At 41.7% G+C, this 44774-nt stretch carries 50 protein-coding genes and 1 other RNA gene; 35 read left to right on the forward strand and 16 right to left on the reverse strand.

Annotated features, from left to right (window positions below; all coding sequences use genetic code 11):
- The first annotated feature begins 436 nt into the window (after positions 1–436).
- The 6 genes from clpS to RMY31_RS14830 all read left to right on the forward strand — a co-directional run bounded on the left by clpS (position 437) and on the right by RMY31_RS14830 (position 3885).
- Positions 437–718, forward strand: a complete 282-nt coding sequence (clpS, locus tag RMY31_RS14805; RefSeq protein WP_322664036.1) for an ATP-dependent Clp protease adapter ClpS — start codon at positions 437–439, stop codon at positions 716–718.
- A gap of 105 nt (positions 719–823) precedes the next feature.
- Positions 824–994, forward strand: coding sequence for a hypothetical protein (locus RMY31_RS14810; RefSeq protein ID WP_409877963.1), 171 nt, complete (start codon positions 824–826; stop codon positions 992–994).
- Between the two features lie 48 nt (positions 995–1042).
- A complete protein-coding gene (locus RMY31_RS14815; RefSeq protein ID WP_322664040.1) occupies positions 1043–1873 on the forward strand; it encodes a type II CAAX endopeptidase family protein in 831 nt (276 codons plus the stop codon).
- Between the two features lie 46 nt (positions 1874–1919).
- Positions 1920–2207, forward strand: a complete 288-nt coding sequence (locus RMY31_RS14820; protein ID WP_322664042.1) for a hypothetical protein — start codon at positions 1920–1922, stop codon at positions 2205–2207.
- A gap of 169 nt (positions 2208–2376) precedes the next feature.
- Positions 2377–3036, forward strand: a complete 660-nt coding sequence (locus tag RMY31_RS14825) for a Uma2 family endonuclease (RefSeq protein WP_322664044.1) — start codon at positions 2377–2379, stop codon at positions 3034–3036.
- Between the two features lie 273 nt (positions 3037–3309).
- Positions 3310–3885 (forward strand): Uma2 family endonuclease, encoded by a 576-nt coding sequence (locus RMY31_RS14830; RefSeq protein ID WP_322664047.1) that lies wholly within the window; start codon positions 3310–3312, stop codon positions 3883–3885.
- Positions 3886–3927: 42 nt separating this feature from the next.
- Here RMY31_RS14830 and RMY31_RS14835 read toward each other — a convergent pair whose 3' ends face one another.
- The 5 genes from RMY31_RS14835 to RMY31_RS14855 form a co-directional block, all read right to left on the reverse strand.
- Positions 3928–4332 (reverse strand): tetratricopeptide repeat protein, encoded by a 405-nt coding sequence (locus RMY31_RS14835; RefSeq protein WP_322664120.1) that lies wholly within the window; start codon positions 4330–4332, stop codon positions 3928–3930.
- Entirely contained in the window at positions 4325–4474 is a 150-nt protein-coding gene (locus RMY31_RS14840; protein WP_322664050.1) for a tetratricopeptide repeat protein, read from the reverse strand. Before RMY31_RS14840 ends, RMY31_RS14835 begins: the two co-directional genes overlap by 8 nt.
- 419 nt (positions 4475–4893) lie before the next feature.
- Positions 4894–5535 carry a pentapeptide repeat-containing protein gene (locus tag RMY31_RS14845; RefSeq protein WP_322664052.1) on the reverse strand — a complete coding sequence of 214 codons (642 nt, stop codon included), beginning with the start codon at positions 5533–5535 and terminating at the stop codon, positions 4894–4896.
- On the reverse strand, positions 5532–6929 hold the full coding sequence (locus RMY31_RS14850) for a DICT sensory domain-containing protein (protein ID WP_322664054.1): 1398 nt from the start codon (positions 6927–6929) through the stop codon (positions 5532–5534). The genes RMY31_RS14845 and RMY31_RS14850 overlap by 4 nt, the downstream gene beginning before the upstream one ends.
- 144 nt (positions 6930–7073) lie before the next feature.
- Positions 7074–8666: a photosystem II high light acclimation radical SAM protein gene (locus tag RMY31_RS14855; RefSeq protein ID WP_322664122.1), complete on the reverse strand. Its 1593-nt coding sequence runs from the start codon at positions 8664–8666 to the stop codon at positions 7074–7076.
- 537 nt (positions 8667–9203) lie between these two features.
- On the opposite strand from RMY31_RS14855, the gene RMY31_RS14860 reads away from it, so the two are divergent.
- The 4 genes from RMY31_RS14860 (at position 9204) to RMY31_RS14875 (ending at position 11810) form a co-directional block, all read left to right on the forward strand.
- Positions 9204–9596, forward strand: coding sequence for a DUF1830 domain-containing protein (locus RMY31_RS14860; protein WP_322664058.1), 393 nt, complete (start codon positions 9204–9206; stop codon positions 9594–9596).
- Positions 9597–9836: 240 nt separating this feature from the next.
- Positions 9837–10298 carry a DUF4079 domain-containing protein gene (locus RMY31_RS14865; RefSeq protein ID WP_322664060.1) on the forward strand — a complete coding sequence of 154 codons (462 nt, stop codon included), beginning with the start codon at positions 9837–9839 and terminating at the stop codon, positions 10296–10298.
- A gap of 95 nt (positions 10299–10393) precedes the next feature.
- Positions 10394–10948: a hypothetical protein gene (locus RMY31_RS14870; protein ID WP_322664063.1), complete on the forward strand. Its 555-nt coding sequence runs from the start codon at positions 10394–10396 to the stop codon at positions 10946–10948.
- Between the two features lie 91 nt (positions 10949–11039).
- A complete protein-coding gene (locus tag RMY31_RS14875) occupies positions 11040–11810 on the forward strand; it encodes an ATP-binding cassette domain-containing protein (protein WP_322664124.1) in 771 nt (256 codons plus the stop codon).
- 84 nt (positions 11811–11894) lie between these two features.
- On the opposite strand, the gene RMY31_RS14880 is transcribed toward RMY31_RS14875, so the two are convergent.
- Together RMY31_RS14880 and RMY31_RS14885 are read right to left on the reverse strand one after the other, a co-directional pair.
- Entirely contained in the window at positions 11895–12665 is a 771-nt protein-coding gene (locus RMY31_RS14880; RefSeq protein WP_322664065.1) for a response regulator transcription factor, read from the reverse strand.
- Positions 12666–13000: 335 nt separating this feature from the next.
- Positions 13001–13162, reverse strand: coding sequence for a hypothetical protein (locus tag RMY31_RS14885; protein ID WP_409877968.1), 162 nt, complete (start codon positions 13160–13162; stop codon positions 13001–13003).
- A gap of 76 nt (positions 13163–13238) precedes the next feature.
- On the opposite strand from RMY31_RS14885, the gene RMY31_RS14890 reads away from it, so the two are divergent.
- From RMY31_RS14890 to RMY31_RS14935, 10 genes are all read left to right on the forward strand, one after another.
- Entirely contained in the window at positions 13239–13481 is a 243-nt protein-coding gene (locus RMY31_RS14890) for a DUF6761 family protein (protein ID WP_214434903.1), read from the forward strand.
- A 361-nt stretch (positions 13482–13842) separates the two neighbouring features.
- Entirely contained in the window at positions 13843–14961 is a 1119-nt protein-coding gene (locus RMY31_RS14895) for an iron-containing redox enzyme family protein (RefSeq protein WP_322664068.1), read from the forward strand.
- Between the two features lie 201 nt (positions 14962–15162).
- A complete protein-coding gene (locus RMY31_RS14900) occupies positions 15163–15858 on the forward strand; it encodes a class I SAM-dependent methyltransferase (RefSeq protein ID WP_322664070.1) in 696 nt (231 codons plus the stop codon).
- Positions 15859–15993: 135 nt separating this feature from the next.
- On the forward strand, positions 15994–16482 hold the full coding sequence (locus RMY31_RS14905; protein WP_322664071.1) for a pentapeptide repeat-containing protein: 489 nt from the start codon (positions 15994–15996) through the stop codon (positions 16480–16482).
- The gene (locus tag RMY31_RS14910; RefSeq protein ID WP_322664126.1) at positions 16479–17609 is read left to right on the forward strand and encodes a 5-(carboxyamino)imidazole ribonucleotide synthase; all 1131 of its coding nucleotides are present in this window, start codon (positions 16479–16481) and stop codon (positions 17607–17609) included. The genes RMY31_RS14905 and RMY31_RS14910 overlap by 4 nt, the downstream gene beginning before the upstream one ends.
- A 60-nt stretch (positions 17610–17669) precedes the next feature.
- Positions 17670–17853, forward strand: a non-coding RNA gene (gene ssrS, locus RMY31_RS14915) — 6S RNA.
- A 286-nt stretch (positions 17854–18139) separates the two neighbouring features.
- On the forward strand, positions 18140–19408 hold the full coding sequence (locus RMY31_RS14920; protein WP_322664073.1) for a pitrilysin family protein: 1269 nt from the start codon (positions 18140–18142) through the stop codon (positions 19406–19408).
- A 324-nt stretch (positions 19409–19732) separates the two neighbouring features.
- On the forward strand, positions 19733–21019 hold the full coding sequence (locus RMY31_RS14925) for a pitrilysin family protein (RefSeq protein WP_322664129.1): 1287 nt from the start codon (positions 19733–19735) through the stop codon (positions 21017–21019).
- Positions 21020–21142: 123 nt separating this feature from the next.
- Positions 21143–22090, forward strand: coding sequence for a peptidoglycan-binding domain-containing protein (locus RMY31_RS14930; RefSeq protein ID WP_322664075.1), 948 nt, complete (start codon positions 21143–21145; stop codon positions 22088–22090).
- A gap of 121 nt (positions 22091–22211) precedes the next feature.
- Positions 22212–22565 (forward strand): phage holin family protein, encoded by a 354-nt coding sequence (locus RMY31_RS14935; RefSeq protein ID WP_322664077.1) that lies wholly within the window; start codon positions 22212–22214, stop codon positions 22563–22565.
- Here RMY31_RS14935 and RMY31_RS14940 read toward each other — a convergent pair.
- Together RMY31_RS14940 and RMY31_RS14945 are read right to left on the reverse strand one after the other, a co-directional pair.
- Complete coding sequence (locus RMY31_RS14940) at positions 22549–23091, reverse strand: cobalamin biosynthesis protein (RefSeq protein WP_322664078.1); 543 nt, start codon at positions 23089–23091, stop codon at positions 22549–22551. The genes RMY31_RS14935 and RMY31_RS14940 overlap by 17 nt on opposite strands.
- Positions 23092–23595: 504 nt before the next feature.
- Positions 23596–24873, reverse strand: a complete 1278-nt coding sequence (locus RMY31_RS14945; protein WP_322664079.1) for an ankyrin repeat domain-containing protein — start codon at positions 24871–24873, stop codon at positions 23596–23598.
- Between the two features lie 352 nt (positions 24874–25225).
- Between RMY31_RS14945 and RMY31_RS14950 the strand changes: the two genes are divergently transcribed.
- A complete protein-coding gene (locus tag RMY31_RS14950; RefSeq protein WP_322664082.1) occupies positions 25226–25696 on the forward strand; it encodes a DUF4079 domain-containing protein in 471 nt (156 codons plus the stop codon).
- A 71-nt stretch (positions 25697–25767) separates the two neighbouring features.
- Here the strand turns inward: RMY31_RS14950 and RMY31_RS14955 are convergent, their stop codons facing one another.
- Positions 25768–26448, reverse strand: a complete 681-nt coding sequence (locus RMY31_RS14955; RefSeq protein ID WP_322664083.1) for a DUF1997 domain-containing protein — start codon at positions 26446–26448, stop codon at positions 25768–25770.
- Positions 26449–26626: 178 nt separating this feature from the next.
- Between RMY31_RS14955 and RMY31_RS14960 the strand changes: the two genes are divergently transcribed.
- Both RMY31_RS14960 and RMY31_RS14965 read left to right on the forward strand, forming a co-directional pair.
- Entirely contained in the window at positions 26627–27286 is a 660-nt protein-coding gene (locus RMY31_RS14960; protein ID WP_322664085.1) for an SDR family oxidoreductase, read from the forward strand.
- A 231-nt stretch (positions 27287–27517) separates the two neighbouring features.
- A complete protein-coding gene (locus RMY31_RS14965) occupies positions 27518–28162 on the forward strand; it encodes a glycoside hydrolase family protein (protein ID WP_322664131.1) in 645 nt (214 codons plus the stop codon).
- Between the two features lie 13 nt (positions 28163–28175).
- Here RMY31_RS14965 and menH read toward each other — a convergent pair whose 3' ends face one another.
- Together menH and RMY31_RS14975 are read right to left on the reverse strand one after the other, a co-directional pair.
- Entirely contained in the window at positions 28176–28997 is an 822-nt protein-coding gene (gene menH, locus RMY31_RS14970; protein WP_322664087.1) for a 2-succinyl-6-hydroxy-2,4-cyclohexadiene-1-carboxylate synthase, read from the reverse strand.
- A 145-nt stretch (positions 28998–29142) separates the two neighbouring features.
- Entirely contained in the window at positions 29143–29544 is a 402-nt protein-coding gene (locus tag RMY31_RS14975; protein WP_322664089.1) for a metal-sensitive transcriptional regulator, read from the reverse strand.
- Between the two features lie 149 nt (positions 29545–29693).
- On the opposite strand from RMY31_RS14975, the gene RMY31_RS14980 reads away from it, so the two are divergent.
- Together RMY31_RS14980 and RMY31_RS14985 are read left to right on the forward strand one after the other, a co-directional pair.
- Entirely contained in the window at positions 29694–29843 is a 150-nt protein-coding gene (locus RMY31_RS14980; RefSeq protein WP_409877969.1) for a hypothetical protein, read from the forward strand.
- 378 nt (positions 29844–30221) lie between these two features.
- A complete protein-coding gene (locus RMY31_RS14985; protein ID WP_322664091.1) occupies positions 30222–31439 on the forward strand; it encodes an HhoA/HhoB/HtrA family serine endopeptidase in 1218 nt (405 codons plus the stop codon).
- A gap of 110 nt (positions 31440–31549) precedes the next feature.
- Here the strand turns inward: RMY31_RS14985 and RMY31_RS14990 are convergent, their stop codons facing one another.
- Positions 31550–32422 (reverse strand): MBL fold metallo-hydrolase, encoded by an 873-nt coding sequence (locus tag RMY31_RS14990; protein ID WP_322664093.1) that lies wholly within the window; start codon positions 32420–32422, stop codon positions 31550–31552.
- Positions 32423–32618: 196 nt separating this feature from the next.
- On the opposite strand from RMY31_RS14990, the gene RMY31_RS14995 reads away from it, so the two are divergent.
- The 6 genes from RMY31_RS14995 to RMY31_RS15020 all read left to right on the forward strand — a co-directional run bounded on the left by RMY31_RS14995 (position 32619) and on the right by RMY31_RS15020 (position 37300).
- Positions 32619–33281, forward strand: a complete 663-nt coding sequence (locus RMY31_RS14995; RefSeq protein WP_322664095.1) for a cadmium resistance transporter — start codon at positions 32619–32621, stop codon at positions 33279–33281.
- A 686-nt stretch (positions 33282–33967) separates the two neighbouring features.
- Positions 33968–34231, forward strand: a complete 264-nt coding sequence (locus RMY31_RS15000; protein ID WP_322664097.1) for an RNA-binding protein — start codon at positions 33968–33970, stop codon at positions 34229–34231.
- 740 nt (positions 34232–34971) lie between these two features.
- Positions 34972–35241: an RNA-binding protein gene (locus tag RMY31_RS15005; RefSeq protein WP_322664100.1), complete on the forward strand. Its 270-nt coding sequence runs from the start codon at positions 34972–34974 to the stop codon at positions 35239–35241.
- Between the two features lie 701 nt (positions 35242–35942).
- On the forward strand, positions 35943–36122 hold the full coding sequence (locus RMY31_RS15010) for a high light inducible protein (RefSeq protein WP_322664102.1): 180 nt from the start codon (positions 35943–35945) through the stop codon (positions 36120–36122).
- Between the two features lie 411 nt (positions 36123–36533).
- Positions 36534–36833, forward strand: coding sequence for an RNA recognition motif domain-containing protein (locus RMY31_RS15015; RefSeq protein ID WP_322664104.1), 300 nt, complete (start codon positions 36534–36536; stop codon positions 36831–36833).
- Positions 36834–36994: 161 nt separating this feature from the next.
- Positions 36995–37300, forward strand: coding sequence for a P-II family nitrogen regulator (locus RMY31_RS15020; protein WP_322664106.1), 306 nt, complete (start codon positions 36995–36997; stop codon positions 37298–37300).
- 99 nt (positions 37301–37399) lie between these two features.
- On the opposite strand, the gene RMY31_RS15025 is transcribed toward RMY31_RS15020, so the two are convergent.
- Positions 37400–38197: a sulfite exporter TauE/SafE family protein gene (locus RMY31_RS15025; RefSeq protein ID WP_322664108.1), complete on the reverse strand. Its 798-nt coding sequence runs from the start codon at positions 38195–38197 to the stop codon at positions 37400–37402.
- 529 nt (positions 38198–38726) lie between these two features.
- Here RMY31_RS15025 and RMY31_RS15030 point away from each other — a divergent pair.
- The 4 genes from RMY31_RS15030 to RMY31_RS15045 all read left to right on the forward strand — a co-directional run bounded on the left by RMY31_RS15030 (position 38727) and on the right by RMY31_RS15045 (position 41926).
- Positions 38727–39488 (forward strand): phosphatase PAP2 family protein, encoded by a 762-nt coding sequence (locus RMY31_RS15030; protein ID WP_322664110.1) that lies wholly within the window; start codon positions 38727–38729, stop codon positions 39486–39488.
- A 432-nt stretch (positions 39489–39920) separates the two neighbouring features.
- The gene (locus RMY31_RS15035) at positions 39921–40757 is read left to right on the forward strand and encodes a sulfite exporter TauE/SafE family protein (protein WP_322664112.1); all 837 of its coding nucleotides are present in this window, start codon (positions 39921–39923) and stop codon (positions 40755–40757) included.
- Positions 40758–40826: 69 nt separating this feature from the next.
- Positions 40827–41309 (forward strand): DUF1634 domain-containing protein, encoded by a 483-nt coding sequence (locus RMY31_RS15040; RefSeq protein WP_322664134.1) that lies wholly within the window; start codon positions 40827–40829, stop codon positions 41307–41309.
- Positions 41310–41479: 170 nt separating this feature from the next.
- Positions 41480–41926, forward strand: coding sequence for a transposase (locus tag RMY31_RS15045; protein ID WP_322664114.1), 447 nt, complete (start codon positions 41480–41482; stop codon positions 41924–41926).
- A 213-nt stretch (positions 41927–42139) separates the two neighbouring features.
- On the opposite strand, the gene RMY31_RS15050 is transcribed toward RMY31_RS15045, so the two are convergent.
- Together RMY31_RS15050 and hpsE are read right to left on the reverse strand one after the other, a co-directional pair.
- Positions 42140–43243 carry a glycosyltransferase gene (locus RMY31_RS15050; RefSeq protein WP_322664116.1) on the reverse strand — a complete coding sequence of 368 codons (1104 nt, stop codon included), beginning with the start codon at positions 43241–43243 and terminating at the stop codon, positions 42140–42142.
- 295 nt (positions 43244–43538) lie between these two features.
- On the reverse strand, positions 43539–44507 hold the full coding sequence (gene hpsE, locus RMY31_RS15055) for a hormogonium polysaccharide biosynthesis glycosyltransferase HpsE (RefSeq protein WP_322664118.1): 969 nt from the start codon (positions 44505–44507) through the stop codon (positions 43539–43541).
- Positions 44508–44774 lie beyond the last annotated feature (267 nt).

Raw genomic sequence — 44774 nt, forward strand, 5'->3', positions numbered from 1 at the left:
ACGCAGTTTTGCTCCAACTACAACAAAAATGGTTGATACAGTAATCTCAGTTGCACTCAACTTAATGAATCCTCAAGATTTAAAAAATTGGTTTACTAATTGCTGTTACTGTACCTCATAACACCGGGAACTGCTGTAAATTACACGATTAGGGCATTGGCAAGGATTGTATAGCAGCTTTGTGACTTTTGTGAGAACGCAATGGCTTTGAGGATGTATGCCGTAACATTAACTTTAGCATTCTAAGGGCTGTAATGTCATAGGCATGTATGTTGCGATCGCCTTAATCATACTGCCTCAGTCAACCCTTGGCAGGAGATTGTGATGCTATCATAAAGTTTGGTATAGAGATGCTATAGAATAAGTAAATAACTGTTAAGTAAACACTAGACAGAAACTTTGTTGTAGTAAATCAACGAGAAAAGAGCAAAAAACCGTGTCAGTCGAAACCATTGAGAAGCGTTCCACCTCCCGCAAACTCGCGCCTCGGTATCGTGTTTTGCTCCATAACGACGACTACAACTCTATGGAGTACGTAGTGCAAGTACTATTAACCACAGTACCTAACCTTACCCAGCCCCAGGCTGTTAATATCATGATGGAAGCCCACACTAACGGGCTAGCCTTGGTGATTACTTGCGCTCAAGAACATGCTGAATTTTATTGTGAAACATTGAAAAGTCACGGATTAAGCAGCACCATTGAACCTGATGAATAGTCATTAGTCAGCGATCGGTGGAAAAACAATTGACAACTGACCCTACCTGCGGGAACGCCTAACGGCGAACGAGTGACGCTCGAACACTCGCTAACGCTAGCGCTAATGTCAGTTGTTTATGGGGGAAACCACGCCACTTGCTACCCTACAGGTTCCGCTTTAGCGGTACAAGTCGGCAGAGCCTTGACGCTCGAAGACTCGCTAACGGCGGTCGCTCATAGGGGAAACCCCCAAGACCGCGCTGCCGACGCTCTTACGTCGCTACCGCTACGCTAACACTAATGCAGTGGCTCCCCAAGACCACACTGATTCATAACTGACCAGATGAAAATCAACCTTGCCTCTTTAGCCCAACACCCTACCCCTATAAGGCTAGGTTGTTTTATTTTGACTTTGTTGTTGCTATGGTTGCCTCTTGCTACACCAATTTACTTACTAGTACGGGATTCCAACCTAGTAAGTATTCTGACAATGGTATTGCTCTATGCTGAGTTTATTGTTATTCTCAAACTCTGGGGTAGGTACGTCTACCAGCAACCTCAAATATTAAAGCAGTATGGCTTAGAAATTACGCGGCAAAATGGTGTGGAATTGTTGCGTGGTTTGGCTATAGGAATAATTAACATTCTTATACTCTTTGGCATACAAGGCTTCTTAGGTTGGCTAGTGTGGCAACAACCAAAAGTTTTCTTGCTGAAAGTGATTTCAGAGGGTTTAATTATCGGTTTGGGCATCGGCTTTGCCGAGGAACTGTTATTCCGAGGTTGGTTGCTAGATGAGTTGCAACGAGATTACAGCCCACGTGTAGCACTATGGATAGATGCCGTTGCATTTGCTGCATTGCATTTCATTAAACCACTGGAGGCAATTATTCAAACACTGCCGCAATTTCCAGCTTTAGTAGTATTGGGATTAACGCAGGTATGGGGAAAGCGCTGGCGTAGGGGACGTTTAGGTTTGCCAATGGGTCTGCATGGTGGTTTAGTGTGGGGATACTACATTATCAATGTTGGAGAATTAACGAAATATTCTGGTAAAGTTCCCGATTGGGTAACTGGTGTGAATAATAATCCCCTACAAGGAGTCATGGGGATGCTGTTGATGAGTGTGTTGGCCTTATGGATACGAGGAGGAACTCAGCGATCGCCTTTTTAGAATTACGAAATGGCGAAGTATTTCCGTTTGGATAGGAATAAAAACGATGACGCAATCTAACACTCACAAACAGCAGCAAGCTCAAAGAATACTAGAACTTTTTGCGATGTCTAGCGAGAAGCCGCGTAGCGTCTACGCACGTCAGCGATATTTAGATGCAGGAGGAAATCCTCAATGCACCCCAAGCGGACGTAGGGGAGATAATTACATGACAGATGAAGAAAGGCAAGAAGCGTTGGTATTAGGAAGGCAAGTTTTCGACGAAGAATATATTAATAACTTTTTGCAGCGCGATCGCAGTCAGTCAGCGTCTTCCCAAATTTCTAAGAGATAATATCAAGTTTGGATGATTACTCAATAATTTCCGTTGAACCTCACTCCACCTCTGGCACCCCTCTCCTTAGTCAGCTACGCTGTACGCACAAGTCTGGAATAGTTTACCCACTTGAGTTTAGGTGTAAATTTTACCCCACCCTAACCCTCCCCTTTATTTGAGACAGCTTATGGCTCAAGCTTTACCCAAACAACTAACCTTTGATGAATTTATCGAGTGGCTGCCAGAAAACTCAGAGGTACGCTACGAACTTCACGATGGGGTAATTATCGAGATGCCAAAGCCGACTGGGAAGCATTCAAATGTGACTGGCTTTTTGATAGAAGAATTAGTTTTAACTATCATTCAAATGGGAAAGCGCGGTATTTGGACAATTCCCAGAGAATCGATTGTCAAGCCTACCAATGAAAAATCAGGCTATGAGTCGGACATCATTGTTTTAGCTCAAGACGCTATTAGCAGCGAACCTCGTTGGGAGCGCGAGTCAATCATTGAAAATGCAACGAGTGTAAAATTAATTGTTGAAGTTGTCATTAGTAATTGGCGTGATGATTATTACAAAAAGCTTGCCGATTATGAAGAAATGGGTATTCCTGAATACTGGATTGTTGACTATGCCGCATTGGGTGGACGGGCGTTTCTTGGCAACCCCAAGCAGCCAACTATCTTTGTTTACCAGTTGGTTGAAGGTGAATATCAAGTTAGCCAATTTAGGCGAGGCGATCGCTTGATATCACCAATATTCCCAGATTTAAACTTGACTGCTGACCAAATTTTTCAGGTGGGAGGTGACTGTCGCTTCGCTCCACTTCAAAATTCAAAAAATTAATTTTGAAATACTTCCTAAACTGGCTACTGCTGAAGCTTTCTAATTGACTCCAGCACTTTTTGGTAATCATCTGTTCTTCCTTGTTCTGATAATCGCTAAACTCAATACCTATCAGTAGTCTCTTCTGAAAAATTTTTCTAGTATGCCATACCGATCGTGCGATCGCCTTAACTGGTTTATGGTTTGCGACTTCTGGAATTGCGATCGCATCTGTAGTAAAAGGAACTACAACAGTAAATGCTAAACTACATTTATCAAGCTTGAGAAGCAATTATGAGCGCCCTAATTCTCAACTTAAGTCCTACCATTGAGCTAACAGATGACCAGTTCTTCCAACTCTGCCAAAATAATCGTGACCTCCGCCTTGAGCGCACAGCAGAGGGAGAACTGATTATTATGCCGCCAACTGGATGGGAAAGCGGAAATCGCAATTCAAAACTGACAGCCAGGGTAGAGTATTGGGCTGATGCTGATGGTACAGGGCTAGCTTTTGATTCTTCAACGGGTTTCAAGCTTCCCAATGGTGCGAATCGATCGCCTGACGCATCTTGGGTAAGTCGGAAAAGATTAGCAGCCCTCAACCCAGATCCGGCGAAATTCTTACCAATGGCTCCTGATTTTGCCGTAGAGTTACGCTCTGCTAATGATAGCTTGAAGACTGTGCAACAAAAAATGCAAGAGTACATTGATAATGGTGTACGTCTAGGTTGGCTGATTGACCCCCAAAACCAGCGAGTAGAAATTTACCGTCCAGGTAAAGATGTCGAGGTTTTACAATCCCCCACTAGTTTGTCAGGAGAAGATGTGCTACCTGGGTTTGTGCTGGATTTGGCACAGATTCTAAATTAAGCAATCGCCTGACTAAAAAAGTGTTAGTGCTCTATGCCAAAATTAGCGTTGAAATTGTCTAATTAATTCCAGCGTTTTTTGATACAAATCTGTCTTTCCTTGTTCTTGAAAGAGTTTAGCTGCTTTTTGTAAATCCGCGATCGCCCCTTGTTTGTCTCCCAAATCAGCGCGGGCAACTCCCCGATTGCCATAAGCTTTGGCAAAGTTGGAATTAATCTTAAGAGCTAAGGTGTAATCGGCGATCGCTTCTTGCAAGTCTCCCAAGTTATAGCGGGCAAGTCCCCGGTTGCCATAAGCTACGGCATGGTTGGGATTAATTTTTATAGCTTGGTTGAAATCAGCTATTGCCCCTTGCTTATCTCCCAAGTCATTGCGGGCATTTCCCCGGTTGTAGTAGGCTCTGGCATAGTTGGGATTAATTTTTATGGCTTGGTTGAAATCAGTTATTGCTCCTTAGTTTATCTCCCAAGTCATTGCGGGCATTTCCCCGGTTATTGTAGGCTTTGGCATAGTTGGGATTAATCTTGAGGGCTTGGTTATAAATTGATACTCCCATTAGCACTGGTGCAAGTACATAATCAAATTTCATAATTTAATTTTTATATGTATTATTTGAATTTACTAGAAAATAGATCCAATCTCTTATACATATGAAGCAATGAGAAAACATCAATCAGTCAGCATACGACAAATTTAAGTATGTTCAAATCTGTTGTTTTTGTGCTGCTATTGATACTCTCTTGCTCAGTGGCACTTCCAGCTTTGGCATCTATATGTCGCAATTATGGTAGTCACAGAATTTGCATTGTTAGTATTAATCGCAGTGCCAAAAATTACTGGGAATACAGGGCAGTTGTTAGTGTGGATGGAGTGAAAAGACCTATGGAGGTTTACAACTGTCGCGCTGGGGTTAAAGTTCAACGAGATGGGACTGTTTTACCATTTGAACACAACGACCTTGGTGAGATGATATGTAGTTTTTTCCAGAAGTCGTAATGCTTATAAAAGTTAAGAAACTGCTTCCGCTGCAATTGTACCCACCAGACAGGCTCTATCCAAATTAACGCCGTTCAAATTTGCTCCTTCTAACTCTGCACAGAGCAAATTCGCCCCTGTCAAATTCGCCCCTGCCAAATTCGCCCCCCTTAAGTCAGCTTCTTCAAGATTCGCTTCACTCAATAAAGTTCCTTGCAAATCAGTACGGCTCAAATCTGCACCTTTGAGATTTGCGCCAGTCAAGTTAGCACCCCGCAAGTCAGCACCCCGCATGTCAACGCCTTGCAAGTTGACGTTCATCAAATTAGCACCGCTTAAAAAAGCTCCTGCTAAAGACACATCGCTGAGTCTCGCTCCCATCAAGTTTGCACCGCGCAAATTGCTACCCCGCAAGTCAGCACCTGTTAAATCTGCTTGCATCAGGTTCGCTCCCATCAGGTTTGCCCGCAAGTCAGTTGCTTGTAAGTTCGCCCCCATTAAATTTGCTCCCTCCAAATGCCCACCTTCGAGTTTGGAAGCATTGAAATTAGTGCCTACAAGGATAGCGCCAGCAAGATTAATGCGGCTTAAATCAAGTTGGGAAAGTTCCTCATCTTCTAAATTTGCTCCAGGAAGTTGTTTGAGTTTTCCTAATCTAATGGCTTCAATATTCATTTGGGGTAACTACTAATCTCCTCACTAGTCTTGTTGTGGCTATCCCATCGGGAATCAAGTAGCCAGATGCCAGTGCTAATTTTGGGTGTCATTAGGGGTAAGTCGAGTCCTTGCTGCAAACCCATGACTAACAAAGTTAGTGTATCTACAAGTTTAGGATCGAAGCGGGTGGATTGTTGTTGTCTGCACTCATCCAAAGCTTGAGTAAATATCTGTTCTCGACTCTGATTTGACGATTTTAACTGATTTACTCGCCATTGAAAGTCTGCCAATAAGGCTAAAATTCTTGACTCAAGGGGAATTTCATCTCCAGCTAAACCTGCTGGTTCTCCTGTACCATTCCACCACTCGGTTTGGTGAGTAATAATTTGGGCAACTGCTCGCAGTCGTGGCATTGTTCGCAATACCTGCGCGCCTGGCACTAAAGGACAGCTTAAAGCAGTACTGGGGGCATCTTCTTGGTAGCGTGTGGATGTACCAGGAGTGAGAACGCTCTCTGCTTTTTGTAGCGGATCTATGCGATGTAGTAAACCTGCCAGCCGTAATCTCTTAATCTGCCATGCAGGAAGATCTAAAAGCTGCGCCATTGTTTCGGCAAGTATCACTACTTCCGCCGCTGCCATGGGATTGTTAACATCTGCTGTATCCATGAGTTGCGCCATCCGCAAAAATGCTTGAATTTCGTTAGAAACCAAGTTGCGGTCTAGCGATTGTTGGCGAAGGGCTGTTGGGATAGCTAAATTATCCTGACCAGTTTGGAGATAATCTACTACGCGGGAGACAACTGTACTCAAGTTTTCCGATCTAGCGATCGCTGGTACAATTGCCTGTTGACGATCTGTAAGTTTGTTCGCTAGTTCTGAATTGTATTCTTTAATGTGAGCGATCGCCAATTCAGCTGTTTCTTTGACTAATTCTGGTTCAAATGTCCACAAGCCATAGAATTTGCGCTCTATGTCTGAAGCTGGTTGCCCTCCTTCGCCATAATCAACTTCTGATAGCTCTTGACAAAGCACCATCGCTGTGTATTTTGGCGATAAGATAATTAAGTGCCACTCCTGCGCCACTGGATCGGTTGCATCTAATGCTACTAAGTCTACGTTGGGTAGTCGGCTTGTGGGATGTTCGGCAAAGCCTGTATCCGGCGCTGCCATGATAACAATTTCACGGCTGCACTGGGCGATATCTGCGTATCGTTCTGCTTCTTGGAGATACCATTTACCCCGTTGAAAGGCTGTAATTACTAAGGGTGTACTATCGTCAGTTAAAATATGATCTTCTAGGGCATGGCACAGAGAAACTAGGGTATTTTTGTAATACACTCCGAATCTGATTGGTCTGGTGCTATGGTGATGTGCTATTTTTAGCTTTTGTAAAATTGAACCTTCTAACATAGGGCTTGATAAAAGGGATTGGGGATTGGGTATTAGGGATTAGAGATTGGGTATTAGCGATTGGGTATTAGGAATAAGAATTAGTAAATATATCTTTCAGTCCTAGTTCCCAGTCTCTAGTCCCCAATCCCCAGTTCCTGTATTCTATGATACACTAGCTAGCTGTTTCTCTTTCGTTTCTATGGGAGCGGAAAGAGCTGCTTCTAAGTCGGCACAACCCAACTTTTCTTCTAATATTTTCATAACTTCGCGTCCAAAGTCATTGGGATTTTGTTGCCAAGCTTGCAAGCAGACTTCTCCAAAGAAGGAACCGAGGGGTTCGGGATTCCAAAGGAGTTTTTTAGCTGTCCACGGCATTAAACTCATAGGATTGTACCCTGGTTTGAGGATACCCTCTTTGAAAGCATACTCTTCTAGATGAGTATGAGGTTGCAGCCCAATAAAGAAGATAGCAGGTTCGACTTTATCCGCACCAAAAATTCTTTCTAATTCGCGGTGATAGGCGATGGTTTGGCGAATGGTTTCAGGTCGTTCGTCAATAACATTAAACGAGTAGTTGACGGAAACTAAATCTTGAAAGCCAGCTGCTTTTAAGTCACGGCAGTTTTGCAAGACGTTTCTGAGGTTGTACCCCATCCGCATTTTCCGCACGAGTTCTTGAGAACCACTTGTAATGCCGATTTCAAAGTAGTTCATTCCCGTCTTCACCATTAACTCACACAGTTGAGGTGTCAAGTTGTCAGCTCTGATGTATGCTGCCCAGTGGATATCTGTCATGCCAGAATCAACTATTTTCTGCAACAGTTCCACAGCATCATCGATAAATTTACGTGCGGGAATGAATTGGGCATCGGTAAACCAAAAGTTACGAATGCCGCGCTTGTACAATTGGCGCATTTCGGCAACTACTTCATCGGCTGGATTAATGCGTACTTGTTTACCTTCGACAACGGTGTAGACACAATAGCAGCAGTTGTGCGGACAACCGCGTTTAGTTTGTACGCCGATGTAAAAGTCTTGTTCTTCTAAGTAATAGTTAAATTCAGACCAGATGCTTTCTATATAGTCATAATCACAGGCCGTTTTTTCTAAAGAGGTGGGTTGTTCGTGAATCAGCCGCTGCCGTGGTTGAGTTTCTCCGACGATGTAACAGCGTTCATCCCCAAACTCTCTGCCACTTAAAAGTTTTTCTAACAGGGTTTCCCCTTCACCCACAGAAATAATTGTGCCTTGGGGTAAGCTTTTACCCAACTGTTCGTAAAATACGCTGACTGCACCACCACCCACAACTGCACGAGCTTTACCATTATATTTTTGGGCGCGTTTTAAACCACGTTTGATTAATCCGAGGTTGCGCCACAACTCTACGTAGTAAGCAATGAAGATCCGCAAACCACCTAATGCCCCACGTAATCTTACCAATGGATTTTTAGCGTAATAAAATTCAAAGGCGTTTTGCAGTGGATTTCCACCACGTCCACCGACTGGGGCATAAATTTGAATATCTCGCCAAGAAAAGACTAGCAGTGTCGGTTTAAATTCATCGACACAGCTATCCAGGGCGGAAGCATAATCTAAAGGTGGTACAGTTCCCAAATCAAAAATGCGCTGCTCGATTTGAGGAAATTGCTTGTGGACGTGATCTGACAGGTAGACAACCCCAATAGGAAAGATGGGGTTACAGGGAAGGCGAACGTAGAGAATTCGATTTTCCATCATGGGGGTTTTAACTTCCATCTTGCCGTTCTTGAGGGGAAAGCGAGACATCTAGTTTTAAACTATCTTCGTTTTGTTTATCTTTCTTACTTCAATCGTGCTTGACATTTAAGCCGATTTCTGTACAAAGTTGGTCATTTATTGACAACTTTAGGTAATAGCTAAATTTGCTTTGCATCAAACAAGATAGGTTTTATGAAAAAAGTTTTCATATATATTTACCATAACATTGAGTTTATTCATTAAGCGACGATCCCTTCTGATAAATCTGGGGATAGATGAAACAAAAAAATTTCTGAAATTAAGATGAGGTAATGACTGCTTTAGCGTGACTAACTTATATTTACCTCCGGGTAAAATCTGAAAAATTATCTGCTGTAGTGTATAATTTCAAGATAGACAAATTTTTTTATATAATTTTCATCATCTGAACATATCTTTAGATAGAAATAACGTAGAAAATTTCAGTTGGTAGTCGGAGTTACAACATCTGGGGATCGCCAAGTGTTAGTTTTGGTGGTGTAATGTAAAATTGTGGCGTAAAGCTCCTCAGCAGTTATGGCTCAAATATTAGATCCACTACCACCTGAGCAATCGGGGAACATTCTCTGCTGCTACGTTAATGCCACGAGCAAAATCCAGGTGGCTCGCATCTCCAATATCCCTAACTGGTACTTTGAAAGAGTTGTTTTTCCTGGACAGCGCCTCGTGTTTGAAGCACCCTATGAAGCTCACATGGAGATTCATACGGGGATGATGGCAAGTGCAATTTTATCGGATAAGATTCCCTGCGATCGCCTTGCAATTAACGAGCATAGCAGTAGTGAGTTTAATACAGACTCAATAGGGAACGACCCTATCAGTAAAAAAACAATGGTGCAATCAATTAAGACAACAACCGAAGATACAACAAGATCCTTAACAGTCGCTGGTTTAGCATCCGTTGATTAAGAAAACAAATTTATTTCATTTTTAAGGTTGCTGAAATTCAGCAGCCTTTTTTGTTTGGGTGTCAGGAGGCAGAGGGCAGAAGGCAGGAGGCAGAAGGCAGGAGGCAGAAGGCAGGAGGCAGAAGGCAGGAGGCAGGAGGCAGAAGTTAATATTGATATTTATTATTCAAATTATTCAAAACTCTCCGCGTCTCCCTGAACTCCCAGTTCCCAGTCGCCAATCCCATTTACAATCATTTTTATGAATTTACCTTCTTTTCTCTGGTTATGGAAAATAGCTGCTTGGTCAATGGGGTTGTCGCTGTTGGCGTATTTACTGTTAACGTTAACTGGCATTTGGATGTGGCGGACGAGAAATTTGCAGAATGTCCCTAGTTTTCTACCGTTTGCTGGGGGATTGCAGGGGGTGCGATCGCTACACTATACAATCGGCATTAGTATGGTCAGTTTAGTACTGCTGCTGTTGCTAATTGGCATTGTTGGCACGTTGGGACACTTTGGTTCCTTGGGACACTCATCACACCTAACTGCTGGCTTGATAGTAGTAATGTTGGTTTTGCTATCTGCTTTCAGTGCGACGCAAATTCGTGCTAGACGACGTTGGGCCAGACCTTTACACATAGGTGTGAATATTATTCTGTTTGTAGGATTTGCCTGGGTGTCCCTAACTGGTTGGAGTGTAGTGCAAAAGTATTTGCCTTAACGTGACACCTCGTATTGAGGCACTGACAAAGCTTATGGGTAGAACAAATGGCTGGCTATCCTACAATAAATAAAGAAAAGCATTATGATTAAGCCGTGACAGCAACCTCAGCCAATAACTCAGCTTCTGTTTTTCGCCTTTCTCCATTAATTCGGGTGACTCTGTTGAGTCTATATTTGGCACTCACAGCACCATTACCTTTTTTGTCCCAAGTAACAGCTGCACCCGTACCACCAGCATTGTTGTGGGTAGGAATTAGCGTCGGCTTAGTTGCCTTGTATGGGGTGTTGACTGAACGAGTAATTTTAGATGACCAAGGAATTCAAGTTACTTATCCTGTCTGGATACCTCGCTTCTTTCGTAAAGGTTGGTTTTTGCCTTGGTCGGAGGTAAAACAGTTAAAGCCCCGTTCGACTGGTCAAGGAGGGCTGGTTTATTATTTTCTCAGCAAAGATGGGAAAGCTTATTTATTACCGATGCGTGTAGTCGGATTTGCCCGTTTGGTGCAAATCGTGCAAGCCAAGACAGGCATCGATACCACAGATGTTCGCCCTTTGGCACAGCCGTGGATGTATGCAATTTTGCTATTATTCACATTGCTGCTATTTGTTGTGGATGCCTGGACTATTACCACAGCCTTGGCGACCTGATTATTTAGTTGTCAGTTGTCAGGAGTTATTCTCCGCGTCCCCGCGTCTCCCCATCCCCACGTCCCTGTGTCCCCTCATCTCCCCATTGAACTTGGATAATGTCACTTCACAAGCCCAACTGAGATTTGAGCAAGTTAATCTATTTACGAGGCTGAAGGGCAATCAGCAAGGATATCCTATCTTGCAGGATATTTCCTTTGAGGTATTTCCAGGAGAACGAATTGCCATAGTAGGCCCGTCGGGCGCTGGTAAGACTTCGCTATTGCGTCTTATTAACCGCCTGAGTGAACCTACTAATGGCAAAATTTATTTGGAGAATCAGGAATATCGCCAAATTCCTGCAATCCAACTACGCCCAGCTGTGACACTGGTATTACAAGAATCAAAGCTACTGGGGATGACAGTCCAACAAGCTTTGGCTTATCCTTTAGTTTTGCGCGGTTTGCCCAAACAAACTATTCACCAAAGAATTAGTCACTGGACAGAACGACTGCACATTCCTAGTGAGTGGTTGGAACGAACTGAAGTACAACTTTCAGCTGGACAGCGACAATTAGTAGCGATCGCTCGTGCCCTGGTCATCCAACCGAAAGTTATACTGTTAGACGAGCCAACCTCTGCCCTGGATGCTGGTACAGCTTCTCATTTGATACAAGTCTTAACCCAGCTGTCTCAAACTTATCAAACTACAATTTTGATGGTGAATAACCAGCTAGACTTAGCCCAAATGTTTTGCACCCGACTGTTATATCTACAACAAAGTCGGCTATTGGCAAATCAAATAGCCTCTGAGATAGACTGGGTTAACTTACGAGATAGCTTGATGCAAACAGAAGCTCAAGCTGCTGAGGAATGGAGTTAGTCGCTACTCTCCAATTAAAAATTAAAAATGCAAAATTAAGAATTGGATTCTTCTTTTTTAATTTCTAATTTTTAATTAATCTCTCTACGACCGTTGAGTACTAAGTGTAGAACGTTGATTGCTGAATCTCTCTTTTGCTAACTTGGTTTGTGACTGCGGAATGTTGGCATTCAAAATTTCCATGTTAAATCGGTATCCGACATTACGGATGGTTTGAATCAAGCTAGGTTGACGCGGATCGAGTTCAACCTTTTTCCGTAGCGATAAAACATGAGTATCAATGGTGCGCGGATTGTCGATAGCGTCAGGCCAAGCACGACGCAGCAATTCTGACCTACTTAGCGGCACTCCTCCAGCTTGTGCCAAAACGTACAGTAAACTAAATTCCTGGGGTGTTAAGTCGATGAACTCTCCTTGGAACCGAACGCGGCGCTGCACTAAATCGATTTGCAAAGTGCCATAATCCAAATATGCTGGCGCAGTAGGTGTGCGCTTGCGGCGAATTAATGCTTCTACCCTTGCTAAAAACTCTTGCATCCCAAAAGGTTTACTCAGGTAATCATCTGCTCCCGCTTTCAAACCTGCGACGATATCGGCTTCGTTACTACGCGCTGATAGCATCAAGATAAGAGGCTGTTGCTGACGATGCAACCAACGGCAAAACTCAATACCATCACCATCAGGAAGATCCGCATCTAGAATGACTAGAGTAGGTTGATGGGCTAGAAACTCTTCTCTTGCTTGATAAATGCTGGCGGCTTGATGCACCCTGTATTCCAACTGTTGCAAGTGCCAACCCAGCAACGACCTCAGATGGGGATTCCCCTCAACGATTTCAATACAAACCGAACCCACGGTGGTAAGACCCCTTAGCGTCGATGAATTTCAAGGTAACAAGCCCATGCTCAAGGTTTTGTAGTCTTTGTTACTTCAATTGCAATTAGCTTTACATTTCCATAAACAAAGAGTGAAAAAATCTTTAACTTACGCCTTGCCCAAAGCTGAGTTAGTAATATTCTTTAATTTTTTCTTAAATTTTTGTTAGACTTAATCAAAAGTTCTTTTGGTTCACTATTCTTCCCCTAGAAGGATGTAATCCCTTTAGGAACTATAACCAAACAAGGTAACCAATACCTGAGGCAGCTTTTAGCCTGATGGTATAGGTGGATTCCATCTCATCACAGCAGGTATCAGTTGCCAATACACTTAGGTAGGAGATAGAGAAAATCAAAAGAATAGCTTACTAAATCATCATATTCCGAATTTTCTGGAATAGGATTGAGTGAGGTTGTAGCTGCTGGAGGATGCTCTCCAAAGGAGATGTAGATATATTTATCTTGAATTGATGCCAAAAGAGTGGAAGTGATACTTCACATTTGAGCGTGAATCATTTACAATTCTCATTCCAAAGAGATTAATACAGCAGTTATGCTCCAAGACACACAAACCATCCGCTATTACCAAAGAATTACCGACGCCTTCGTCGAATTATGGAATCGCGGTTATCGTACGGATGATATGCGGATGTATTTGGATGGATATCTAGCCGCGCTGCGACATAGTAACGCTATTGAACCTATTCTGATTCATCGCCTAGAGGAGGAAGCCAGTCGCTACTTGTACGATGCATCCAATTTTGTAATGACGCAACCACAACCAGATTATTACTAACGCCTTCAAGAGGGTTATTGATAGTAATCATGGATTAACGCAGATGATTATAACATATCATTTGCCTCGATCAATGGTGCAGTAGTGTAAAATTTTGGTGATATTTTTTTGATACAACTATCCCCTCAGCAGAATTTTGGTTGTGCCAATGCTCTGAGGGGATTTTTAATTTTTCCCAGTTAACGAAGACCAAATCCAAGCAAAGAAGACTATTTTTATCTTTTGTGTTTCTCCTGTGTTCCTCTTGCAGACTGAATCTTGCTTTATAACCAGGGGGAGAGGTACAAAAGGCTACTAACATGGAAATTTAAGTATTAGAGATGAAATTAATTTCACATCTCTGGTAGCTAATGAAAATGCCATGCAAAGCAATTTAGTCATGTTCCCCAGCGTTGAAGCTGAGGGAAAGAGCGTGCAAATAGGGGAAACAACAGTTACCAAGTACGGCAGTGCTGAGCAGCAATTTATAGAACTGTTGGTAACGGAAGATTTAGACAATCAATTGGATGTAGAAGTTGCAAAGGTCAGTGAGTTTGAACGAACTCTCTCGACAGCAATTCGTGCCGCTTATCAAAACGCCTGTGGTGACGAACAGGCTCACCGTTTTCTTCAGCGGATACTTTATCGGATTAATCGGCTAAAGCTGTTTTGGTACGATGATTTGCAGCACTATACTAATGAGCGATCGCTTTATTTGTCTTCATGTCGCAACCAAATTGAAGCTGCTTGGCAAAAGTGGGAACTGGCACAAATCAATGTATCAGCATTACAACAATGTGATGTCAAACAAGCTTTAATTGAGCGTGGGGCTGCCGATCTAGATCCGCCACTGTCAGACGATAGTCGCTACATCCGCGAACAAATGACTGAAGCTGGCTATCGTCACTTGCTGGCGATCGCTTCTTTTGATGGTTTAGTCGAAGGCAGTCGTCTTTCTCGGATTTTGGGCGGTGCCGCTAATGAAGTGCAGTGTATGCTGGTGCGGGTATTACTTGAAGAATACGGCAACGGTCGTTTATCTCGCAAGCACTCGACATTTTTTGCCCAAATGCTGGCTGAGTTTGGCATGAATATTGAACCAGAGGGGTACTTCGATTTAGTACCTTGGGAAGTTCTAGCTTGTGCTAATCATAACTTTCTGCTAACTGAGCGCAAACGTTATTTCTTGCGTTACAGCGGTGGGCTGACTTATTTTGAGGTGGCTGGGCCTGCGGCTTACAGAAATTATTTGACAGCGGCGCAACGACTGGGACTGTCAGAAGCAGCCATGGGTTATTGGGAACTACACATTAGAGAAGATGAACGCCACGGACGTTGGATGTTGGATGATGTAGCTTTGCCTTTAGCTGAGCAGTATCCCGATGATGCGTGGGAGTTGGTGCTGGGCTATGACCAAGAGAAACTAATGAGCGATCGCGCGGCTAGTGCTGTTGTGCGCTCGATACGCGAAGCCGAACAAACTGTCTTAGCCATAGGATAAATAGAAAAAATTAGAAATTAACAATAGCAAGTTTTTTACTTGCTTTATTAACTTGGCATTTTTAACTCGTCCTATCGGCGCTCTTCTCCTAAACCGATTTCTTTAGTGAGTAATTTCTCACTTAAAGAACATTTTTTATTGCCTTGATACAAGGTAGTAATTTTTGGCGTTGATTATACATTACCATTGAAGTACAATCACATGAAAGATATATTTTTCTGTCCTGAAGAGTCTAATTTCTACTCAAATTGTTTAGAAAATTTCGTACTCAGAGATTGTAGAAATTCTGAGTCTGTTGTTGAGTTTGGCTCAGGAGATGGTAGCCCTGTCATCAACTCATTATTAAAAAATAAGTTTGATGGGTTGATACAAGGCTTTGAATTAAATACCTCTGCATGGAAAGCAGCAAATTTAACAATAGATGAATATAATCTTGCTAATAAATACATGATTCATAATTCATGTTTGTTCAAATCTTCTAAACCCAAAGCTAAGTATCTCGTAGCCAATCCGCCCTATCTACCCGCACCAGATCCAGATATTTATATGCCATTATTATTTGGAGGCACAGATGGAGCCACAGTTACTAATGAGCTTTTATCTTTGGATTATGACAATGTACTAGTTTTAGTATCTAGCTTTTCTAACCCTAAAAGTACCATTAACCAAGCCAAAGATAATGGCTATCTTGTCAAAAGCTTTATGGTTTTACCTTTAAAGTTTGGATATTACAGCTCAGAGCCAAAAGTTAAAAATTACATAGAATATTTGCGACGCAATCAAATGGCATTTTATTCTGGAGATTATTATTTTTTAGCTGGCGTTTTATTTCAAAAGCAACAAGAATGTACTGTTGATTTATCTAATGAATTAGCTCAAGTGATGACGAGTTTGTAAATAGTCATTAGTTACTTCTCCCTCATCTTCCCCTGCTCCCCCTGCTCTCTTATTCCCAGTCCCCGATTCCCGATCCCCAGTCCCCAATTGCGTTAAGCTGAATGCAATGATTAGACACCAAAATGGCTACCAGATATGTTTTGGAAGCAAGGATTATTGTTACTTTTGGGGATTATGACATTTTTCCTAGCTTCCCCAGCGTTGGCAGACTGGACTCATCCGCTGTCATTTAGCAATGCAGAGTTATCAAGACGCGATTTTTCGGGTCAAAGTTTGCAAGCTGCTGAGTTTTCTAATGCCAATATGGAATTAGCTAACTTTACAGATGCTGACTTGCGAGGAGCAGTCATGAGTGCTTCGGTGATGACGCAAGCGAATCTGCACGGAGCCGATTTAACTAATGCCATGGTCGATCAGGTAAACTTAACTAAAGCTGATTTGAGCGATGCTGTTTTCAAAGAAGCTCTTTTGCTCCGCGCCATCTTTACTGATGTCAATATCAACGGTGCAGACTTTACTGATGCAGTTTTGGATAAGGCGCAAATCAAAGAATTGTGCGACAAAGCCAATGGAGTGAATTCTAAAACTGGCGTAGAAACTCGTGATTCTCTAGGATGTCAATGAAGCGTGTTGGTGTAATTGGTGGCGGTCAACTTGCCTGGATGATGGGGGATGCAGCAAAAAAGTTAGGAGTGGAATTGATTGTACAAACTCCTAGAAGAGACGATCCTGCTGTAGCGATCGCTCAGGAAACTGTTTTGGCCTCTGTTGATGATGCCATTGCGACAAAAACTTTAGCACAAAAGTGTGATGTCATCACCTTTGAAAATGAATTTGTTAACTTAGATGAGTTATCTGTCCTGGCACAACAAGGAGCTTGCTTCCGCCCTAGGTTAGAAGCTTTGGCTCCGCTTTTAGATAAATATCACCAGCGCTGCTATTTAAAGGATTTGGGATTGCCCGTTCCCAATTTTTTCGCTCTTGAACGCCAAGAAAATCTCGCATCTAAAATAGAATCTCTGGATTTTCCGGTCGTCTTGAAATCCCGCCGTCACGGTTATGATGGTCAGGGTACTTTTATCATTCAAGATTTGGCTACTTTACAGCAAAAGCTATCCGACATCAATCTGTTTTTAATTGAGGAATTTATCCCGTTTGAACGGGAATTGGCGATCATTGCTGCGCGTTCTGTAGAAGGTGAGGTTGTCACTTACCCAATTGTCGAAACCCAACAAGAACAGCAGGTGTGTCGGCGAGTAATTGTACCAGCTGATATTACACTTAAGCAAGCAGCAGAAATAGAAGCGATCGCACATACTCTATTAAATAGCTTGCAAGTAGTCGGAGTTTTTGGTATTGAGCTATTTCTGACGAAGAATGGTAAGGTGTTGGTCAATGAAATTGCACCTCGCACCCATAATTCTGGGCATTTTTCTCTAAACGCCTGCAAAACCTCTCAGTTTGAGCAGCATTTGAGAGCAGTTTCTGGTTTTCCTTTAAGCGATCCCAGTTTACAGTGCGCTAGTGCTGTTATGGTCAACCTCTTGGGATATGAAAATTCTCAAAGAGACTACAAAAGCCAGCGCCGACAACTAGCAGAAATTCCCCAATCTCACGTTTACTGGTATGGTAAGACAGAATCTCGTCCCGGACGCAAGCTAGGACATGTCACCGTTTTGCTAGACACTGGCAATTGGGATGCGGCAAATGCAACAGCGCACACCATAGAATCAATCTGGTATCCCAGCTAAATTTCCGAGAAAATCTCAATTTGAAACACACAAGCTGTTTTGGAAAGCTATAATGAGTTAGTTGCACTACGACGTTGGTGACTGCCATCAAGTTTTTTGATCTATGTCTTTAAAGAAAAGGGAACCAAATAGTTCTCGTGGCAGTAGACCGGGCATGTACCCGGAAACTTTAAACGAGGCACATCGGTACCCACCTGGTTTAACCAGGTCATAAACTTAGGTAAAACGGCGTCGCGGTGAACTCAAAATTATTAGCTCCCAAAGTTAGTAAAAACTTGGGAGCTTTAATAATAAATATCAGGGCAGCTTATAGGATAAATTAGTAATTAAAAAGTAGAAATAACAAATATAAAAATAGACATAGTTAGCATTTTGCTTATCTCTTCACATAGATTAAATTTCCAGAAACTATGTAACTTGGCTATTGTAAATCCAGAAAACAAAATCTGTATAAATTGATTCTAATTTAGCGATCGTTCAGAGTTAAGATTACAAAAATTAGATTAAATTGTGGTTAAAGCTACAGAAAATTGTCACAACAACAATTGATTCAAACTTCATTTCCTGCCTCGGTTCGCCGACTAGACAATGGTTTAACGTTTATTCATCAAGAAATTCCTACTACCCCTGTAGTTGTGGCCGATGTTTGGGTGCGTGCTGGAGCAATCCTTGAGCCAGAACCGTGGTTCGGCATGGCTCACTTTTTAGAACATATGATTTTCAAAGGCACAGCAACGCTAGCTCCTGGAATGTTCGATTACAAAATTGAAAACAAAGGTGGTGTGAGTCATGCAGCCACAAGCTACGATTACGCCCATTATTCACTAACTACAGCGGCTCCTGACTTAGCAGATACACTACCTCATTTAGGAGAACTACTGCTCAACGCCGCGATTCCAGAGGATGAATTTATCCGCGAACGGGACGTAGTGCTAGAAGAAATTCGCTCCTGCCATGACGATCCCGACTGGATAGGATTCCAAACCCTGAACAAAAACATTTACCAAAACCATCCTTACGGGCGTTGCATACTTGGTACGGAACGGGAACTCATGCAACAGTCACCAGAAGCAATGCGTTGTTTTCATCGCGCCCACTATCAACCGGAAAACATTACAGTAGTAGTGGTGGGAGGAATTGCCCTACAGCCAGCCTGGGAACTAGTAAATAGCTCATTCGTTAATTTTGCCGAACGCGCTGATTGTCCGCAATCTCAAAAAATGACAGAACCAGTCATCGCTGGCATTCACCGTCAAGAACTTTATTTACCACGCATCGAACAAGCGCGGTTGTTGATGGCGTGGGTTGTACCAGGAGTAGAGCAAATTCGCACTGCTTACGGTTTAGATTTGTTGTCAGTATTATTGGCAGAAGGGCGGACTTCGCGTTTAGTACGTCATTTACGAGAAGAACTGCAATTAGTGCAGGGAATTTGTAGTAATTTTTCTTTACAACGAGAATCGAGTTTATTTACAATTACTGCTTGGTTGGAGGCAGAAAACCTGGATAAAGTTGAGTATATAATTCGCACTCATTTACACGATCTACAAATTACAGGAATTAGCGAACAGGAAATTGCTCGCACACGCAGGTTACTGTGTAATGAGTATGCCTTTTCTACCGAAACACCAAATCAGCTCACTGGGCTTTACGGCTACTACAGTACTATTGCCCAAGCTGAATTAGCAGTGGCATATCCTCAGCAGATTCAATCATTTGATGCCCAAGAACTGCAACAATTAGCTAAACAGTATCTTTCGCCGCAGAATTATGCGGTTACTGTCCTCAAACCCTGTTAGTCAGTGGTCAGTGGTCAGTAGTTATGAGTGCTGAGTGCTGTTAGCGGTAGCGGGGCGTTTAGCCCGTGCTGAGTTAGGAATTAGAAGTTAGGAGTTTTTTCTTTGCTTTCCTCCCCTGCTCCCCCAGCTTTTTCAAGTCAGCTACTCATGGAAAAAACCCACAACCAAAGATGAAAATCTCTTTCACCCACACCCTTACACCTATTTTCAAGCTAGGCGGACACAAATATTTGTCGCTGAGGCAAGACACCAAGGGCAGATGGGCAGTGGAAGAAATAACTAATTCCTGCCTTCTGACAACTGACAACTGACTCCTGACAACTCATAATTCAAATCGTGAAACCTTCCCTATCCCACTCCCCTATCCATCGCACTGTATTAAACAATGGCATTGTAGTGCTAGTGGCAGAAAATCCGGCTGCGGATATTATTGCAGGGCGGATTTTTATTCGTGCCGGCAGTTGTTACGAAAAGCAGGAGCAGGCAGGGTTAGCCTATTTGCTCTCAGCAGTCATAACAAAGGGATGTGATGGACTTTCGAGTTTAGAAATCGCCGAACAAGTCGAGTCAGCTGGGGCGAGTTTGAGTGCGGATACAGCCACTGATTATTTTTTGCTGTCATTAAAGACAGTAACATCAGACTTTGCGGAAATCTTAGCATTGGCAGGACGGATTTTGCGATCGCCTACATTTCCAGAAGTCCAAGTGGAACTAGAACGGCGTTTGGCACTACAAAATATTCGCTCCCAACAAGAGCAGCCATTTACTATTGCCTTCGAGCAAATGCGGCAAGTAATGTACCAAAACCATCCCTACGCGATGTCGGTGTTGGGTAACGAAACTACCATGAGCCACTTAACGCGTGCGGACTTAGTAGAGTATCACCAAAATTATTTCCGTCCGGATAATTTGGTAGTTAGTATTGCCGGTCGAGTTACGCAACAAGATGCAGTCGCATTGGTAGAACAAGTATTTGGTGATTGGCAAGTTCCCGATCGAGCGCTGCCAATTCATGATTTACCTGAGATCCGAGTCGAACCGCAACACCAGATCAAGCCCATGCAGACACAGCAATCAATTGTGATGTTGGGCTACTTAGGATCGTCGGTGATTTCTCCTGACTACGCCCCACTTAAGTTGCTTTCTACCTACTTGGGAAATGGGCTTTCAAGTCGCTTGTTTGTGGAATTACGAGAAAAGCGGGGACTAGCTTATGAAGTATCTGCATTTTACCCAACACGGCTGTATCCAGCGTCATTTGTAGTTTATATGGGCACAGCACCAGAAAATACCAGTATAGCTGTAAATGGACTGCGTACAGAAGTGGATCTACTCTGTAACGCAGAAGTATCACAAAGCGCACTACAAGCGGCTAAGAACAAGATACTCGGGCAGTATGCCTTAGGTAAACAAACTAACGGGCAAATTGCTCAAATATACGGCTGGTATGAAATTTTGGCTTTAGGAATTGATTTTGATACTAAGTTTCAAGAGTTGATTGCATCTGTGAGTGCCAAAGATGCCATGGCAGCCGCGCAGCGGTATTTACAGGAACCTTATTTGTCTTTAGTCGGTCAAGAAGAAGCAATTAATAACGCTCTTGACTATTGACTATTGACTGTTAACGACCGTTACAAGCAATTATACAATTTATACGTGATGCTAGCTTACCAGCTGTTTTCTAGACTCAAGCGGCTGTAATATTAGCATCAGAAGATTCTGGGAACAAATTCCATGAAAGGCAGCCTGAAAGCAAGTATCTTGAACTACTTAAGGTCACCGAAAGCATTTCGCTTCTTGAGCGCAAATAAGTTTTATTGGTTACTCCTTTGCTCTACGTCTCTGCTCATTGGTTTCTCTGGTGTAGTATCAATTGCCGCACAACAAGAAATTGCCCAAGTAAATGTCGGAAATAACATCAATCGTCCTACCCTCAAAGTTGGCAGCCAAGGCGAACGTGTATCCGAACTTCAGGCCGCTCTGAAGCTTTTAGGGTTTTACTCAGATACAGTAAATGGTGTCTATAACGAAAATACAGCTAACGCTGTTTCTCGTTTTAAACAAGCAGTTGGCTTAAATCCAGATGGCATTGTTGATGCCGCCACTTGGCAGCGACTATTCCCAAATGGACTAGCAGCTACACCAAGCGTCTCTTCTAACCCAACACCTAACTCAGCATCTAACTTGACAACATTTCCTGTTCCGACCCAGTCTAGTACAATCGTTCCAACTCAGACTACTACAATTCAAGGTGTACCTCTCAAACCTGAACCAAGACCTGCTACAACGCAAGCTGTAGATCCCAAACCTGAGCCAAGACCTGCTAAGCGCAAACCTAATACAACTCAAAGGTCACAAACAACGCCTAAACGTCCATCAACGCCAACTCGCAGCACATCAAACACACGCAATACAACAACTACACGTACTAGCCAAATTCCAGGCGTTCAATACACTTCAGAAGGATGGCCGATTTTACGATTAGGGATGCAGAATCCCGAAGTTACCAAGTTGCAACAGCGACTGCAAAGGCTTGGTTTTCTCAAAGGCGGTATAGATGGAGACTTTGGTCCGACAACCGAGGAAGCAGTGAAAGCAGCTCAAAAACGTTATGGACTAGAGGCTGATGGGGTAGTTGGTGGCGGTACTTGGGAAGTTCTCTTGCGGCGATCGTCAAGGTAACGGTAGGCTAAATACATATTTGACAGTTTCTTTAGTCACTTTGTTGATGGCTAATCGGTAACAGCTAATTGCCATTAGCCATAAGTGAGTCAATTTAAGCTTTTTCTTAATATTTGAAATTATGAAACATTTTTTATTAACTTGGCTTGGAACTGCGGTTGCTTTGCTGATCACTGCTAATATTGTTCCGGGGTTCTCTGTCAAGAATTTTGTAGCTGCCCTTATTGCTGTAGCAGTTATCGGACTAGTTAATGCATTTATTCGACCAATTTTAAGTATTTTGGCGTTTCCGATTACCTTACTTACTTTTGGCTTATTTACATTTGTGATTAACGCCTTAACCCTCTGGTTGGCAAGTGCTCTAACACCTGGTTATGGTTTTGAGATTCAAGGTTTCTTGCCTGCTTTTTTGGGATCGATTGTATTGACGATTGTTTCTAGTGTAATTAGTTATTTCCTCAGAGCGGTTTTGTAAGATAAGTTAAGTGAATGCACGATAAGGGATGTAAATATCCCTTATCCTCGCACTCTTGAGCAACAGCTAGCGTTACTGCTTTTAATTGCCCGTGTAAGCGAAAAATTTGTTTAGGAATCAAAAGCCTCACTTTTAATTTGGCAGGCACAGGGAGTAATTTGGAGCAGTTGGATGAATTGGGATGAGAGGCGGCGAGAATAGCCGCTGCTTCCGCAACGCTGGGTGTTCCCACTTGCGCTTCAATAATTTTCGCCGGGTTAGGCACAGAGACAGTAGACAGAATTTCTGCTGTAAAGGTTTTTATAGGTAAATTGCGTAGGCGGCAAAGTTCTACTAAAGCAACTTCAGAGGCTTTGGTATTGATGGTAGCAAAACCTGCGATCGCACGTCGATCGAGTTGATTATATTTAAAGACTTGCTCAATTGCTGTTTCAATTAACTGTAACGAACTACCACTCTGGCAGCCAATTCCCACCCATAAATCTCGTAACTGCCACTGCTGTTCGCTAATTTTTTCTTTTACCAAGGTTATCTCAGTTGAATTTCAAACTTGGAATTACTTCGCAATCCTAGATGAGATTAGCCTTTTCATTTGCCCGTTCACTATGATACTTGGAAACTGATCGTTAGAATACTGTTCCACGAAATCAAAACCTATATATTAAGCATATCTAGCACAGTAGGAAACGCCGAGGGGGAGACTAGGTAAAACATTAAAGGTAATTTCCTTCTTTATTTTGGCTTCTTTGGTATCTTTAGAAGCAAAAACTTTTTACCTGTGCTTTCCCTCGGTATTCCAATTTTTTATCCTCTCCGCCGCAGCAAGCTCACAACAGCTGCGACGGGGTTTTGCTATTTTTACAATCTTATATTTGGATTTGATTCTTTATCTACCTCCTTGGTATTAAGATATATACTCTTCATTTAATGGTTTGTCAATATTTTTATAAAAATCTATTGAGATAAAATTTTTCTTAAAAATTTTGACTTTGCATCACAACAAAGAAAGCCTACAACACCTCTGAAATGGTTATTCCTGCGCTCCAGCCTTTTTTAGACTCCTTACTATATCTCTATAGCCATTAAATTCCGCAATCATCAAAGCAGTATAACCACCCCGGTTTTTCACATTCATCTCTGCTCCAGCTTCAAGCAGTATCTGCACAGCTTCACCATAGCCTCCAGAGGCAGCCCACATCAATGCCGTCGCCCCTGCCGAATCTTGAAAGTTCACATCAGCTCCCTTTGCCAGCAATATCTTGATGATTCCTGTGTAGTTGCGTTCGGTTGCTTTAATCAAAACAGTTTTGCCATCATCTCCCAAAATATTGGCATCAGCACCGTAGTCTAGCAACACCTTTACCGTCTGGGTGTGTCCCTGCGATACAGCTAGTCTTAAGGGTACTTCACCTAGATTTTCATCATTTACATCTCCACCACAATGCAGTAGTGCTTCGACGATTTGGCTATGTCCTTGCAATGCTGCTACAAGCATTGGTGTGTCACCTAGGTGATTTCTAATCTGTACATTTGCACCCCGATTCAGTAATACTTGCACTATATCAATGTAGCCTTCGACAACAGCAATGTGGAGGGCAGTTTCACCATCTTTGTCTTGAAGATTAATTTGGGCCCGATCTAGCAAAGCAGCTGCGATCGCACTATGTCCTGCTGCCGCAGCTGCTGATAGCGCTGTTCCACCATCCACATTTGTCAGATTCACATCAGCCCCAGCTTCCAGTAATGCTTGCACAACATCCAGATTTCCCAAGTCTGCTGCGATCGTTAAAGCTGTTTCGCCTTCTTCATCTTGAAGATTGACATCTGCACCATTTTGTAATAAAACTTTGACAACTGCTGTGTGTCCATGTTTCACAGCTAATTTTAAAGCAGTGTCATCATCTTTATCGGTGAAATTTACTTTGGCATCAGCAGCTAATAAAACTCGTACCACATCGACATAACCTTTGAGTGCTGCTGCCATCAAAGCTGTGCTGCCATCTTCATTGATTGCATCCACATCAGCTCCTCTGGATACTAAAAGCTGCACAATATCAAGCTGATTCGCACTAGCAGCCAACATCAAAGCCGTCAACTTGTAGCGTTTTCTGGGCAAATTGATATTTGCCCCAGCATCTAGTAGCGATCGCACAATTTCGGTGTAGCCTAAATTGGCAGCAAACATTAAAGCCGTGGTACCATCGCGATCGCACGCTTCCACCTCAGCACCCCCAGCCAGTAGCACAGCTAGCCGCGTGATATCGCCACTTTTAGCAGCCTTAAGCAGCAAATCGTTGTTTTCAGTCATGAATGAGTCCCGCACTAACGGGTTTTGTTCGTCTAGTCTCAAAATTTAGTCTGAGATCGTTTAACCACTTTTGCAAGCAGGCTAACTATGAAATAGTAGAGGAAAGAGCGCACGGGGACACGGGGAATTTATTACAAACATTCTCTGCATCTCCCCGGTTTATTTTAAGGGAATCCCAAAAATTAAATTATCCAATTCTTACATCCAATACAACTATATAGATGCTTCTTCGCCAGCTTCCCCTGGGATTAGATATTTTTTATTTGGAAGTCTTTTACCCCAGGCCACTTTAAGCAGCGAACTTAGAGTTATGCTAATTTTTATGAAGATTTAAGAATTCAGCGAGAACACAATGAATCCTGTACTGTCTCCCTCGATTAAATATTGGCTGAACTTTTTTCACCCACTGCTCATGTGGGTACTATTGGCAATCTCACTTTACGCTGCTTATCTGGGGCTACAAGTACAGCGTACCAGAAGCGCTCAAGGGGAAGAGAAGAAAGAACTGATTAAAGGTAGATATAATGTCAAACACTATCAAATTGGGTCTATACTCTTAGCTTTGATGGTGACAGGTGCGATTGGTGGTATGGCTGTCACATACATCAATAACGGTAAGTTGTTTGTGGGGTCGCACCTGCTAGCAGGACTTGGCATGACGGGTTTGATTGCATTTTCGGCTGCCCTATCTCCTTTTATGCAAAAAGGAGCAAATTGGGCACGTGCGACTCACATCTTATTAAATTTCACGCTTTTGGGGCTGTTTGCTTGGCAAGCTGTCACTGGCGTGCAAATTGTCCAAAGAATTCTTACTAATGCGTAGTGCCTAGTCAGGTGTCAGTTGTTTATTTTTCTTGACTGCTGACCACTGACCATTAACTACTGACAATTCACTCACCGCTTTTTGTTGGAACTACCAAAAAATGAAACTTCCAAGGATTGATGAAAATCCTCTTGGACTTTGCGTGTTAAGCGGCGAGACACTTGACGGACGATTTGGTTTAGTAAGCGATCGCCTGTAGATTGAATTAAAGACTTGGGCAATCGCTGAATAAACCGAGGAAAGTGAAGTTGAACTACTAAATCCAATTCCCATTCAACTCGTGTTACTTCACCCGGATTGTTGGAAGCATCCTGAGCCAAATCTTTTAACTGTAGCGATGCTCGATAGTCTACGTCGTAACCAGGCGGTTGATAGTCAGGAATGGGGATTGTACGAATACGATAGACTCCAGCATCTGGAGGTAATAATTCTAAACCAATTTTTGGCTCTACTTCATAACCAAAAGAGCCAAAACGACCGATTGTCAAAGCATAACCATTTTCACCCAGAGGTTGCACCTTCATCGGTTCAGCACAACGCGTAAACCACGAACCGTGAGTATTGAGATACTTGACAACTGTATCTGCTGGGGCATACATTTCCATACAATCACTATAACGACCGTAAAACTTGGTCGGTGTCCCTACAGATGCTTCCTGGGATATTTCGTCAGTTTCTTGTTGGCTTGAGGTTACAGGTAAAACAGTTTCTGGTATTTCTAAAGAATGATATTCGCCGTTTGTTGAAAGCATCAATGCATTCCCCTCTAAGTTGGCGTTAGTCTATATTAATAATTCCCAGCTTGTTTGGGTCGTTTAGCAATGAGACTCCATTTTGACCGAAATCTCAAGAATATGTCACGAACTTTATAAAATCACTAAAATAAAGAACTAAACAAGCACATATTAGTTTCCCAGGATAGCGTGTGTCATGAAAGCATTTGTAGCAGGGGCAACAGGTGAAACAGGTCGTCGGATTGTACAAGAACTGATAGCGCGGAACATCCCCGTTCGTGCTTTAGTGCGGGATACAGAGACGGCTAGAGCTATTTTGCCTCCCGGCGCTGAATTAGTGGTAGGTGATGTGTTAAAACCAGAAAGCCTGACTGCTGCTTTGGGAGACAGTACAGTCTTGCTATGCGCCACTGGGGCAAAACCCAGCTTCAACCCCACTGGTCCATATAAAGTTGATTTTGAAGGTACTAAAAATTTAGTTGATGCAGCTAAAACCAAGGGAATTGGGCATTTTGTCTTTGTTTCTTCTTTATGTACTTCTCAATTGTTCCATCCTTTAAACTTATTCTGGCTGATTTTAGTTTGGAAAAAGCAAGCGGAGGAGTACATCCAAAAAAGTGGTCTTACCTATACCATTGTGCGACCCGGCGGTTTGAAGAATGAAGATAACACAGATGCGATCGTCATGCAGAGTGCTGATACATTATTCGATGGTAGTATTCCTCGGCAAAAAGTCGCTCAAGTTTGTGTCGAGTCATTGTCTGAGCTAGCTGCACGCAATAAAATTGTTGAGATTGTTGCTAAATCAGAGGCTACCTCTAAAAGCTTTGGGGAGTTATTTGCTAACGTCGCCTGATTGAATAGTGCTGAGTTAGGAGTCAAAAAGACAAGGGGACAAGGTATATAATCCCTCTAATCTGCCTCATTCCCCTCTTTCCACCTAGCGTATGGCGAACTTTACCGAAATCAGTACATCGATTGTTGTTGTTAGCAAATATAGTGAATTTGAAGGAGTCTGACTCTGAAAGGCTTTGAATTCAAAGGCGTTGAAAAACTGATTGGCCCCATAGCCGCACTTCTCGCTTTCATATGTTTGTTGCAGTGGTATATATTTGGAGACTTGCGATCGCCTTCCGATCCCATGTTTAATGTCAAACAACCACCTTTGGTCATGAAAGGGGGTGACCCTCACATCCGCGCCTTGATGCGAACTATCTCAGCTAGTGAGGCAAATGGCAACCGTCCCTATTCTCTGTTGTACGGTGGACAGCAAGTTAACGATCTCAGTCGCCATCCTGAGATGTGCATCACAATTGTCATTGGCCCCAACACGGGCAATTGTTCCACCGCCGCTGGCAGATATCAAATTATCAATACGACTTGGTATAATATTGCCCCTCGTTATCACCCAAACCCAAAGCGGTTAATGTTTTGGGTTTCTTATAGTTTTGAGCCAGAATATCAAGACTTAGTAGTTTACCGTTGGTTAAATGATTCGCAAGTTTGGGGAACTGATATTGGTCAACTGCTGCGTCAGAGAAAGTTAAATGAAGTATTGCGGCGACTGTCTCCTACATGGACAAGTTTGGGATATGGCATAGAGACCAATTCCATCAGCAGTTCTTTGCCTAAGATTTACCAGACAATGTTGCAAGAGGAATTAAAAACAGCCAATCAATCGCCATCACCAAGTTTGACCTCAACACCAACCTCGCAACCTAATAAAAAGTAATTACAATCTAGTTTTATGGCTGCTGCTTAGTTAAAAACTCTCTAAGATTTTGCACAAATTCCAAAGTATTTTCAAAATGAATATTATGTGCAGAATTATTGATTAATTTAACTTGAGCAAATTTCAAGATTTTAGCCATTTTTGTATTAATATTTATAAATTTTGCATCATATTCACCAACTAATAAAAGTAAAGGTACTGTATGATTTTTTAGCTTTTCCCATAAAGAGGGTTGGCTACCAGTACCCATGAATTTTAGTGACTTAGTTAGTTCACCTGGATGATTCTGTAATCGACTTTCTAACATGCAATCAAAGTTAGGATGTTTGTTTATAAAACCAAAAATTGGCTGATTGTACCAATTTAATAGAAAAGTAGCAAAATCACTTTTGGTAACACTTCTTGCTAGTTTCCTCGCTATTTGAGCATCTTGTTTAACTCGTTTTAGTCTTTCTACTTCTGTTGCTAAACCTGGAGAAGCTGACTCCAGCACAACTTTAGGAAACCTTTCCGGAAAATGAAGTGCAAGATATAAAGCCAATCTCCCACCCATTGAATAGCCAACTAAAAAGCATTGAGTAATCTTTAATTCATTTAATAAATTAACCAAAGCCTTGGCAGTGTTTGCCATTGTGTAATCTTCATCCCCGCCCAAGACTTGAGTTTTGCCATGTCCAGGAAGGTCAAGTGTTAGATAAGAAAAATCATCGGCTAGTAATTCTATAACTTCATCAAATTCTTGAATATTGCCCATGAAGCCATGCAAGAAAAAAATCAGTGGTCTATCTGTATTAGATATTAAAGAATAGTTAAATCGATAATCGTCAAAAACCATATTATTAGTAAATTAGACAATATCTTACAAATATAGCTTGACAAAGAAACTATACTGGAAAAACCCTTCACATACAGCCAAAATATCGAAAGTTCAGTTGCCACAATATGTATCGTGGTACTAGTTGATTATTTGTATTTTTGAATTAAGGTAAAAACCGATCTAAAGCTGCTTTTAACTGTTCAATTTCAGTTTCCATATTGCCTTCTTTAGCGGCTCTGGCAATACACTCAGTTAAATGTTCATCCAAAACGATTCTTGCTACCCGATCCAATGCACCCCGCACAGCAGCAATTTGCAATAATACATCAGGACAAGGGCTACTTTGTTGCACCATTGTTTTAATGCCGCGAACGTGTCCTTCTATACGTGAGAGCCGATTGACAATTCGCCGTAATGACTCTTCGCTATGGACGTGAGGATGTATCGATTCTCCATGGTCATGAGTATGAGCTGCATCTTCGTGGCTTGCATCGTGACTATGGGAGTTTTCTGCTTGCTGAGATATAGGTAAAGATTCTTTGGCTAGTCGGTTTGATCCATTCATGGGTTATCAAAGCACTGGTAGTACTAACTAAGATCGTAGCGCTAGCGGCGACCTAGGAGAAGGAGTACAAGTCAGCAGAGCCTTGACGCTCGAGGACTCGCGCTTCGCTGCGCTAACGGCAGTCGCTCATGGGGAGCCACTCCGTTGCGGTGAGCAGTCCGTTGGGCGGCTTCGCGGACTTGAAGGAACTGCGAACCCGAAGGGGGGTTACCCCCGTTGTAGGCGGAACGCCTTCCCGTAGGGTAGGAAGTGGCGTGGAAACCCCCAAGACCCTTTGGGTGACGCTCCTGCGTCGCTAACGCTACGCTAACACCAACGCAGTGGCTCCCCAAGACCACACTTATTCATCACTGACTCCTAACTCCTCAATTCTCAGTAAATGGGTAAAACCCGAACCTGCAAAGGGGGAATCTCCATAATAGCTATGGAGCTAAATATTCAATTAATTTTAATTAGGGTAGCTTACATAGTACCCTAACTTCAGTAATTCAGGAATGAAGCGAAACCTGAAACAGATAATAAATGTCAGTACGCTGGGATTTTCATCCAACCTGTAAAAATAATTGTAGATAGATTTGTCACCTGAAGTATGAAGTTTCAAACATTAGCTTTTAGTCTTTACGCTTCCTTTTGTCATGAATAAGTAACAATTAGGCTTATAAATTTAGGTTGTGATTATGCGATTTTCCAAACTACCTCGTTCTATACGTCAACTCAGTACTCATGTGTTAGCCATCTTTTTAGGAGTTTTGCTAACAGTTAGTTCCCTGCGGGTATTACCCTCCCAAGCGGAACCTGCACCAAATCCGGCGACTAACACGGATGCGCCAGAACTGATCGCCCAACGACAATCGCCAGCAACCACTGCTATAGGCAGTACTAGCTTTGTGACAGCAGCCGTGAATCGTGTTGGCACAGCAGTTGTCAGGATTGATACAGAACGTACAATTACTCGTAGAGTCGATCCATTTATGGAAGATCCGTTTTTCCGGAGGTTCTTTGGTGACAGCTTACCTCAACAGTTACCTTCTGAACAATTGCGGGGTCTTGGTTCTGGTTTCATCATTGACAAGAGCGGGTTGATTTTGACTAATGCTCATGTGGTAGATAAAGCTGATAAAGTAACAGTTCGCCTCAAGGATGGCCGCACTTTTGAAGGAAAAGTTCAAGGCATTGATGAAGTAACAGATTTAGCGGTTGTAAAAATTAACGCCGGTAACGATTTACCAGTCGCTTCCTTGGGTTCTTCTAATAATGTACAGGTAGGAGACTGGGCGATCGCAGTTGGTAATCCTTTAGGATTTGATAATACCGTGACCTTGGGAATTGTCAGTACCCTCAAACGTTCTAGCGCCCAAGTCGGCATTTCTGACAAACGCTTAGACTTTATTCAAACCGACGCAGCGATTAACCCTGGTAACTCCGGCGGGCCACTATTGAATGAACGCGGTGAAGTGATTGGGATTAACACTGCAATTCGTCCGGATGCAATGGGTATTGGCTTTGCTATTCCTATTGATAAAGCTAAAGCGATCGCATCTCAATTGCAACGTACTGGAAAAGTTGCTCACCCTTATTTAGGCGTGCAAATGGTAACTTTAACACCCCAGTTAGCAAAGCAAAATAACACCGATCCTAACTCTTCTATTGAGATACCAGAAGTTAACGGTGTTTTGGTAATGCGAGTTATACCAAATTCTCCAGCGGCTACAGCTGGCATCCGGCGCGGCGATGTCATTGTCCAAATTGATGGCACAGCGATCGCCACTGCCGAACAGTTGCAAAATATTGTAGAAGATAGTCGCCTTGGTCAGGTGTTACAGGTGAAAGTGCGACGGGGTAATCAAACACAGCAGCTATCAGTACGCACAGCTGAGTTGCAAAATGCTTCATAGTTAGTGCTGAGTCTAGGGGTAAGCCTTAGACATGGGTGTCAATTAAGAATCAAGAGGCCCAAATAAGCTGAGTGTCAGCGTTAATTTCTCGATAACGCTGACACTCAGCTTTAAAAAGTTTCCATCAATTCAATACACTTGTGCATCTGCTGGCGCATAGTATCGGTATCAGCATGAAACCTTCGCCCATGACCTGGTAGCACCCATTCAAAAGAGTAATTAGCCAAGTCACGCATTGATTTAATTTGTTCTGGCCAAGAATACCAGCAGACATTGTGGAATGCTGCTAATTGATGCAAGCTTTCTGACCAAGCGAGATGGTCGCCAGTGAAGAGATACTTATTTTTGTAGAGTAGAACCGTGTGTCCTTTGGTGTGACCGGGAACCGGGATAATTAGCAAATCTGGAGTCAGGGAAAATGGTTCCAAACCAGTTAGCTGTATTTCTACATTCCGAGTACCTGCGGAAATCTCATCAGCATGGAGAATACGCTGACAGTGGAAATGTTCGGCAAACTTTTGATGATCCGCCACATCATCCCTATGAGTTAGGTATAAATAACGAATTCCCCCCATTTCTTCTAAACGCTTAACTAAGGGCGTTACAAAGCTGGGAGAATCAACTAAGATATTACCTTCTGGAAGTTGAATGAAATAACTAGCAGCACCATAAGATTTTTCAGAATGATAGCCGCAGTGATAAACATTTTCATCTACTAAAATCGGAAAACTTTGTTGAGCAACTTTGATATCCTCTGGCTTCTCAACTGTACCAATGGAATTGGTGGGACAAGCTAAAAGCGCTTGGAGTGCTGCTAATCTTTCTGTTTCGTTATTTGGTTGATGATAGACTGCTGACTGTTCATCAACACTATAAAAAACTTCGGGAGTCATCCAGCGGCATGTATCACAATCAATACAAGTGGTATCTACATAAAAATCGCCGTTGACATTTTGCGGGCGACGAAGATTTAAATGAGCCATGTTATACCTCTCTATACCTAGCTACTTGCTAGGCGGGCAGTAAATCCCTATATCACCACGCTAGCAAAACAACTCTTGACTAATGAAAAATTTCACCACCAAGTATGAGAATTTGGCTTTTCCCTCCACCCGCTTTCAGGCGTAGGTACTAGGAGATTAATTTGCTATTGCGATCGCTATGTTTTAACCATCCAGCATGAGTCACCTAATAGCAGCTTTCACTGAAGGGATAGTTGCTTTTACAGCCACAAATATCGATGACATCATTATTCTGCTGCTATTTTTCTCACAAATAAACGGTAATTTTCGGCGGCGGCATATTTTTATTGGTCAGTACCTTGGTTTTGCTGCGATCGTTATCGCTAGCTTACCAGGATATTTTGGTGGCTTGGTAGTGCAACGAGAATGGATAGGATTGCTAGGACTACTACCCATAGCAATTGGTTTCAAGCAATTAGTAGACCGGAAACCAGAAACCACAGAAGTTCAGACCGTAAGCAGTGATTTTAAGCAGTCTTCACACAGGAACCCCATAGTAGCTTTTATTGGGAGTATTTTGCATCCTCAAACTTATAAAGTGGCAGCAGTCACAGTTGCTAATGGTGGCGACAATATTAGTATATATATTCCCTTATTCGCTGGTCACACCTTTGCTAGTTTGGGAGTAATTTTAATAGTATTTTTTTTCATGTTAGGCGTGTTGTGTGCTGTTGCTTATCTGTTAAGCCGACAAGCTGCTATTGCCTATGCATTAAGTCGCTACGGTAAGCTTGTGGTTCCTTTTGTGTTGATTGGCTTGGGTTTATTTATTATGTATGAAAGAGGCACATTCAGCCTATTACCTTGGGTAAAAGGTTAACCGATTTTCAATTTTAAATTGCGATTGATAATCAATCCTTTATGAACATTTAATATCTGGTGCGATCGCACCAGATAAATTTTGTTGTTTTGCTTCAGGAAAGATTTGATAATCAGATTGCGTATTTAGCAGATTGAAATCCTGCTGAACGTAGTATCCAAATAGACCAGAGATATTGTTTAACTACACATAAAGTCCAGCAAGCTTTTATTTGTCTTGCTGAAGTTAGCGGGACACCTGAAACTCTAATAAAGTCAGTATACGTAAACTAATCGAAAGCAATCGAATCAAACCAGTAATATGGTCTTCATGTTGCAAGTAAATCGGTGTCAAGGATAAGGAAAAAATATCAAGAAATATGAAGAATAAATCTTTTTGGTAATATTTGTATTACAAGATAAATGCCTGATAATGCGTTAGTGTTGTAGTACGTTTTGAAGTTATGGGTGAGCTTCCTCTAGATGCTAATTAACTTTTTTGAGTTTAACCAGAAGCTACAATCATTTAACAGCACTGCTTACAAAGATATATACTTGCGATTATAACCAACTGTAGACTTCCACAAATCTAATCGTATATTTAAGTGTTATGTTTAAATTAGCGAGAAATATTTTCGGCTATGTGAATAAGCCCGTGACACCTTCCCGGATCTAAATCTCTACAGTATATTTATTCGGGAGATTTTTATGTCACTTTATGTCAGCAATTTTTCTGGTCAAATTAAGGAAAATGAACTTAACCAAGCATTTTCAGAATACGGTTCTGTTAAAAGAGTTCAATTATCCATTAATCAGGAAACTGGTGAGGAAAGCGGATTTGCATCTGTAGAGATGGAAACAGATGCTGAAGAAGCATCTGCGATTAAGGCACTTTTGGGCAGTAAGTGGATTGTTCGTCGTCTCAAAGTTAATAAAGCTATTAATGGTTTAGATACAAGTTCCTCATCCTGACATTTGTAATGCTTGCATACAAATCAAAGCTTTGATAGTCCATTAAATTAAAATACATTTTCCTTATACAAGTCGCAACTTTGACTGACTCTCATATCTAGGTGAAATAATTCTATACTTCGGGAGTGTAAATAAATTTACAAATTCCTGTATTTGCCTCACTGAACTTTGCTCGTTTTGTAGCTTCAGAACTAAAACCAAAATCATTAAGCAAAAAATATAGCTAAACGTTGTCTACCTTGAAAACTGTAGTTTTTTGCCAAAATACTGAGATTGCCTCCTTACGTCGCAATGAAACATCTGAATTATTAGAAACTCCAGATTTAAACATGGACAAGATTTAAATTCTTAAAGGTTTTGGGAATTAAAAACCTATAAATTTTAAATATGAAAGGAAAAAATTGTGTATTAAACTAAAAATTGCTGCTACTTCTAGTGAAATCTATAGCTTCAAAATACATTGTTGAAGTTAAACTCTGGCTAGATTATAGCAAATTTTCAATCGCGCGTTTTTTACACGAAAATTTATTCAGAATTGGTATAAATTAACCTTTTTTGCCTTGGACAAAAGAGTAATTTGATAATTTTTAACTACTATAGTTTACACTGAATTGGGCGTGTTTCAAATTTAAAACTATGTTATAATTAGATTACCGAGAAATATTTTTGGTCAAGTGATTGACTATATAGACACCTCTCCAAATCTAAATCTCTACATCCTCTGAATTGGGAGATATTCTATGTCAGTTTATATTGGTAATCTATCCCATGAAGTTGAAGATGAGGACATCAGACATGTATTTTTAAAGTATGGATCTATTAAGAGAATTCTACTGTCTACAAACCAGAAAACAGGGGAAAAGAGGGGATTTGCAGTTGTAGAAATGGAAACAGGCACCGAAGAGGTCGCAGCGATTCATGCATTAAGAGGTACTGAATGGATGGGTTATAGCCTCAAAGTTAATAGAGCTAAGACCATCGCAGATACAGGTTCGTCGCGCCAGTTTTAATTGCTGACAAAAGTGTCTAATGCTTTCCTTTTTGCTTTATAAAGTAAGTTAGGTAAGGTATGCCGTGATTTCCTGACCGCAGAATGTGAAGATTTTGACTGCTTAATCTAGTAGGAGAATGTTGATGTCGAAGGAAAGAAAAGGTAACCGAGAAACTAAAAAAGTCAAAAAAGATCCCAACAAAAAAAAGGAGAAAAAAGACCCAAACAGATATGACGGTGTAGGGCAATAACTCTATTAGGATGCAACTTTTCCATTATCCTTAATTGACCCACTTATAACAATAACCAGAGAAAAACATACCCACTGCTCTCATTTCCTCTAAAAGTGGAGGACATGGAGTACGAAGCTTTGCTAAGCCAATTCTTTGATGAAGTTGAGTAGAAATTGAAAATTAAAGCATTGAATGTCAAGGCTGGCGATCGCATTGTTGCCTACTGCAAGAATAAAAGGCAAATCTGCAAGGTCAAACAAATTTTAGATCTAGGTCAGACGAATATCACTCTCTCAGTATTCACGACTGAGCATTATCGCGGCTGCTTAGTCTCATGCGTAGTCCGGTTCCAGTGGGACGCTTTAGTTGAATTAGTAAGTTAAAGCAATTCTTTACTTTATTCAATATCGCATTTTCTGGAAAATTTGTTACATTACGTCACATACATTGGTAACTGCGACAACGCTTGTACTAAGGAGATTTACTCATGTCAGGATTCAAGACTTCTACCTCTACTGTTTCAGATGAGCGTAATGGTGTACGTTTTGGGTTCACTCCTGAGAGTGAAAATTGGAACGGTCGCTTTGCAATGATTGGCTTTATCTCTATTATTTTGATTGAAGCTTTTTCTGGGCAAGGATTCCTTCATTTCTGGGGCATCCTGTAAATTGGTGTAGGTTTTCGCCTTCATCTGGTTAAGCTTGGTTCACCTAGAGGCGAGAACTAATTTTATCTAGCGGCGATTGGGGTAATTCCAAGGGCTTCTACCCTTGGAATTTACAAAGTGTTTATACAATCAACTCTATCCAGAAGAATGTTTACACCGCAGTCATACTTTTACAGTCTGAACTCTAAAGAGCATAATTACCCTTACTTAGATATTAATAACTTATATGACTTTCTATGCTAGTTGTTCAAGCTGTCTCTCTAATATATAGTTTCTATGTCATAGTAGAAGATGAGAGTTAATTCGGCGACCGCGTTTGTTTTTAGTATTGACAGGCTTTTTGTTTTTGGTATTTACAAACTTTTCTCCGAAACTTAAATCTCTATACACTTATGATTTCGGAGATAATCTATGTCACTTTATGTAGGCAATCTTTCTTACGAAGTTACAGAAGAGAGTCTGAATGCTGTATTTGCAGAATATGGTTCTGTCAAGCGGGTTCAGCTACCTACAGATCGTGAAACAGGTCGTTTGCGCGGCTTTGGTTTTGTGGAAATGGGTACAGATGAAGAAGAAACAGCTGCCATTGAAGCTCTTAATGGTGCTGAGTGGATGGGACGTGACCTTAAAGTAAATAAAGCTAGACCTAGAGAAGAAAGAGGCTCATTTGGTGGCAACCGCAGTAATTACGGCGGACGGAACCGTTATTAAGCTTTATAGATTTAATTTTTTGAGCTAATCTGTTAGTCCAGCAACTTAGTTTGATCTATTAACGGCTCAGGCATTTTTGCTTGAGCCTTTTTGACACAAAATTTAGACTACGAACGAAAATATCAGCTTGAGAAGCCAAAATCCCTTTTCTGGAGTTCTCCATGACAGACTTAACATTTCCCGTCCAACCCGCCGTTCTCATCACCATCATAGGTGAAACAGTCTTGAAAGAACGGATTATTAAATTGCTAAAAAGCCATAATGTAAGCGGTTACACCATTAGTCAAGTACAAGGTGAAGGCGGACACGGAAGACGCTTGGCAGATATGGCAGGTTACAACACAAATATTGAAATCAAAACTATTGTTTCATTAGAAGTATCTGATGCGATCTTTTGGGCACTCAAAGACGAGCAGGGCAAGCACGCCTTAATCGCTTTCCGACACAATGTAGAAGCTTTCTATTGATTAACCCCTTTTTATCAGTTTGGGCTAAAATCTGGAATCTTTGTTAGTTATATTGTCGTCAAAAATTTGTTTTTTAAATTTTAGTTTAATACTAAAGAATTAAACTTGATAAACTAACTTCCAACTTACCATCATTAAAATGGCGTAAATAATGAATCGTAGAGGGCGTTGAGGAGTTATTTCGCAAACTTTAGCACCTAGCAGCACACCTGGAACCGAACCTAGCCATATAGGCAATACCAGACTCCAATTAACTGTTCCCAAGGTGAGATGTCCAAGGGATGTAAATATTAATAAAATTGCTGCTTGTGAAATATCTGTACCCACTAACTTACGGGCATCAAGACGAAAAAAGGCAATCAGCACCAAGGCAAACATTGAACCCGATGAAACGCTGGTTAGACCAACTAAACAGCCTAAAATCGCTCCTAATGTAATTGTTAGAAAACGACCCAAGTTAGTTTTTAAATCTAATTTTGGCAGTTCGGGTAAAGTGAACTTAGGAAAAAAAGTCAAGAGCAACAATTGTATGAGAGCCAACACTGTGATTAGCAGAATCGTTACTCCCAGCAAGCGGAGCAAGATGTTATCCAGATTATGCTCTCCTGTATGCTTGACAAGGTGCAAAATTCCCACTCCGAACAGTGAACCAGGAACACTCCCTAATGCCAACCATTTGACCACTTCTGTGTCTAGGGTTTTCTGTTGCCAGTGCTTGACGCTGCCGACTACCTTCATTAATGTGGCAGCCACAACATCAGAACTCACAGCGATAGAAGGCGGCACCTGAAAGACAAAAATCAACATTGGGGTGATCAAAGAGGCTCCACCAATTCCTGTCAACCCAACAATAATGCCAACAAAGAAGCTTAAGAGCGGTAGTAATAAATAGTGCATACTCCTATCCAGAAATGGGTTTTCAAGTGCAATCAGCTCATATAAGATTCAGTTTGGTTTTACTGCTAGAACACAGCAAAGCAGGCAAACTACAGCCCTTTGTGAGACAAAGTTCCTAGTGGCAGGTTATTGCACTTTTGCAGTTTCACATGCAAAAAGCGGTAAGTTTATCGACTTACCGTATTTTACTCATAATCATGATAAAACGTCTAGCGTACTCGTTTTCTCTATCGCACCCAATTAAGAGAATGCTGCATAGTAGAAAAATAGAGTAATCTGCAATTCAGTACACCAACTTATTTAAGACTGCCGATGAGTTCGTGTATCAGTCTTTTTAACTCAAATAGAATAGACTTTATAACACTAAACATCACTGAAGCAGTACTGAGCAATGAGTTCTATGCGCCCCTTCATATTCAGTACTACTGAATATGAAAATGTTCAGTAGTAAGTAGTTCAAGTAACGAACGAGTAACTACTGACAGATAAATTAATCAACAACTTCTACGTTAATCGATCTCTACCTAACATGAAAGATGCGAAAAAAGCTAACAAAGAGCGTCAGACACCTCTTTCTTTTCTCAAAAACTTATTTATTGCCCATTGGCGATCGCTCTTACTCCTCTTGATAGGAGTATATTTACCCTTGCAGGTCTTTGAAATTCTAGCAGTAAAGATTTGGCAGAATGCAGGTGGCTTTCCGTGGGATGTGCCCATTCTTTGGGCAGTTCACTCTACAGCTAACCCACAACTGGATATTTTGGCGATAATGCTGGCTAAATTTGGGTCGTTTTGGACAGCCTTACCGATTTTGAGTGCGATCGCACTCATATTATTATTCCAAAAACGCTGGAGAACTCTAGCCTATTTACTCACCACCTCAATAGGCAGCGCCATTATTAACCGCACAGCAAAAGAATTCATGCATCGAGTGCGTCCTAATCTCTGGGAGTCCAGTGCGCCTGAGTTTGATTTTGCCTTTCCCAGTGGTCATGCTATGACAAGTATGACCTTAGTAGTAATTTTGTTAGTTTTAACTTGGGCTAGCCCTTGGCGCTGGTTGCTTTTCGCGTTCGGCAGCTTGTATGTGGTCGCTGTTGGCTGGTGTCGTCTTTATTTGGGTGTTCACTTTCCCAGTGACGTTCTTGCAGGCTGGATGGTTGCATTAGCTTGGACAATTGGGGTAAGTCTAATTATCAAACCGTATTTGACTCAAGCAATTCCCATAAGTAGCGATAGTCCTGAGGATGAAACTTCTCTACTCCCTGAAGAAAAACAGTTAATACAATAATCAGCGCTCAAGTTGCACATTTGAATAGAATGCAGGAGGCAGAGGGAGCAAAGACAAGGGGGACAAGGAGAATAACTCTTAACTAATAACTCAGCACTTTCAAGTCAGCTACTCATGCGAAAAACCCACAACCAAAGATAAAAATGTCTTTCGTCTAAACCCCTACACCCATTTTCAAGTTAGGAGTACATACTTCAGTCTTTTTGTACTGTAGTGCGATCGCTAATCTCTTAACTTGCTATGTCAATAATCTTATGCATTTATCTGGATGCTATTAAGTGTTTTTATCATCGTGGGTAGGGGCAGCATGACCATGAATAAGCAACAATCAATTATCTGTCAACAGCATTAATTTTAAACTTTAAGTTTTAAACTATACAAAAAATGTTATGGCATCTTGATATACATTTAAAAATTAAAGAGGAATAAAATTTGAGCATTCTGGAATTTTCATTACTAATTTGGATTGGCTCATTTAGCGCAGGCTTAGTAGGAGCGCTAACTGGGTTAGGTGGTGGAGTAGTAATTGTTCCCTTATTAACTTCGGTGTTTGGCGTTGATATTCGATATGCCGTTGGTGCTTCATTGGTATCTGTAATTGCTACTTCTTTAGGTGCAGCATCTATTTATATTAAACAAGGCTATACAAATTTGCGACTAGGAATGTTTTTAGAAGTAGCAACTACAATTGGCGCGATAGTCGGAGCGTTAATTGCTACTTTTGTATCAGTTAAAGCACTAACTATAGCGCTGGCGATCGTCCTCATGTATTCAGCGTACCTTTCACAACGACCCAGAATCGAAAATACGGAAGATGATGCAGCAGATCCCTTAGCAAGCTATCTGAAACTGAATAGTACTTACCCAACTCCTGAAGGGCTGGCATCTTATCAGGTTCATTCTATACCAACAGGGTTTGGACTAATGTTGATAGCTGGAGTGCTTTCTGGGTTGCTAGGTATTGGTTCTGGAGGATTCAAAGTGTTGGCAATGGATCAGGCCATGCGTCTACCGTTCAAAGTTTCTACCACCACTAGCAACTTTATGATTGGCGTGACAGCCGCAGCATCAGCAGGGGTTTACTTAGCACGGGGTTACATCGATCCAGGACTGTCAATGCCAGTGATGTTAGGAGTACTTCCTGGTGCTTTTTTGGGGGCAAGAATTCTTCAAGGCGCTAAAACGCAGATGTTGAGAATTATCTTCAGTATTGTGCTGGTAGTAATGGCTTTAAAGATGGTCTACAACAGTCTCATAGGGGGGCTGTAAAATGTATAAATTTATTTTATTTTTCGCTGGGACTCATCAACACAGTCAAAGAGTAAAGTGGCTACACTCATGATGCAGCAAGAAGATCCATCTGATATTGAACAGCTAGAACAACCTCCCAGCACTGTGGCACAGATGCTGGATGGCTGCGGGATTGATGCTGATGAAAACTTGATGAAAACGCCAACTGAGCTGCAATTGGCAAATTTGCTTAGTAATCTCTTGAAATATGGTGTTTTAATAGCTAGCGCTGTCGTCTTAGTAGGAGGCATACTGTACTTGATTCGCCACGGTGCTGAGCCTGCTGGTTATGGGGTTTTTCGAGGAGAACCATCTGAGTTTCGCTCTCCAGCAGGTGTGTTGAGTGCGGTTTTATTAGGTAGCCGTCGTGGCATTATTCAACTTGGACTGCTGCTACTAATTGCCACTCCAATTGTGCGCGTACTAATTTCCCTAGTAGCTTTCGTACTACGAAGAGAATTTATTTATGCGCTCGTCACCTTCCTAGTACTAGCTAGTCTGATTTATAGCCTTGTAGGAGCTTATTACTAAATTTAATCAGTATCCGAAACATGTTCGTGCTTTCAGTAACTTTGGTAATGCACAACATCTGTAAACTACCGATTCATTTTAGGAAAACTTGTTTCTAAGCGCTATCTACAAGAAGCAAAGATAAATGACACCTAATGTGAATTAGAAAAAAAGGTGGGAGAAGTAAGAAGATGAAAGTTACCAGCTTTTCAACTGTGACTTCCCCCATGACTAGCATAGACTTTGGAACGCTATTAACAACAATCTTTGTAGTGGTAGATGATTGGTGTCACAAGCAAGTAATGCTGTCAACATGGAATGGGATTCCCATATCTTATGACATCGTGCCTGCTAATACAGATGAGAGAATTGCTGCTGAAGGTGTTTTAGAAACGGTCAAGTATAGCGATATTTACGCAGATAAGGGATTTATTTCTGCTGATTGGCAACTAGCGATGTCTAGCGACAAGCCGCTACTCTTCGAGAACGACTTCGTCGAACGCGTCTACGCTCGTCGTACAGGTAATCGAATCTGGACACTCACCCGTGATAACCAGCATCTTCAACATTCTCATGCTTTGAAGCGCTTTATTAGTCGTGTTCGTCAGCGTGTGGAAGGTGGTTTTCACGAAATTTAAAACACTGGTCGTAATCCCGAACGCTTACTTAACAAAACTGTCGATGGCTTTTGCGTACACATTGCGGCCAAAATAGCATCTCACACACTACGTTTATTGCTTCGTCATCGTTTTGGTATTGATGTTCTCACTTTCCAGTCTCAACCTATTTAATTCACATTAGGCGTAATTTCGTATTCTAGATTTAGTTCGGAACCTATCAAATTCACTTTCCTAAACACCCAAAACAGCAAGATATTGTTGTGCGATCGCTTCTAAAGTAAACTGGTCAAGCCAAACTGGATCGACAAATTTAATGTCACCAGACAAAACTTTCAAAATGGCTTGTGCTATTGCTTCAATATCACCAACTTTAACCAACTCGCCATACTTACCGTTATCTAAAATTTCTGCTGGTCCACTGGGACAATTAGTAGAAACTACCGGAGTTCCCACTGCCATTGCTTCTACTAAAACATTACCAAAACCTTCCCAAGCGGAAGATAAAACAAATACAGCTGATGCAGCCATATAAGCATAGGGGTTATTAATAAATCCAGGCAGAGCAACTTTATCCTTTAAGCCTAACTCTTGAACTAGAGACAACAAATTTTGCTTCTCTTTGCCATTTCCCAAAATCATTAGCCGACAGGGTTGTTGGCGCTGCACTTTGTCAAAGGCGCGGATTAAGGTAGGAAAATCTTTTTGTGCCATTAACCTACCAACCCCAAGTATCACAGGTGGTTCTCCAGATGCAAACCAAGGGTGGTTGATAGGTTCTTTAGCCTTTTCTAACAAATCTGAACTAATAACAGGATTGTAAATAGTTTGGATGCGTTCCAAAGGCAAATGCGTGACATTGGCCAAGTCTTGCGCTACCCCTTGAGAAACTGCAATAATCGCATCCGCCCAGGGGTAAAATAGCCGTGCAGCAATAGGACTCAGATGTGCTGTCAATTGGGGCAAATTTTTCGCTTCTACAGAAAGCGTATTGTGTTCCGACACAACAACTCGCGTGGAAACTCCAGCAAGTTGCTTTGCCCATAATGCAATTTCGCAGGGATAGTGCAGTGCAGTTAAGAGGACAACAGGTTGTTCTTGTCGCAAATAACGCACCAACTTGGGTAGGCTCATTGGTAACTTAGGAGCGTTCAAATCGACAATTCGCACATTTGGCGATACCAGAGAAGTGTAAGTCGCATCTATCCCAGTTAGCACCAAATCGACATTGTATTGCTGTTGAACGAAACAGTTCACTAAATTAACCATCAACCGTTCGGCTCCTCCATTAGCAAGACTGCGAAGGAAGACAGCAATTTGGGGTCTAGAGTTTGTCATAGTTGCGAGAAGTTAGGACGGAGGGACAGGGGAGTCAGTGCGTTGCGGAGGTTCCCTCCGTTGTAGCAACTGGCGTGAGCAGGGAAGTAAGTGAACAATTACAGCGGATTTCAAGTTAGTGAAATAAATAACCTAGCTTTCAAAGCCAGGTAAAAAGCGTGTTTTATTCCTGAAACCTGAATTTGGCTGTATTATTCTCCCTCATTACCTTCATTTCTCTATTACAAGTGATGGAACAAATTCGGAGTTGACTCCCTAGGTCGAACGCTGCTCAGTAAAACTCTCTTATAAGACGCTATTTCAGAAATGAAAAAGAACTCATAAAGCGTCCAATTCTACCTTGAAACTCACAGGCTTTGCTAATATCTGTAGCGAATTTGTTGCGGTAGCGTGAATAGTAAAAAATCAGTTTATAAGCATCTGAAATTATATAAAAAGGAGTTAATAAAGGCATGAAAGGACGTTGCCAAGGGTAGAGTCGAGTTAGTCGAAAAGTATAGTTTGCAAGTCCAAAACCGCGAGAGAGTTTCAAAAGATAATCTCTTTCTAATCGCCTAGGTTCAATGTGGTGATATATTTTCATTTGGGGATTGTGCCAGATTTCCCAACGACTATTTTGAATATGATAGAGTGCTTCAGTGTCTTCACCACATCCAGCCATTTTGTTTTTGTTCTCATCTCGACCATGACGTGACAATTTAGGTGGAACGTACTCCAGCCAAGCTTGTTTTCTAACTACGCATCCAGCACCCGCCGGAACTTTTCGAGGTTTGGCATCTCTTGCATAACAAAAGGAACTTTCCCCAGGATTATTCACTGCTAAAAGACTATTAATTTGTTTAAAATAAGAAGGAATTGGTGTATCTAGCTTGGGATAAATAATACTGCCATAAGTACCGATTTGAGAATTTTGGCGACCGAATATATAAGCCTCATATACCCAATTTTCCACAGGTAGATTGTCATCATCCAAGAAGCCAATGAAATTGCTTTTAGCACTTTCAATAGCTTTCTGACGGGCGGCTGCTAATCCTTGTACAGGTTCAAATACACATCGCAACTGACAATCTAAACGCCAGTTTTGAGCATATTTAGAGACAATCTCTACTGTGTTATCTGTGCTATTATTATCGACAACTATTACCTCCCATTTAATACCTTCTAGATCAACTTGTTTATATAGACATTCGAGAACTTCTGGAATGCGTTTAGCCCCGTTATAGGTACAAATGGCAACGGTAAAGTCCATATGATGAATATTCATCTTTTCAACAGTTTTCTGCCCAAGGCAACACCTCACCTTGAATTGTGCCAGATTGTGTATCGCGATGTCTAACGACAAGCCCTACGCGTCTACGCCTAATTCTCAATCGTATTTCTAACTTTACCGAATGTGTTTCTTGAGAGCCTCCAACTAGCGGCTTTGCAGCCAGCAAAATATGAAAGAAACACAAGCATTGAGAATTGGTCAGAGATAAATCTTATACTCAAAATGTACTCTGACAGTTAAGACCGTTTTATCAGTGGTGCA

It is taken from the genome of Dendronalium sp. ChiSLP03b (assembly GCF_034531165.2).
GTDB classification, from domain to species: Bacteria; Cyanobacteriota; Cyanobacteriia; order Cyanobacteriales; family Nostocaceae; genus Dendronalium; species Dendronalium minutum.

Excerpts from the sequence above, each read along its gene's own strand:
- RMY31_RS14810 (WP_409877963.1), top strand. The coding sequence starts at position 824 with ATGTCAGTTGTTTATGGGGGAAACCACGCCACTTGCTACCCTACAGGT.
- RMY31_RS14815 (WP_322664040.1), top strand. The coding sequence starts at position 1,043 with ATGAAAATCAACCTTGCCTCTTTAGCCCAACACCCTACCCCTATAAGG.
- RMY31_RS14820 (WP_322664042.1), top strand. The coding sequence starts at position 1,920 with ATGACGCAATCTAACACTCACAAACAGCAGCAAGCTCAAAGAATACTA.
- RMY31_RS14825 (WP_322664044.1), top strand. The coding sequence starts at position 2,377 with ATGGCTCAAGCTTTACCCAAACAACTAACCTTTGATGAATTTATCGAG.
- RMY31_RS14830 (WP_322664047.1), top strand. The coding sequence starts at position 3,310 with ATGAGCGCCCTAATTCTCAACTTAAGTCCTACCATTGAGCTAACAGAT.
- RMY31_RS14840 (WP_322664050.1), bottom strand. The coding sequence starts at position 4,474 with ATGAAATTTGATTATGTACTTGCACCAGTGCTAATGGGAGTATCAATT.
- RMY31_RS14845 (WP_322664052.1), bottom strand. The coding sequence starts at position 5,535 with ATGAATATTGAAGCCATTAGATTAGGAAAACTCAAACAACTTCCTGGA.
- RMY31_RS14850 (WP_322664054.1), bottom strand. The coding sequence starts at position 6,929 with ATGTTAGAAGGTTCAATTTTACAAAAGCTAAAAATAGCACATCACCAT.
- RMY31_RS14855 (WP_322664122.1), bottom strand. The coding sequence starts at position 8,666 with ATGGAAGTTAAAACCCCCATGATGGAAAATCGAATTCTCTACGTTCGC.
- RMY31_RS14860 (WP_322664058.1), top strand. The coding sequence starts at position 9,204 with ATGGCTCAAATATTAGATCCACTACCACCTGAGCAATCGGGGAACATT.
- RMY31_RS14865 (WP_322664060.1), top strand. The coding sequence starts at position 9,837 with ATGAATTTACCTTCTTTTCTCTGGTTATGGAAAATAGCTGCTTGGTCA.
- RMY31_RS14890 (WP_214434903.1), top strand. The coding sequence starts at position 13,239 with ATGCTCCAAGACACACAAACCATCCGCTATTACCAAAGAATTACCGAC.
- RMY31_RS14895 (WP_322664068.1), top strand. The coding sequence starts at position 13,843 with ATGCAAAGCAATTTAGTCATGTTCCCCAGCGTTGAAGCTGAGGGAAAG.
- RMY31_RS14900 (WP_322664070.1), top strand. The coding sequence starts at position 15,163 with ATGAAAGATATATTTTTCTGTCCTGAAGAGTCTAATTTCTACTCAAAT.
- RMY31_RS14905 (WP_322664071.1), top strand. The coding sequence starts at position 15,994 with ATGTTTTGGAAGCAAGGATTATTGTTACTTTTGGGGATTATGACATTT.
- RMY31_RS14910 (WP_322664126.1), top strand. The coding sequence starts at position 16,479 with ATGAAGCGTGTTGGTGTAATTGGTGGCGGTCAACTTGCCTGGATGATG.
- RMY31_RS14930 (WP_322664075.1), top strand. The coding sequence starts at position 21,143 with ATGAAAGGCAGCCTGAAAGCAAGTATCTTGAACTACTTAAGGTCACCG.
- RMY31_RS14935 (WP_322664077.1), top strand. The coding sequence starts at position 22,212 with ATGAAACATTTTTTATTAACTTGGCTTGGAACTGCGGTTGCTTTGCTG.
- RMY31_RS14945 (WP_322664079.1), bottom strand. The coding sequence starts at position 24,873 with ATGACTGAAAACAACGATTTGCTGCTTAAGGCTGCTAAAAGTGGCGAT.
- RMY31_RS14950 (WP_322664082.1), top strand. The coding sequence starts at position 25,226 with ATGAATCCTGTACTGTCTCCCTCGATTAAATATTGGCTGAACTTTTTT.
- RMY31_RS14955 (WP_322664083.1), bottom strand. The coding sequence starts at position 26,448 with ATGCTTTCAACAAACGGCGAATATCATTCTTTAGAAATACCAGAAACT.
- RMY31_RS14960 (WP_322664085.1), top strand. The coding sequence starts at position 26,627 with ATGAAAGCATTTGTAGCAGGGGCAACAGGTGAAACAGGTCGTCGGATT.
- menH (WP_322664087.1), bottom strand. The coding sequence starts at position 28,997 with ATGGTTTTTGACGATTATCGATTTAACTATTCTTTAATATCTAATACA.
- RMY31_RS14975 (WP_322664089.1), bottom strand. The coding sequence starts at position 29,544 with ATGAATGGATCAAACCGACTAGCCAAAGAATCTTTACCTATATCTCAG.
- RMY31_RS14985 (WP_322664091.1), top strand. The coding sequence starts at position 30,222 with ATGCGATTTTCCAAACTACCTCGTTCTATACGTCAACTCAGTACTCAT.
- RMY31_RS14990 (WP_322664093.1), bottom strand. The coding sequence starts at position 32,422 with ATGGCTCATTTAAATCTTCGTCGCCCGCAAAATGTCAACGGCGATTTT.
- RMY31_RS14995 (WP_322664095.1), top strand. The coding sequence starts at position 32,619 with ATGAGTCACCTAATAGCAGCTTTCACTGAAGGGATAGTTGCTTTTACA.
- RMY31_RS15000 (WP_322664097.1), top strand. The coding sequence starts at position 33,968 with ATGTCACTTTATGTCAGCAATTTTTCTGGTCAAATTAAGGAAAATGAA.
- RMY31_RS15005 (WP_322664100.1), top strand. The coding sequence starts at position 34,972 with ATGTCAGTTTATATTGGTAATCTATCCCATGAAGTTGAAGATGAGGAC.
- RMY31_RS15010 (WP_322664102.1), top strand. The coding sequence starts at position 35,943 with ATGTCAGGATTCAAGACTTCTACCTCTACTGTTTCAGATGAGCGTAAT.
- RMY31_RS15015 (WP_322664104.1), top strand. The coding sequence starts at position 36,534 with ATGTCACTTTATGTAGGCAATCTTTCTTACGAAGTTACAGAAGAGAGT.
- RMY31_RS15020 (WP_322664106.1), top strand. The coding sequence starts at position 36,995 with ATGACAGACTTAACATTTCCCGTCCAACCCGCCGTTCTCATCACCATC.
- RMY31_RS15025 (WP_322664108.1), bottom strand. The coding sequence starts at position 38,197 with ATGCACTATTTATTACTACCGCTCTTAAGCTTCTTTGTTGGCATTATT.
- RMY31_RS15030 (WP_322664110.1), top strand. The coding sequence starts at position 38,727 with ATGAAAGATGCGAAAAAAGCTAACAAAGAGCGTCAGACACCTCTTTCT.
- RMY31_RS15040 (WP_322664134.1), top strand. The coding sequence starts at position 40,827 with ATGATGCAGCAAGAAGATCCATCTGATATTGAACAGCTAGAACAACCT.
- RMY31_RS15045 (WP_322664114.1), top strand. The coding sequence starts at position 41,480 with ATGAAAGTTACCAGCTTTTCAACTGTGACTTCCCCCATGACTAGCATA.
- RMY31_RS15050 (WP_322664116.1), bottom strand. The coding sequence starts at position 43,243 with ATGACAAACTCTAGACCCCAAATTGCTGTCTTCCTTCGCAGTCTTGCT.
- hpsE (WP_322664118.1), bottom strand. The coding sequence starts at position 44,507 with ATGAATATTCATCATATGGACTTTACCGTTGCCATTTGTACCTATAAC.